This window comes from Clostridia bacterium (assembly GCA_026414765.1).
Taxonomy (GTDB): Bacteria; Bacillota; Clostridia; order Acetivibrionales; family DSM-27016; genus SKW86.
In genome coordinates, this window is sequence record JAOAIJ010000038.1 from 1 (window position 1) to 57,671 (window position 57,671).

A 57,671-nucleotide genomic window follows, 5' to 3' on the forward strand; every position below is an offset into this window, starting at 1 on the left:
TTTTCACATTGGTGATACATACAGGAAAGCAGGTTCTGTGTGAAAAAACTTTCTTTTTCATATCGTCTAAAAGGTTGAAATCTAAGGCAGGGTATCTGCCGGGCTAACATTCAAACTGGTATACAAAATGGGGTCAGGTCACCATTTGTTCCATCAATAGTTAAGTTAGTCTTTTGACCATTTCTTTTGCTGGAATTAGCTATTTTAAGCCATATCCAGCGTTTTAGCATACTCGTTAGGAGTCATATACCCAAGTCCGCTATGTGGCACGTAATGGTTGTGGTGATTTTTACGGTCCTCCAATCACAGATACTGGAGTTAAAGACGAAATATTTTTTGGGGATCATGAAATTGAAGAACTTATATTTATGGCCAAAGACTTGAAAGAGATTATCAAGAAATATTGTAATGATGAGTTATAGATATCTTTGTTTATAGGTACTTTTTTGTTTCACTAAAACCTATTCTCTTACATACATTCATATTTTATTCTAATTTTTCATGGGGTTAGTCTTACACCCCAAATTTTCGAAAAGAGCTTTCATATATACATGGGGTAACATTCAAGTATCTACCCTAAGTCCTTGTCGGATATTCGGAAAATGCATAAAAATAATTCATAGAGAACTATAAATACATGAGTTTAAAGAGTTAATAATTTATGAAGTATTTTGTAACTTTTTGTCGCATTATTGACATTAATTGTATGTTTTGCTAGAATTTAATCAGGTTTTTTCCAATTAATGCAAAGAAAAGACGGAGGCAATATCAGCTTATGTCCGAACTACAGCCGGTAACCGGGAAGAATACCTTAGGCCGAACAGAATACGCCACGAGTTGGGAACATATATCGGATGAACTGGCGCGTTTGGATATACGCATACGTTTGCAGTTTTTAAAGCAATGTGACAATAATAAAAACCGTAAGTCCGATGGAATCTTTGGACAGCTGAGAGGCATGGCTATATCCGGCAGTGAAATTGTGCAGATGTTGGAAGAGGATACCGAGAATTGCCAATATACTGAAGAGATACGTGCTTTAAAAGCAGAGCTGAAGGAGCTTGACAGCAGGATCGAGTCAAAGCGGGCTGCCAGCGCGGAAAAAGGAGTTTATCTGGCACTGGCAGAGCTGTCGCAGCTACTTAAGCTTACTCATTTTGAAGAGCAATGTATAGTTATTTGTCTGGCGATTGAGCTTGACCGGAAGTACCAAAAGCTATTCGCCATTTTACAGGATGATATGACTTTGAAAAAGCCCTGCGTGGATTTTGTATTGACTCTCCTCTGTGAAAGTAAGGAAGAGAGGATAAAGGCCCGTAGGTATTTTGACGCGGAAGCTCCGTTGCCTAAATATATCCTATGCTTAACTGATGGTGCATCTGGTAATCATGATCCGTTAATCTCACGTGTATTGAAGCTGGAAGAGCGTATTGTAAATTTTCTTCTGGGATACAATCATATGGATTCCGGGCTTACATATATAGTTAATGGAACTTATGCCCGTAAAGATACGGGAAGCGTATATTTTTCACAAGAAAAACATAATAAGATATTGAAATTTGTTGAATTACATTTTTCTCAAGTAGGGAAGCCCAGGGAGAATGTAATTTTTTATTTTTACGGGCCGGATGGCTATAGTAAGAGACAGCAGGCGGAGACGCTGTGCAATTGTTTGGACATCAATCTGATAATTGCGGATACGGTAAGATTGCTGGAAAACCCTGCACAACTAACTGAGATACTGCTGCTGCTGGAACGGGAAACAATCCTTTTGCAGAGTGCAATCTACTTTGAAGATTTTGACTGCTTGTCAGGCGCAGATGATACATACAGTACAAAAATCAAATACGTATTAGAGAGCATCGCTAAGTCATGTCCTCTGACTTTCCTATCGGGTGAGAGCCCCGGGAAGGTGTACAAATTTGTGAACGGGCTGAGTTTCATCGAAATGGAATTTGAAGTTCCGCCAGACCGTACCAGAAAAGAGTTGTGGGAAGAGATGGGCAAAGACTACAAATTCGCTTCCGATATTGATTTTGATACTTTGGCCGGAAAGTTCAGATTTACACCGGGAAAAATTAAAGACACGCTTTTTACAGCACAAGAGCTGACACGGTGGAGGTCAAACGAAGATAGCCGGATCGGTATAAAAGACCTGCACGCTGCCTGTCGGATGCAATCAAGCCATAAGCTGGGAACCCTTGCGCAAAAACTGAAGCCGAAATATACATGGAGAGATATTGTTCTCCTTCCCGATCAGGTAAAACAACTGGAAGAGATATGCAATCAGGTAAAGTACCGGCAGTTGGTGAATGATACGTGGGGCTTCGGGCATAAGCTTTCCTATGGAAAAGGGGTAAATGCGTTGTTTTCCGGGCCGCCCGGAACTGGAAAAACGATGGCCGCTGAGGTAATAGCCAATGAGCTTGACCTTGACCTTTATAAGATTGACCTTGCACAGGTAGTAAGCAAGTATATAGGAGAGACGGAGAAGAATCTCCAGAAAATATTCCGGGAAGCTTCCGAAAGCAATGCCATACTATTCTTTGATGAGGCGGATGCACTTTTCGGCAAGCGTTCCGAGATAAAAGATGCTCACGACCGGTATGCCAATGTGGAAATAGCATTTTTGCTTCAGAAGATGGAAGAGTATGACGGGATTACCATCCTTGCCACAAACCTGTTTGGCAATATAGACAGTGCATTTATACGACGTATCCAGTTTGTTATTGAGTTTTCCTTCCCTGATGAGGAATACAGAAAGCGCATATGGGAAGTGACGTTCCCGTCCGAAACTCCACTGGACAAAGGAGTGGATTTTGATCTATTGGCCAGTGAAATCAGGCTATCCGGCGGGAATATAAAAAATATTGCTCTTGCTGCAGCATTTCTTGCGGCAAAAGACAAGGACAGGGTTAAAATGGCACATTTGCTGCAGGCTGCACGGAGAGAACATCAGAAACTGAACCGATCCTGGAATGAAAGTAATTTAAGCAGGAGGGTGCTTGAAAAGTGATACGATACTTGAGTAAAACCCTTGGAGAACTTTTAAAAAGTGAATTGGAAGCAGAATGCGGCGAAATAAATGTGGTATACTACCGCCCGAAGGAGCCGCCGGATAATCTGGAAACATCCACCTTCAACCTGTTTCTATATGATATACGTGAAAATGTTGAGTTGAGGAGTAATGAGCCGATTGTTCAGAGGAGGAATGGACAGGGGATTGTTCTCTCACCTCCTCTAAGAGTGGCGTGTTCCTATCTTGTTACGGCTTGGCCGGCTAATAAAAAGGAAGAGGAAGATATGAACCTGGAGGAGCAGCGTCTGCTAAGCCTTGCTTTACAGGTGTTTACCCAGTATCCGAAAATTCCGGAGGATTTTCTGCAAGGAGAACTTGCAAACCAAGAATTGCCCCTTCCTATGGTTACCTTTCAGGCAGATGGCTTGAAAAACCCTGCAGAGTTCTGGTCGATGACAAACAGTAAGATGCGTGCAGCATTTACAATTACAGTAACCATCAGCTTGCCTGTAATAGCTGATAGATCCGCCCCATTGGTAAAACAGGTTTTCAACCGTATAGAACCTGCTGTGGAAAATGTGGGGGAAGCTTTCGTGCAGATAGCCGGACGTGTGGTGGATGACAAGAAAGCGGGTATTCCGGAAGCTATAGTGGATATTCTGGGTACAAAGCTGCGTGGAATGACTGATAAGGAAGGTGTATATACCTTTCCCCGTGTTCCCCCGGGTATGTATACCCTACGTGCAGTTGCCATGGGGTTTGAGGTAAAAACACAGAAAATGTTTGTTCCCGGGAAACCGGATGAATATACAATTACTCTAAAACCGCTATGATAAAGGACTTTGTGAGGAGGAGATTATATGATGACATTTAATGCAACGGGGAAAGCGCCCGGAGTCTACATGCTGGAAGAAACGGTACGTGGACCGATCCCGGGGGTGTCCACCAGTATTGCAGCGTTTATCGGACCGGCAGAAACGGGGCCTATAAATGAGCCTGTGTTTTTGACAAATTGGACACAGTTTAAAGAAAGATTCGGCGGATATATTAACGCTCCTATGGTTTATGTAACCCACGCTCTGAGGGGCTTTTTTGAGAATGGGGGAAACGCATGTTACTTTGTGCGTGCCGGTAAAGCTAAAAAGGCCTATACCTATCTATATGACCAGCTTGATCCCCTAAACAGCAAAGCTCTTTTTGTAGAAGCAAAAAAGGAAGGTGCAGTTACAAACCTGTCGGTTAAAGTGGAGGAATCTGATCCGGGACTGGGATCGACTACAGTATATAAAAATCAGGTCATACTGGCGGGAATAGCGGAAAATAAGTTGTCTGTCACGGCAAAAACAGTTGTGGATGCTGAGAAGTTCAAGCCTGGGGATGTAGTACTGTTTGAACGGTCAGCGTCCGAAGGGAAACCGGCTTTATCGGAAGAGGCAACCATAGACAGGATAAACGGAAGTACCATCATTTTAAAGGCAGTTCTCGGAAGTCCATTCGGTACCGATACCAATGTGACCATGCGGGTGGCAGATCTTGCAGGTAAAGACTATATCAGGTTGAACAGTACACAGGGTATTGAGCCAGGGTCTTATATAAAGGTCACCCAGAGCAAAACTACGCCTGCAGCACCTGGAACTCCTCCGGTAACCGAGACGCTAGAAGAGAAAGGGGTTGTGGAGCAGGTTGACTATACAAACAAAATTGTCAAACTAAAGAAGAAGCTTGAAAAGAATTTTACTCTGGCTCAAAGTGACAGCAACATCAATGTCACTACTTTGGAATTCAACTTTATTGTAATAGTGGACGGCAATCAGACAAAGTACGCAAACCTCTCCATGGAACCGTTCCACAGCCATTATTTCCGTAAGATAATCAATTCGGATATTGTGACTGTTACACTTGCTGATCCTCCAAGCAGGGCCGTTCCCCCACAAAACCTTCCCAGTGCAATTACAAGTCCAAAAAATCTGGAGTTCGGAGAGAACGAGAATATAGCCGGGCTTACACCTTTTCACTATCAGGCGGCTATTGATGCGCTGAATAAATTGGATGATGTGAACATAATCTGTATACCTGACAACACAAGTGAGGTAGTTCAGAAATATCTTATAGATCACTGCGGAAGTAAAAAAGACCGCTTTGCCATTCTGGATGCAAATCAGGATGCTTCTGTAGAAGGTGTGAAGGATCAGGTAAATAATCATCTGAAAGCTACCACTTACGCAGCTATATATTACCCTTGGATTGTGGTAGCAAACCCCGCTGACCCGACAGGTAGGGGGCGCATAAAAATTCCGCCATCAGGACATATAGCCGGGTTGTATGCACGTACGGATAATACAAGGGGAGTTCACAAGGCTCCTGCAAACGATTCTCTGAACGGGGTGCTGGATGTCGAAAGGGTTTTGGATGACAATGAGCAGGGACCGCTGAACGATCTTGGGATAAATGTATTGAGGACATTCAAAGGACGTGGAGTGGTTGTTTGGGGTGCCCGTACCCTTACTGAAAAATCGGACACACAATGGAGGTATATCAACGTCCGCAGATTGCTTCTGTATATTGAAAAATCAATACAGGAGGCAACAAGGTTTGCTGTTTTTGAACCAAGCAACCCTGAATTATGGGCTACTATTAAACGCCAGGTGACGGATTTTCTCACAAGAGTATGGCGTAATGGAGCTCTATTTGGAGCGGCACCGGAGCAGGCTTTTAAAGTCAAGGTGGATGAAGAACTGAACCCTGCCAGTATCCGCACACTGGGGCAGTTGATTATTGAAGTTGTAGTATACCCGGTTACTCCGGCTGAATATGTCGTATTCAGAGTGATACAGCAGCCTAATGGACCAAGTATAAATGAATAGTATTTAGGAGGAATTCATATGCCGATAGCACAACGCAAAGACCCATATAAGAATTTCAGATTCCGTGTACAGATTGATGGTATACAGGTAGCCGGTTTTTCAGAATGCAGCGGGTTTGGCTCCAATGTAGAAGTAATAGAATACCGTGAAGGAGGCGACCCTGCTACTGTGCGCAAACTACCGGGAAAGGTCAGCTATCCTGACATAACTCTCAAATGGGGTGTCACTGACACACATGAGCTCTATGATTGGCACAAAAGTGCGATAAAAGGAAGTGTCGAGCGCAAAAACGGCTCCATTATCCTTCTTGATGATGAAGGCCAGGAGAAGGTACGCTGGAATTTCTTCGATGCATGGCCAAGCAAATGGGACGGGCCGGATTTCAATGCAAAAGGAAATGATGTAGCAATCGATACACTTACACTGAGCTGTGAGAGGGTAGAGAGACATGAGTGATTTTCAGACGGAGTTTGATTTTGTGCTTCCAAAGGGTTATCTGGATAAGGACGGAAATTTACATAAGGCAGGACGTATGCGGCTGGCAACAGCGGCAGATGAAATACTGCCCTTGAAAGATCCCTGGGTACAGGCAAATCCGGCATACCTGATTATTATACTGCTATCCCGGGTGATTACATCACTAGGAACTCTCAGCGCTATAAACACTAAGGTAATTGAACAGCTGTTTGTTCCTGATCTTTCGTACCTGCAGGATTTCTATAACCGTATCAACGGAAGCGGAACAAGGGTTATGGGGGTCACCTGTCCGCACTGTCAGAAAAAATTTGAGGTCGAGCCTGAGAGTTCGGGGGAGTGATAAGCTACCCCCTCCCCCAGATATATGAGGAGGTAGCTTATATAGCATACCATTTTCATTGGCCTCATGAACAGATTATGCAGCTTGAGCATGCAGACAGAAGAAGGTGGGTTGAGGAAATAACCAAGATGAACCGGCGTGGGTGAGGTAATTATAGTTATGAATGAGACTTTAAAAGAAAAGAGTACATTGAGCAAGATGCCGGGGTTGCACCGAAGGTTATCCTGGCAGCCTTACGCACTGAATACTACCGGGCAAATGGTTGCAGGAGTCAGAAATCATACTATGTCTGTTATGGACAGGGCGATCAGAAATTCTTCATGGTATGAAACCTTTAGCAGACGGGTTACTCCACGGACGGGGTGGCAAAGTATGGAGCTTGTCAATTATATCCCGTTGGAACCGGTATTAGGACATTCCAGATCAGGATGGCATGAGGACTATAGTGCTATGCTTCATTCAGGCAGCATACAGACAAAAGCTAATCATCTACCGGTAGAAGCTGTAAATAGATCTGACATGGAAACAGGTACAGCGGAAAGAAAAATAACTTCCATGGCGGCGGCAGAAAAGCATGGCATTGACGCTTCCATAAAAAGCATACATGTGCGTCAAAGAGGGCTAAAAGGGCCAGAGCGGGGTGAAGCCCCGGAGGAAAACAAAAAGCAAATTGCACGGATATCCAGGCCATCTATCGGTATGGCAGTATTTCAACCGGTGAAAAATACCTATACATTGCAGAGAATTGAGGCGGAAGAAGCAATAAACGGTAACAGTAAAGCATGGCTGGAAAAGGAAACTGACCGCAATACTGTGAGTTACGGCACAAAAGATGAAACGAAAGCCATGCAAATAATTACGCAGCAGGGAAATACAGGGCCGCAAGTCAAACTGCAAACCTTAGTAAATGAAATGCTGTATTTGCCGATTTTGCCCGATGAAAACGGCAGTCCGCCTGAATATGGATTTATCAGAGATATGAATGCTTTCAGGCGCAGGGAAGTAAAAGGGGGATTTCCTGCGAGAGAGGTTAAGCCTCCGATGCTGAAAACAGTTATTCAAAACCCTGTCTTTCTATCTTCTGTGAAGAATGATAATGAAGAAGAGCCGATATTTGACCGGGACAGAAAGATTGAGGAGAAAGCTGTGGTGCGGAAGGAAGGTATATCTTTCTCCCATCAGTTCAAACGAGATGATGTAACTGCTATAAGTGAGGATAAGAAAGAAAATTCGGCTTTTGAGAAAATGCTGGAACTCGCAGAAGTGAATATGTCGGCTCCTGAGTTGGAAATCAAAATGCAGCCTTCATCAAGTTATAGGGATGAAGAAAAGGAAACAGCAGGAAACCGGTTCTTTAAGGATGGAAACCGTGAGGAACAAGCGAACAGTACAGAAGTATATCCAGGTTTTAATCCTGTACAGAAGCCTGATCCCAGGCTGGACATTGGGCTTATTGCAGACAGAGTCTTTAACACATTGAAACATCAGCAGGATATTGAACGGGAAAGAAAGGGGCGCTACTGATGCCGCTTACAAAAGCATTGATTCTTAATTTGGATGATGGTGTTTCCATACCTGTTATGTTCAATCCATCGGAATATCAATTGCAGAGAACTAACAACTATGCTGAAATAAAAGTTCCAGGCTGTGATACCACGCAAATTCAGTTTGTACAGGGAGATGCCCAGACACTATCGGTTGAGCTGTTCTTCGATACTTCGAGTCAGGGATTTGATGTAAGATCATACACGGATCAGATCGTCAAACTGACAAAAATCAACCCGGATACGGGAGAGCCGCCGACACTGCTATTTTGGTGGGGCACTCTTGTATTCAGCTGCATTATGACGAGCGTTTCACATAAGTATGAATACTTCGATGCCCTCGGTCAGGCTTTGAGAGCAAGGTTGAGTGTCACACTTAAAGGATATGACTATCTCGAACAGTTTGGGGATCAGATGAAGGTTTCCCCTTTGAGTAATCTGAAGGGGCTGGTTTTTAAATCGGGTGATACATTGCAGAGCCTGGCAGGAAAAGAATATAAGGATACGGGTAAATGGCGGAAGATTGCTGAAGCCAACAAAATAAACAATCCTTTGACAATCCGGCCCGGCACGAGATTAAACATTCCAAAATTATAGTTGTAAAGGGGAGCTACTGTGGCGTTATTAGAGATTTCTGATAAAAAAGTACCAAGTATTGAAATAATAGTAAACTCAGTTCCCTTACAGATTCCGGAAGTGAAATCCGTTTTAGATGTGAGTGTATCCCAATATATGAGCCCACCCAATTATTTCAAGCTTAGTTTGTTTGATCCGGAGCTGAAAATGCTTGACCGGGAGAAGGGGATACTCCGCGAGGGAAGCCGTATTGAAATCAATATGGGGTATGCAGGAAATTTGAAGAAGATGTTGGTCGGGGAGATTGCAGCAGTTACGGCAGATTTTTCAAATGATGCAGCAGTGACAATCCAGATTGAAGGATATGATCTGCTTCACCGCTTGTCCAGAGGTACTTTTTTCAGAAAATTTGAGGGGGCTACTGACGACAGCGGCCTTCCTGACAGTGAGATAGTCAGCATGATTGCTTCAGAGATGAAGCTGGTACCAAGCGTAGATTCAACACAGCAGAGGAATGAGGCAAGGGTGCAGAATCATGTTTCAAATCTTGTATTCCTGGAGGAATTGGCTCGTATGAATGGATTTTACATATGGATGGATGGAGATACTCTGAATTTTAAAAAAACACCGCCTCAAGCAGAGCCCATTCAGCTGAAATGGGGGGCAAACCTTATTAGTTTTTCAGCGAGATTAAGCATTTCCGGATTAGTAAACGAAATAGAGGTCAGGGGCTGGGAACAAGTCCAGAAGCAAGCTTTTTCTGCCAAGGTACAAAGGCCAGATGATTCTACCGCTGAGTTTTCGCGGGAAGGCCAGACATTGATTTCGCAAGGGTCAGGGGGTGTATCCGGAATGGTACTATGGAACACACAGATATCCAGTCAGCAGGAAGCAAAAGAATATGCGGAGACTGCCATGACGCAGCAAAGGCAGGTTATCACCGGGTCGGGGGCATGTATAGGCCAGCCTGACATGAGAGCAGGGTCGCAGCTTGAGATAAGCAGCATTGGACGTTTTGAGGGTACATATACAGTTCAAGAGGTAAGGCATACTTATGGGCCGGGCGGCTATTTAACATTTTTTCAGGTGGGGAGAATGCTATGAGTATGAATAACATATCGGGACAATATGACAGTAGAGGGGACAAGCGTATTTACGGGGTTATTACCGGTGTTGTTATTAAGAATAAAGACCCACAGGGCAAAGGAAGGGTAAAGGTGAAGTTCCCTTGCCTTACCGATAGCGAAATGGGGTATTGGGCACGTATGGCGGCACCTATGGCTGGCGGTGACAGGGGAATACTGTTCCTGCCGGAGGAAAAAGATGAAGTTCTGGTAGTGTTTGAGGAAGGAGACATATCCAGACCCTATATCATAGGTGCACTGTGGAATGGAAAAGACAAACCGCCGTATTCAAACGAGGATGGAAAGAACAACTTGAGGATCATCAAATCCAGGAGTGGGCATATCATTCGTTTGGATGATACCGACGGTTCTGAGAAAATAGAGATTATTGATAAAAGCAGTAAAAACAGTATTACAATAGATACGGCAAAGAACTCAATAAGTATTAAGTCTGAAAAGGATATAAGTATTGATGCACCTAACGGGATAATCCGGCTGAACTCAAAGAGTATTGAAGTATCTTCTTCGGCAGAAACAAAAGTCGATGCAAAAGCAGGTCTGGAGCTGAAGAGTTCGGGGAATACGGTTATTAAAGGTGCAACTGTTAATATAAATTAACTCGTTGTGCTGGCTGGTTGGAACGGAACTTGCAATAAAAATCAGCTGGCACAAGAGGCTAAATTAATCTGCGGTACCGGTGAAATTATGTTATAGAACCCGGTATGACGCTTTAATCGGGAGTGTGTTTTATGGGGATGCCTGCAGCAAAACAAGGAGACCGGATAACTGCCAGCGATATGCACTTGATTCAGCCCCCGGGGACTACATCGCCTGTATTGGTGCCACATCCTTTTGTCGGTATGATCGATGGAGGATTGAGCAGTGATGTGAAAATAATGGGTATGGCGGCAGCTACAGTGAACAGCACAGCCACCAACAGCCCTTCTCATGTGCCTATAGGAGGGACTTTTATAAAACCTCCTCAAAATAAGGCAACCATCATTATTGGTAGTGTGACGGTATTTATAAACGGGAAAGCCGCTGCGCGAATGGGTGATACTGCGACAACCTGCAATGATCCGGCAGATTTGCCGGCTGGGCAAGTGATTGCAAGCGGCACGGTTATGATTGGATAGGTTTTATTGGTTTATTGAAATGTTTTCCGGACAGCAGGAGGTATGTATGAGGGATTCTACAAAAAAAGACAAGGAGTTTTTAGGTGCGGGGATTGCATTTCCTTTTTGTGTTGATGAAAAAGGACAGATAAAAATGAATAGTCTGGAAGACCACATCCGGCAGTCTATTTTTCTGATTCTAAACACAGCAAAGGGAGAACGTGTGATGCGGCCTGATTTCGGCAGCGGACTAAACAGACTGGTTTTTTCCAATATAGATATAGCTACAAAAGCACTGGTCAAACACGAAGTTGAGGTGGCACTCACCAGGTTTGAACCACGGATAAAGCTTCTGCATGTGGATGTAAAGGATGATGCAAGGGATAAAGGGGTTCTCTCTATTACATTGGAGTACAAAGTAAGGCAAACAGATACGGTATTTAACCTGGTATACCCGTTTTATCTGGAAAGAGGGGGAGTTTGATGCCTGATAAATTACCTGTTTTGGATAACAGGATTTTAAAGGATATAATGAAAGATTTATATGATATGACAAAAGTCCATATCCCAGAGTGGAATCCCCCGCCGGAAGGAGATGCGGGAGCCATGCTTCACCGCATATATGCAAGGCTTTTGGAAATCACTCTGGAGCGTCTGAATAAAGTACCGGAAAAGAATTTGATTGCATTTTTAAGTACTATGGGGGTAAACCTTCTTCCCGCCTCACCGGCTGTTGTTCCACTCACATTTGAGCTTATGCCTGGAACAGAGTATGCTTTGATACCTGAAGGAACCATGGCAGGAACAGAGCAGGTGATATTTGAGACAGAGGAGGATATTACAGCAATATCTTCAAAAATAATTAAGGCTTTCACGATAAACCCTTTTTGGGAAAGCTACTCTGATATTACCGGGATTTTTGGCAGAGGGGACAGTTTTGGCTTTTCACCCTTTGAGGGTAAGCATCTTCTATCTTACGCCATGTTGTTTGGCCACGCTATGCTTTTAGACTATAACAAAGCTAAAGTGGAAATAAAATTCAAATGGAAGTCACAAGAGATTTCCAGGCAGGAATTCACTAAAATACTTGAAAGGTTTAAGTGGCGATTTATAAGGGAAGAAAATACGGTTGATTTGAAAGTGAAGGCGAGCGACATCACAGCCTCTGATGGTATAAAGAAAGCAGGAGTGGTATTTGAGAATACGGCTCCTCCAGAAATGACAGCAGTTAAAGGACCGGGTATATGTGGCAGTATGGAAAACCGATGGATATCCATGACTATGAATACAGCACATATGGACAAAAGACTTTTAAATGACCTGATGTTTACATCTGTGGAGCTAGTAGTAAGCAGCCAGAGAATACCGCCTGATACAGCGTTTTTCAATACAGCTCCGGTGGACATTACCAAGGACTTTTACCCTTTCGGAGAAGCTCCTAAAACCGGAGATGTCTTTTATTTGAGCTGTAAGGAGGCATTTTCCAAATCACAGAAAAATGCAAACTGTACTATTGATCTGGATTTTGAAATAGAAGCTTCTGCCGGTAAAATCAAGTGGGAATACTGCAGCAGCAGCGGATGGAAGGAGCTTGTACCTCTAAGTGATTCAGGCCAGGATTTTACCGGGCAAAGGACAGTAACCTTTTCAACACCTTCGGATATAAAGAAAATAAGAGTTCCTGTAGAAGGTATGGCAAATTACTACTATTATGTCCGGGCCAGCATAGCAGATAAAGAGCTTTTCCCTGCACCTGCTTTTGAATGTATTTCCGTTCAGGTGAAAGACCCTGCTGCGAATAGCAGTAATAATTATCTCCCCCTGGTGTTTACAAGTGACAGTCCCGTTGATGATATTGTCTCCGGTGATTTTAAGCTCAATGGATCGCTTGAGTATGTAGATAAAAGCTGTGCTTTCCCTTTTGGAACAGACGCAAAGATTGGTAAAACTGCGTATTTTGCACTGTTGGAAGAAACAAAAGGGGGATGGAAGCTTGAATTTTCTTTTAGTCCGAAACCGAAGTCTGAAATACTTTGGGAATATTGCAAAGGGAAGGGAATGTGGGAGCCGCTGAACGTCTCTGATGGAACTGCGGTTTTCACAAAAAAAGGAATGGTTAATTTTAAACTTCCTTGCGACATTCAGCAGGAGGAAATATGCGGGCAGAGCAATTACTGGGTTCGTGCCCGGATCATCCGTGGAAATTTCGGGAAGCCTGCAGAATACATTCCTGTAAAAAGTGATGACCCATCCAGGGGATACAGGATTGCTACCGACTCAGGCAAATACATACCTCCATTTATTAAGAGTATTCGTATAAACTATACCTCCACTGTTTTTCCTTCAGTATTATCTCAAAGCGGATTCATATACAGTGATAGGACTGAACTCAACAGTAATGAAACGTTTTATACTCCTGCCGATTCTGTAAAAAATGTCAAACCGTACAAATATGCCGATGCCAGACCTTCTTTGTACCTTGGTTTCGACAGGTTTATTCAGGGACAACCTGTGACTATATATGCTTCAGCAAGGCCTACATGCTTTTCAAACAGTGCAGAGAATGAAAGTATCACATCTGACCGGACGGATGAAAATAACCGTATAGGCTGGGAGTATTTTAACGGCAAGGAGTGGAAAACACTTTCAGTAACCGATACTACAGACAATATGAAGAGGTCGGGAATCGTAAAATTTCTTATGCCCTATGATGCTTCTCCATTTTCAAAATTCCATGCAGAGGAAGAACTCTATTGGATACGTGCTGTATCCGCATTGGATAATCCGCTTGACGCGCAAGTACTGACAGGTATATATCTTAACACCGTGCCTGCACTGCATGGGATAACAAAACAGGAGGAAACCCTCGGATCAAGCAATGGCCAGCCCGGGCAGATAATGCGATTAACTTCTGTTCCGGTATTGGAAGGAATACAGGTGTTTGTCAGGGAGTATGAGCCGCCGTCTGATAATGAATTGTGTGAGATAGAGCAGGAGGAAGGCAGGCAATCAGTTATTTTAAAGGTAAATCCCGTGACGAAGGAAGCTGAGACATGGGTGCGCTGGCATGAGGTTTCCAACTTCCTAATGTCAAACCCCAAAAGCCGGCATTATACATTTGACTATACAAAAGGCACTATCACCTTCGGAGACGGTAAACGGGGACTTATTCCTCCTTATGGATCAAACAATATAACAGCAAGCTACAGGACAGGCGGCGGAACTGCGGGAAATATCAAAAAAGGGTCTGCAATAAAGGTGAAATCTTCTATTCCGGGCGTTTCAGGAGTAATCAATCCTATGGATGCCGAAGGTGGATCTGAGCCCGAAACACTTGATATGGCAAGAGTACGTGGGCCACAAGTACTAAAAAGCAGAAATTATGCAGTTACATCCGGTGATATCGAGTGGCTGGCACGGCAGGCCGCCGGAACACGCATCGCACGTACAAAATGTCTGACCAATATTAACCGGCAGTTATGTTTTGAACCTGGCTGTGTGACACTTATAGCAGTTCCACAGGTGTCTGATGACAAGCCTTTGCCCGGACCTGGACTTATAAGGCGGATAGAGGACTATTTGAAAGACCGTTTATCGGCAAATATGAAAACATGGCTAAATGTGATAGGGCCCGGATACATAAAAGTTGCCGTGTATTTGGAAGTTGCTCCGGTTGACATAGACGATGCTCAAACCGTTAAGAACCGAGTAATAACCGCTTTGAAAAGCTTTTTCAATCCTTTGCGGGGGGGACCTGATTGTAGTGGATGGGAATTCGGAAGGGACGTATACCTTTCAGAAATATGCAGAGTTATAGAGAGTATCGAGGGTGTGGACCATGTTAATCTGGATACTATGGATATCCGTCCGAATATTGCCCAGAAGTATATAGAAATTGGAGACGACTTTGACTTTATTAATTTCATTGGAATGGAAATTCACAAGGGAACACCGGTCGCCGTAAACATCCCGGATACGGGGTGTCCCCGGAAGTTGGCAGTCACTGCACAATCCGTGTTTATAACTTCAGATTTAAAGGGTTTGTATGTAAAAGGTTTTAAAGAGGGAGATAAAATTACAAGAATACTTGACATAGAGGTACAAGAAATTTCTGTAGAGAGCAAAACTATATGGATTAAGCCGGTGACCGATATGGTGGGATTTCCTTACGGCAGTTCTGTGACATCTGCCGATGGTACAAAAAGAGCAAGACTGGCCCAGGGAATATTACCGGAAAGTGTGACAAATACGGTTTTGATAGAGGGGGAAAACACTTCATTTTTCAGTGATCTGAAGCCTGGCAGCATACTTACCCTCTTCTATCCGTTTCCCATGACTGTAACTGATGTATCTATGAATAAAGAGACTTTGGTTTTAGGTATAGAGCCTTATAGCAGCATACTGGATTTTCCTGCTGGGAGTGTTTTTTCTACTATGGACAATTCAGTGAGATTGCCGCTGAAGCAAGCTGTAGATGCAAATAAAAATACTGGTTGTATTATACTGGAAAACTTTCTGGAAGGTGAAACCATGGCTGTATTAAGTAAGTATAAGCAATGTGAGAAAATAGACTTTACGGTAAAGGGTGTCCACCCGGTCAATGATACGGTTTATCTTGAGGAGAATTATCTTGTTTATTCCGGTGAGCATACGGTAAATATTGTGGATAAAGCAGCTAGGGGAAGGAGTGATGTGTAATGCCTCTTTCAGTGCCTGATATAGATGACCGCACATATGAGCAGCTGGTGGCGGAAGCACGCACGCTGATACCCAAGAATTTTCCGGTATGGACAGACCATAATCCTTCCGATCCGGGGATTACTCTGCTGGAACTGTTTGCTTTTTTAATGGAAGCAGGTATTTATCAGATAAACAGGGTGCCTGAACAAAGCTTGGAGCACTTTGCCGGATTAATGGGCATTAAAAGGCAACAGGGTGAAGAAATCGAGCAAATGCTTTGCAGGGCAATGAAGGTCTTGACAGAAAAAAGTCGTGCTATTACTACGGAAGATATGATATATCTGATTCAGCAGCCCGGAATATTTTATGATACTACCACTGCGCTGAAACTAAAGTATTTTGCCGGAACTCCGGTTTGTGATATGGAGGTATCGGAAATCATAGGCAGCATCAGTGTTTGGCATGATGATGGAAGCAAAACGCTTGAAATAAGCATGGAGGCTGGAAAACGGCTTTTTGAAGGGGATGTCATATTGTTTGACGATAAAGGCAGGCTTGAGTGTGCTGTTGTAGAGAGAGCTGTTTATGGAGTGAAAACAACAACCGTAGTTTTAAAAACATCCACATACTTTAACCACGGGAAGAAGGCAAAAATCAGGAAAATAATATCCCCCATGGACCCTTGCAAATCCAGTCTTGCTGTTGCTGTAAAACAGGGTGAAAAGGGTATTGTCCTGAAAAATGCGATGGATGCAAAGCGTTCATATGTATTCCGTGTAGGTATGCCGGATTCATGCGACTATTTATGCGTGAATGAAGTAAATATTTCAAGGGTTGCGGTAGAATCTAAGAAAGACTTTGTAAATCTGATAATTGTTCCTTACAGCGATACCGAAGCTACACCGCAGCCATCTGATGACTTGCGCCAAAAGGTGTTTGAGTATATACGCTCCATTTGTCCAGTAAGTACTCGCATCCGTGTAAATAAGCCGGAATATGAGGATATTTGTATCCATATTTGTGCCGTACGGGAAAGAGGCAGTATCATAGACAAGGGTATGCTCCGGAGTAATATACATGAAGCTGTAAGAGATTTTTTGAATCCTCTTCCGGATAATGCGGGCGGAAAAGGGTGGGAATTCGGAAGAACTGTTTACCGTTCAGAACTATATAGAATCATTGAAGATGTAAAAGGTGTGGATCATGTAAAACAGCTTTTACTGAAGAAAGGCTCAGTTCCTTCCTTTAATAAAGAATGTGACAGGCTTGTCAATGAAATCTGCCTTACGACAAGTACATCATTGGTAAGAGTAGGGGATGAGGCTGTCAGTATTGAAGTGATAGATGAATAGGAGTGTGGTCTAAGCGTGGCAAAGAATATGCGGCCTATACAGTTTCTTGACTATCTTCCACAGTATTTGCGCAGTGGTGAAGCAGAGGGTATGAATATATTAAGCAGGTTTCTGGAGCCTATGGAAACCATGTTTGAGAATCTGGAAGCTGCAATTGAAGGAAACATTATTTCACTCACCTATATAGGCGGTGTGGGTAGAGTGCTGTCTGTAAAGGAATTTGAAAGCGGAGACATCAGGTTTGTAAACGGCACACCTGTAAGGATTCCCGGAACGGATAATTATTCAAGACTTTCAAAGGAAATTCCTGCGGGAGCAAAGGGTGTAAGCAATATTGAGGTTGAAGATGATGGATTTGCTGATCGCCTAAAAACCGGGGATGTCATCGAGGTCTTTTCCGGGGGAATTTCCGATTTGTTCAACCTTGCTGTTACCCCACCACCCGAATTCAGGTACACGCCTACTTCCGAATACGATTTTCTTGCATATATTGCAGGTTTCACAGCTTTGCCGCTGAGGGAGGATAAGTCTGCACAATGGAACCGCTCATTTTTGCAGGCAGCAATTCCTTTATACCGTGAACGCTATACTCTCAATGGGTTGAGAAAACTGCTTGAGGAATGGCTCAAGGGTGAAATAATCAAGGGTACTGTTATACTGACAGACCTGACAAGGACACATACGGATGTTGACACAGTTTTTCAACTAGGCGATACGTCGGTACTGGGGGTTGATACAGTGCTCGGAGAGGGTCCCGCACATTTTTTTGTAGTGGACCTTGTGATAGACTCTACAGCACCTGTTATGCGCTGTCCGGAAGGAATATTTGCGTTTCAGAGGGCAGTAAAGTATTTTCTGGATGCTGAAAAACCAGCAAACAGTTACTACAGGCTTTGTGTCCATGCGAGCACCATGCAGCTGGCGCCGGATAAAAAGACGCCTGAGGATACAGATGCACAAATTGGTGAAACCACCATGCTATACGGTGAACCATGGATAATAGAAGGTCGGTAATTTATATTATATTATTAAGGCAGGGGGATACATAAATGTCGGATGAGATCAAACGCGTTAGTTATTTTGAGAGACAGTTCCTTAGAGCAAAGGAGTTTGTGGATGAACAGAAATACCATACCAGGCTTCACAGGGAGCACAACAAGAGGCTGCATACGACAGGGGTAGTTATTTCCGGATTTGAAGTTACTCCCAATACTTTAGACCCGAATGACAAGACAAAAGTGCTGGTATTGGGTGGAATGGCTTTGGACTGTGAGGGAAGGGAGATATTCCTGTTTGAAACCTGTCCTTTGCCTATGCCGGGTAACGTTAATATGGTTGATATCTACGTATATTACAGTGAGGAGCCCGCAGAGCCAAGCAATGACCCGGGGGTTGCAGGCAATCATACCAGAATAGTTGAAAAACCCTGTTTTGCAGTTTCGCCTCGGGACAAGGTACCTGCAGGGGCTATCTATATTGCACAGGTCAAACTGAAAGACGGTATGGTGGAAGGTTCCGGCAGTATTACAGATAAACGTACCGTGGTAGTATCGACCATTGGAAATAATTCCATAGATGAGGTAATGCTGCGGAACAATTCCGTATCTACACGCACCATCAGAGATAATGCAGTTGATTCGAATAAGCTGCGTTCGGATGCAGTAAATGACACAAACCGTGCGGTGGGAACAGACCATATAAAAAACAATGCGGTCACATCCGACAAGCTGCGCTCCGACGGGGCAAACGATGCAAACCGTGCAGTGGGGACAAACCATATAAGGAACAATGCAGTAACGGCAGCCAAATTGCAGTCTGATACTTCAATTGATACAAACCGTGCAGTGGGTACAGATCATATTAAGAACAATTCTGTGACTTATGAAAAGCTTAGACATGATTCTTCAGTAGATGTATACCGTGCTGTTGGAACCGATCACATAAGAGACGGAGCAGTGACTTATGAGAAAGTAGACTGGAATATAAAAAATCTTCTTTTAGGCGGATATATTGCAGTCAATAGCGATGGAACAATATTAAGCAATTCTTACCATAACGTAACGTCCGTATACAGATTAAGAAAAGGTGAATATCAGATAAACTGGACAAAGCCGGTGAGCCCCTTTGTGCATTTCTCTTATCCATATGGGGACTATAGGGTAAACATATTGGGAACCAGCAGTGTCACAACAGTTATTGTCAGCAATAGTGCAGGTGTAAATGTTGATGGGTCTTTCTGCATTATGGCAGCACCATTATAGGTATTATCGGGATTACTGAATAAAGGAGGATATGTAATGGCTATTATCCGGTTGTATTATGATAAAACAGGCAAAATCATCCGGTCGGAACATAGAGTGGATGAAATCTATTCGGATGAGAATGCATCAATGGATAATTTGGATGGTATAAAATGGATGTCAATAGATATTCAAAAGCTTGAAGGCAAGTGTGTTGACGATTTTGAAATAAAGAACAAAAAGCTTGTGAAAAGAAAAGATATATAGACGGGAAAATAGGGCTTTCAGCGCAAACTGAAAGCCTTACTTTCTTTGCGTGTACTTATATTTTACAAATTATTATTTTTTTTAGAGTATTTTGGAGGTATATGGAAACATATATAGAATTATATCTAGGTAGGTTCTAATTATTTGGAGGTAATTATGTCAGAGCAGCGTATTAAGTTCAATATTGATGATTCATTTGAGATATATCTTAGTGAGATTGAAGCAGGTAATCTGAGTTTATTACTTAAGGATGAGTTCCGGACAAAAGAATGGGCAGTAAGCTTCGGAATTATCCAATCCTATATAGAGAACGGGTTTTATAAATATAATAATGATCAGTACGAGATCAAGAAAATTATTATTGATATGAGAGATCTGGAATGGGTTGATCCTATACCGTTCATCAACCTGATACTCACACTGTACAGTTTTAAGAAGAGTAAAGAGGATAGAGAACTGGCATTTTACCTGCCCAGCGATAGTGAAGATAATAAACGGAAATTATTGAAATATATTGCACAGGAAGGATTCTTAAAGCAGCTTATTTGCATAGGGGATGTATATTTCAACAAATCTAAATGTGATGATGATACTATAGAAAAGATGAAATTGTATGATATAGAATTAAGCTTTAATCGCTGCCAGGTGTTTCCCTTAAAAATAATAAATCCCTTTGAAATAGGGGATATTGATAATTACATAACAAAAGAGATGAATAATATCAGACATGCCCTTCAACAAAAAAAGCTGACTTATACACAAGTCAATAGTCTCACTCATAAAATCAAACTAATATTGGTGGAACTTGTCCAGAATATAAGAGAACACGCATATCCCGGAGAGAAAAAGGGGTTTGGTTCGATATATATAAGGTATAGAGAGGGCTATAACTATAAGATGGACTCAGACCAGAAGGAAAAATTAAAGAAGCGGATAGATGAGGAGCATATTCATAATCCACTTCTCACCAAGAACTTTTTCTATAATAACCCTCAGTTTATAGAATTGTATGTTGTAGATAATGGAATAGGGTATTCAAACACTGTTGTTGAGACGAAAAACAATGTATATCCTTTAAGAGAGTCCTTCAGAAAGACGTTTATTCAGGGACACAGGGGAAAAACGAATAATAAGGAATTTAAATCGGAAAAAGGCGGACATTCGTTAATATACCAGCTTCTTTCACAAAACAAGGATTTTATATGGATAAAGGATATAAATGAATACTTGGGAACATACTGCTATGAACATGATAACAGTACTCTGGATTCGCAAAAAAAATTCTATGAAAATGACTATGCATCAAGTCTGAAAAGTAAAAGTGTACAGTGTTTCGCTTTTCTGGCGAGGTTACGCATCGTTAAGGACGACTATGAGAAGTATGTAAATCAGGAGACAAATTCTGAGTACTACACTAAAGAAGCAGCGAATCTGCAACCGTATGTCAGCAATAGCTTTATAAAGACGTTTGAGACAGAAAAATTCAGTTTTAAACCTGACCTGGATAAACTGATGAAAATATATGCTGATGAAAAGCATATTTTGAATATAAAAAAAAGCATTAAGCAGCGGGAGATATATTTTAAGGATTCAAGGTTTGAAAATATTGAAAGTAATAGAGACGAGGATTTGTTAATAAATTATAGATATAACCCGTCCAGTACAAAAAACTATATTTTGCTGCCGAAGACAAATCAAAGCAAAATGTCTGTTTATCAAAGCATAGATGACTTTTTAGGTGAAAGCGAAAACGAAAAAATCAAGTTAGTTGTTGCAGATATCTCTACAGAGGATTTTTATGTATTCATATCTGCACTTAATAATGTTAAGTTCTTCAGGAACTCCAAAACCTTTTCTTTTCCGAAAAAGGTTGAAAAAATCGTTTTGGTTTCTAAAAGGCTTTCAATATGTATTTTAGAAAGAAATTATAATGTTAGTGAGGGAGAATACGCATTTTCAATAGATGAAACTGAAATGGTGAAGTTTATGGATGGAAACACAGAGGAGGAATCCGAGTTTTCCGTAAACTCAGTATACCATCTGCTTGCGCTTCTAAAGTATTATGACTCACATTTGTTATGGAACAGCATTAAAAACAGTAGTTCACAAGAAAGCTCGTTATATGTTAATGAGGAAATTATCTGGGATGAAAACAAAAAACCTATCAAAGGGTACATAAATTTTCCTCAACTGGTATCCGAATCACTATGTCTGGAGCTGTTCCGCGTGGCATTGGAAAGAAGTACTATAATATTTAACAGTAATAATGTCTACTTTAAAAATGTTGATCATATGACAAAAAGGATTGTATATGATTTAAATGTTAACACTGAAATCAATGATGACAGTAATATAATAAATGTGGGCAGTGTCTATATGTCAGGGAAAACTGAGACAGATAATAAAGACATTAAAGTCAAGAATGAAAATTCCGTAAACATATATTTTTTCAAGCATCCCGAATCAATAATGAAAGTGAACTCATTATTTCTTTGGCCCCAACAGGATTGGATAGATAAAACCATGACAAAACCGTTTCATAAGGAGAATGCCGAGAAACTGAAGAGGATAGGAAAAACTCCGATGATAGCCCCAGATGGACAGAAGTACTTCTTAAGGAGTTTAAGACGTGATATTGATGGAAATACTCCTTACAGGAGAAATCTGGTAGATAGCTATAACAGCGACTATCAAAGACTATCTACTGAATTTATCAGGCTGGGACATATTGAGTATAACGGAAATCACGACTTTGTTTTTATAGATATTGTAAATGAGTTTAAATCAAGTTTTTATGAGCAAGGGCATCTGGCTGCATTTTTGATAAGCGAAATATATATTGCTTTAGGTAATAATGAGAGGGATATGGATGAATACCTTTCGGATATGGGAAAGGAAAAGTGGAAATCAAAAATTATTCAATATATTGCAGATCATTATTCGGAAAAGGGAATCAGTGAGAGTAATAAATCAGATATGATTGTCTACCTGTCTCAACACAACACTGATGTGATCATGCAGATTGTAAAACAGGTTTTCAATAAAAAGATACATGATAAGATAATTGCGTTAGTGCCAATAAAGCAGGGAAGGGACGGCTCCTCATTCCTGATATCTCCTCTGACCCTGGATGTCATTGAGAAAAGGCTTAGCCAGAGCCAGATAGGCCGTGTGATTATATTTGATGATATAATAGTCTCGGGAAGGACAAGAAAGGAGCTTAAGCATGTACTGACATCACTTAAAGCAAAGAGTGTCCATACCCTCTCGCTCATCGACAGGCAAAGATTGCCTATTTATGCTCCTTACAGCGAGCGGCACCGATCCTACTGGCGCACTGACATACCCAGATTAAGCACCAGAAACTTATGTGTTCTGTGCAATAGCATTTTACTTGTGAATAATTTCAAGCGCCACCTTGCATCAAACATGGCTAAAGAAAGGATCGATTACTGGATAGAAGCCTGGGGAAAGGTCGATTCGATGAATATCCACAGTAATCATGGCCTGAGGCAGAGAAGTATAAATCTCAAACAAGGTTTTTTTGAACATTCGGATGGGCAGAGCGTAGAGATTAAGACAGATATAGGAATGTTTTTATATTGTTCGGAGATGCTGTCTTTAATTTCTGAAGATAACACCATCACAGACATCATAGCAAATAATCCGGAGCTGAAACCTGAGGATATCATATTGCTTGTCGGAAGTATCCTTATATTGTATGGATTCGGGCTTTCCAGCAATTCGGTATATGAAATGCTGGTCCTGCTGATAGAGAGTCTTTATAAAATAAAGGATATAAATAACTATACTGCTTTAGCTGCATTAGTTCTAATAGGTCAGCAGCCTGACACCATCAGCAGTATATTGACGAAATTTAACGAAGTTTCATTTTCGTTAACTAATTTTGATTTCTGGATTGTTTTATCCTATTTCTCAAAAAATCATGTACGGCATATAAAAGACTCAATTAATAATGATGCGGACAGATTACTGCTATGCGATAGGGAAATAAACAATTTTTATAACAACTTCAATTTTGAATTGTATCATAAAGGCGGCAAGCGGCATAATCGCCCGATAATTGATTTTGTTGACACTCTGAAGTCTAAAAAGGAATATGAAACAGGCTGCAAAATGGAATTGCATAGCATTGTCAATTTATTAAACAGCTTGGATCTGGTAAAGGACTGTCTGATAAATATTCCTGTTTCGTATTATTACATATATAAAAACTATAGTATGACTAATGCCGATAAGGTAATAAACCCAAGGGATTATATCAGGGACAGGATTCAGGAGATTGAGAGTTTCATAGAAAAATTAAGAAACCGTACAAATATTTTAAAAGAATACAAAGAAGTGTTTGCAATTGAAAAAGATGATGTTGTGAGCATGCTTGAGGATATTGAAAAACTTTACCTGAGCTTTATTAATGATATATATCAATGGCTCTTTATCAGTGTAGATACTGAAGCTGAAAAGATGAAACTATCGAAGGAATTGTTAAAACAAAAGTTGCAGGTTCTTATAGACAAAAAAATAAGCAGTATTCATAAGGAAAGCAGCAGTGGGTACAACGCGAGATTCTGCAAAATTGACGTAAACTTCCCTCAAGATGGTGCAGGCAACATAATAAACAGTGCATACTCATATTATTTTGATAATCTGATTGCATATGAAGTGGAAAATTTGCTAACTGACATAAGGCATTCTCAGGTTAAGAAACATAACCCGGTTGATAAATCGGATTCAGACATGGCAAATCTCTGGATTTACGTAAAAGTAAGGGCGAAAGCTCTTTATATAGAATTCTATTATAATTACAGCAGGGATGTTGATGAGATTAATCAAATTAAAGAGGGTAAGAAGCGGTATAGCGAAGAGCATCTGGAAGAACTGGGTGGTAAGATAAGGCATAAGAGGATAGTGAGGAACCGTGAAGAGTACTTGCGGTCACAAATGATTATTCCGGCTTTGAGATATAAATAGGAGGAGTGGATATATATGGATTTTAATTTACTTGTCATTGACGATTTACTTACCAGTGAGCGGAGGGAGGTTTATAAGAAAGTCTTGTCTCCTAAATTCAAACTGCCATATATCGATGATCCTGATTATGATGTAACAAAAATAAGAGAGATACTGGCGACTGATAAAAACATACACGGATACTTGTTTGATGTAAATTTACAGGAATGGAGAGTAAATATACAAAGCCTTCTGAAAACACTGTGTGATAACAGAAAGGACGCAGTTGTATTTCTTGTCAGCAGTGATTGGGAGGAAGATCAGGGGAAATTATTCAACTATCTGAACGAGATTAGAAATAACAGTGACATTATGATAGACGGGTTATTCAAATGGCAGAATTTCAAGGAGATATACGACTCCTCAGAAGCCAGCAGTTTTAACAATATTATTAATACAATTCATACAAGACTTGTGAATTACTACTTAAGCAAAACAGCATCACTGAATATATCAGAAAACCAGAAGCTGACATTATTACATTTGTCGGATTTGCAGTTTGGTGATGACAACCAGATGTTTCCGCAATATAACACTATATACAACTTTTTAGATAGGGAAAACCTTATTCCGGATCTTCTTATTTTATCAGGGGATATTGCATATAGCGGGAAAGCGAGGGAATATAAGCTTGCTGAGAAATGGCTCATTGAATTCACCAAACGGCTTTGGCCCGGTAATAATGCAAATATCTCTAAAAGGATTCTTATAGTGCCAGGCAATCATGATTTCAATTTTGATGCATGTGCAGGGAATTATTATGAATACAAGTTCTCAAAAAATGCTTATGAGCAGAGAAGCGTTCAGGAAAACGAAAATCAGGAACTAGGGCTGTATAATTTTAAAAGATTTGCATATGAGATGACAAAGGACGAAACCTGGATACTTAACAAGGAAAACTATTTCTATGTCAATAATATGTTCCTGCATCTGGGAGTGTGCTTCCTTCATATTGACACAATTTCCATGATAAATGATATTGGCAAGCATATAGGAGAAAGGGTCAGCATTTCCGATAACTATGAAAGCTTGCTTAATCAGCAGATTTCACCAAATCGTGGGAAGAGGGACATATATACAATAATACTGTCGCATTTTTCTCCTCAGAGGTATGGGTGGGGTGCGGATGATGCAGCAAAGAAGACTGTCTGGAGAAAAATGACGGACATAATAGATACTATGAAGGCCAACCTTTATTTATACGGGCATGAGCATAAGTATTCGAGACAGTTCCTTAACTGCAGGGAGGGAAGGTACACGGATAAACTGGCATCAATCGGGGCAGCATCCCTTTTTATGAACAACAAAAAAAGGGAGGATGATTATACCAGAGGTTTTTGTGTTTATGAGCTGGAGCGGGAAGATTCTGTAGTTAGGCGTGTTAAAGTCAACCCGGTGGTAATACAGAATAACAGGATAGATTTTGAAAAAGATGAGTTTACGATTGAACCTAAGGATATTGTTTATTAATCTATTACATGTTTGTGCTAAAATATTGTAGGAAATAGTATAAGTTGTGCGATTCTAAAAACATACGATTTCCTACAATTAATGACAAAAAAATACATGGAAACGCTTGACATATTTTTCAATTAGTATTATCCTATTAATATTATTTACTATAAATTATGCAATCGGTTACATATATGAATATTTGAATTTATTTAGTTGCCATACTTTGTTTTATTCAACATCTTACAAACAATAATTTTCTTCAATAAACCATCTTAAAGGTTAATATATAATTTATATAAATACTTCGAATAAGACTGTTTTTAGCAATAGTTTATCACTTTACTGTAAGCGGTTTCAAAGGAATAATAATCTAAGACTATTATGATTATAAAGCAAAAACCCATAAATCACACGGGTTCTTGGTCGGAAACGGTGATTTACGGGTCAGCGGTAGAATAGCTTTATGCTATTTTTTGTTACCTTTTTTATTCTAACATAAATACACGTCTTAGGTAAATAGAGTTTTTCAATATATCAGCATAGAAAGCACTTCTTGGCTGTTAATCGCTGCCGGGTCGCGTTGGCTACCGATTGGGAATATGCACTAAAGATCGTTGTAGCTTATCGAATAGGATAAGTGAATGGGCGGAGCTATACACATCTTTATATAAAATGTAGGGAGGCAGTATGAATTGGTATGTACTTTTTGTAAGGACAGGTCAGGAACACAGGGTGGAACGGTTCTTGAAAGTACGGCTGGAGGATGATATGTATGCGCCGTTTGTACCTTTACATGAAATGTTTTTAAAAACCTCCGGAGTGGTAAAAAAAGTGGTGAAGCCGCTGTTTCCGGGCTATGTGTTTATAGAATCTGACGCACCCTGCCAGGAGCTTTTAGAGAGAACAAATACTTTTGCCTATACACTGAGTGATGTTGTCCGTATATTGAAGTATTCCGACAGAGAATTTGCGATGAGGGAAAGTGAAAAGCAGATGTTGCTCAGCTTGTGCAACCAGGATTATTGTATAGAATCATCAGGGGGGATTATCGAAGGTGATAGGATACATATAATGCACGGACCTCTCAGGGGGCGGGAGAGTATAGTGAGGAAGATAGACCGGCATAAAAGGAAGGCATGGATTGAGATGGAGTTTATGGGGGACAGAAGGTTGGTTGGTGTGGCGTTGGAGATTGTGGCAAGGGTAGGGTAGGTATTGCTTTTGTAAAACTTTAATCATATTAAATTTGATTATTTAGTTATTTGCTTAATCTATTGAACTAGCCGGTTTTGATTGCGAGCTTCATTAATATGCTCTAGGTCACTGCACAAGCAATTGCAACCAACTAGCACAACGAGTTAACTTATAGGAAAGGTTGTTTAAGAGGTATGAGGTCATCTGTTTTTAGAGTTATTGATAGCATTACTGAAAATACTGATAATTACACATGGAAGGAGATAAGCTGTTTCTATAAGCCGTGGGCAATTCTGTTTGAGTCTTTTAAGCCCGGGTATTTCAATTTGTTTCTGTTTTACTTAAGTTTTTATGACTCATTTAAGGTAGATGGATGGTTTTCGGATAAATATTTAGAAAAATACCATGGAACATTATTCTATCAGTTTTTTGAATTTAGTAAAAATGTACTTCAAAGTAAATTTGGAGTACATTTTAAAACTGTTGAATTTTCATCAGAACAGGAAATGCATGAGAAAATTAGATGCGAAATTGATAATGGTGCACGCATATTAGTACCAGGAGATCTTTTCTGTATATTCTATAATGTAGATGACTATAAAAGGACACACCGCCCACATTTTTTTATTATAAAGGGCTATGATACGGAAAGGGAGATTTATTTTATATTGGATTCTGTACATATCAATTATGGTACTGATGCTGCATATAAAAATTTTGCAATGAAATTCTCCGATATGTATGAAACAAACTATTATTATTTTAAGGATATTGTACAAAACCGCTACAAGCAGTGTTTTTGGTCAATAAGCAATTGTGATACCATGCCAGATACAGATATTCCTGACGTACTTTTAGAGCACGCTGATATTTTAAATTTGATTAATAAAAACGAAATTGAATATGAATATGTAGAACTTCAGACTATCAGGAATGTAGAATTAAAAGGGTCTAATGATGATATAAGGGAAATGTCTGTCAAGAGTAATTTTAAGACTGTCTATTATGATCTCTTGTTTACTTATTTAAGAGATGCTGATATTAGCGAAGAACTAATTTCTGAATTAGGGCATTATAAAGACAAGGTTGTTGAGTGCTGGGGATTAATAAGAAACAGAATTATCTATAACGTTACTAAAAAGGAAAGGGATTTTAGCAAAATAAACAGGCTGATTGAGACGGGAATAACTAATGAAAGAGTATTCAGGGATAGATTTGTAGAAATCATTTCAGAATCTAATCTTGAGAAACTTAAAAATATAAAAAGTGAAAATGAAGAAAGTATGGATTTTACGGAAGAGAATAACTTCAGAGCGGCAATTATTCAAGAAAAAGACAAAATAAAAATTGTTCATTCTCCCGATAAGGTATATAATTTGTGGGTTTTGCAGAATGATGCACCCCAAATGTTGTTATATGCAAAACAAAATACTAATTTCTGTTTTGAGACGAAAGTTTCTGTTAATTACGCTAAAGGGAGTTACTTCCAGTCTGGATTGATTCTAAAACTAAATGATGGGACAAAATATTTGTTCGGAAATGAAGAGGGCAAAAGTGTATGTGTACTATGTCCTGAATATGATAGCGACAGTCTTTTGTTTAAAAAGTTCTTTCCAATAAACGAGCTATATTTAAAGGTTGAAAAGCAAAAAGATTTATATAGCTTCTATTATAGATTACACGGAGGTAGCTGTTGGAACCTTGGCTATACACTAAAGTCACCTGCAAGCGCAAAATGCTTTGGATTATTTTCTAAGACATGGGAACCTATGATGCTTACCGTTGAATTTTCTAATATTAATTATACAGAGAGTTAGTTATTGCAGTAAACTACCGGATTAAGTGTTATCTTGGAGATAGTGTCGAAGAGTAAGTAAGGATGGTATTTTAAGAATTCAGCTAAATTGTAAACGTCAATATAAAGGGTGCCAAAAATAAAGAAGCTGTAAAAATTTTGATGGTTTGTAACAAGGGAATAACTCCTTCTTGGTAAGAAGTATTTACATAATATTAAGGAGGAGTTTTTTGTGAGTACAATTCTAAAAAATGTAATTAGGGAAAAAATAGAGGAGAATGATTTCAAGAATCCAGAATAACATTTGACATTCTTTCTCCTGTGCTTTCTACAGTGTACAACATTCATTTGTTTATTATGTAAATAAAACCGGGTATGCTGTGTATACTAATATATTTAGTTTTCAAAGTACAATAGTAAAATTTATTAACCCTCTTTACCATTTCCCTTAAAGCTTTGCTGACTTAAGGATAATGTATATCCCAATGCTACGGGGGAATGACCTGAGAGGAGGGTAGGAAGAATCGTAAGTTTTTGTCCTAAACAACAAAAGTTTATATAGAATTACGTACTATATTCCGGTATTGTATTGATTATTGAGGTGATTTTTTATGTTCAAACAAAGCTTAAAACAGAAATTTTTCTTTTTAGCAGTAAAGTTTCCGGCTGCAACAATATTGGTTATTGCAATGACTTTAACCTGTTTACTTATAATTACATATTCATCATACACAAATGTATACACAAAACGAAGTGCAGTAATCGACTATAGGAAAGACAATGTAAAAACATTCATTGAATTATATGTCAATAAAAAAGATATAGGGCAAGCTGCTATTAATAACGATGTGTTGTGGTATTTAGGGCAGGAAGGCCAACGGTATAAGGCACCGATTGTTGAAATTAAAGATATCCCCGAAAAAAACTCATTTTATTTACATATAGAGCCGGTACAGGAAGAAATTCAAAAAGAATTTAAAAATAAACCCACAGGAGTTTACTCTGTCACTGTAGAGATTTTAGCAGGAAAAGAAAAGATTATTAAAAAGTTGTTCGAGGGTAATCGGGAGGCTGCTCGATGAAAGATACTAAAAGAATAAAAATAATCTGGCAATTTGTTAAACCCTTCAAAATGGCTTTTATCAACCTGTTTATCTGTGTGATTGTCACTTCGTTTATAGGGATGCTATACCCATACATCTTTGGAATGCTTGTCGACGAGGTGTTTTATCATAGAAATATGGATTTTTTTAAAATAATTGTAATTAGCTATGGTGTAATATACATAGGTGAACAACTATTGCATTTAATCCTGAATTCTACATGGGCGTACTTAATGACAAGATATTTATTTGATATTAGAAAGAGGATATTTGATAAAATATTTATTTTAAAAGCAGACTATTTAAGCAATATACAAACAGGGGATTTGATTACAAGAATAAATAAAGATGCCGAAGAATTTATGAATTTTATTCATTGGAATGTTTTCTACTTATTTGCCAATATAGTCAGGCTTCTCATATCAGTTGCTCTTGTTGCAGTTCTGAATATAAAGATAGCTGCTTTGATGTTCATTGTTGTGCCCATTACTGTTTATACTTCAAGATTTTTTGCCAAAAAGGTAAGAATACAGTATAAAAAATATAGAGATGTCTACGGTAAATATATTAGCTGGATGTTCGAAATTCTGGGAGGGATGAGGGAAATACAGCTTTTGGCCGGTGAGAGGAATGTGATTAGGAAGTTTATAAAGAGCTGTTCTAGCCTCATTCGTCTTAAAATCAAGTCAAGCCTAATTGAAGTAGGCTCAGAAAGGTCAAATGCCTTTATATCTTTAAGTTCTAACCTGATGCTATATATAGTTGCAGGAGTCTTTATTGTCAATGGAGAGCTTACAGTAGGCGGGTTTATTGCCATAATCGATTATTTTACAAGAAGTACTAATTTATTAAAAGGACTTAATGATGCCAATATAAAAATACAAAACAACATGGTGTCTATAGACAGAGTGTATAGCCTGTTAAATGAAGAGTCTGAAAAGCAGGATAAAACATATCCTGATATTTCTGTCAATGGAGGCAGAATTGAATTCAAAAATGTTAAATTCCAATATAATGAGCACAATCATGTTCTCAAAAATATCAATTTAGCAATAAACGAAGGTGAGAAAATTTCCTTTGTAGGTAGAAGTGGAGCAGGAAAAAGTACTTTGGTAAATCTTCTACTCCGGTTTTATGACCCATGTAAAGGTACGATCAAAATTAACGGCACAGATATTCAGGGCTGCTCATTAAAATCACTAAGAAAAAATATTGGAATTGTCCAGCAAGAAACATTGTTTTTTGACGGTACTATAAAATATAACCTGAAGCTTGGAAATCCCAGGTGCAGTGATGGAGAAATCTGGGAAGCCTGTGAAAAAGCCCATATTGCAGAATTTGTAAGAAGCTTGCCTGATGGTCTTGATACGGTGATTGGTACAGATGGTATTAACTTTTCGGGAGGACAGAGACAAAGGCTTGCCATAGCAAGAGTATTTCTGAAAAATCCCCCAATTCTTATTTTTGATGAAGCTACTTCGGCACTGGACTATGAAGCTGAGCAAGTAATAAAAAAGTCATGGAAGGAATTAAGCTGTGGAAGGACAACCATTATTATCGCACACAGGCTTACTACTATTCTCGATTCTGATAAGGTTGCAGTGCTTCATGGCGGGGAAATTGTGTCATTTGATCACCATTTAAAACTACTGGAAAACTGCGAGCATTATCGTTCTCTGTTTAGTGAGCAGTATATAACCCAGGAGGATATAGCAGGATGAAAAAAATAGTAAGTATCCGAAAGAACGTTTATGATAAAATCAAAATGCATATTACTGGTTTCAAAACTCAGTTTGTAAATCTAGGTGCATTGAAAATAGTCTTAATCCTTCTGGGGCTGACATCTCCGTTTCTTTTTAAGATATTAATTGATGATGTAATGGTTAAGAGGCAGCTTAATATGCTAAAGTGGGTTTGTATCGGATATGCTGGGATATACCTTTTGGAAACGGCTGTAACAGTATATCAAAAGATTATCAGTAACAGAGTATTCAGTAAGATAACTTTTGATATTCGGTATAAGCTATTAAGGAACTATGTAAAAATGCCTGTAACGTTTTATGAAAAGTATAATACAGGGGATCTAAAGAATAGGATTGACACTGATGTTGATGTCTTTGAGCGTTTTTTCAACCAGCAAATAATTGAATACATATTCAACTGGATGTTAGTATTAATTAACGGGATAGTGTTAATCATTCTATGTTGGAAATTAGCTTTGTTTGGGCTTTTAATGGTGCCGCTGTCTTTCTGGATGACAAGGTGGCTTGGGAAGGGTGTTGAAAAATCATCCGAAGAATACAGAAAAACATGGGGGAAATATGAAAATTGGCTGCAAAGAAGTATTCAAGGCTGGAAGGAAGTCAAAGCCTTATCTATTGAAAAAAATGAAAGCCGGATATTTACAAGTTTTTGGCATGATTTAAGTATACAATTCTTTAAGAGGCAGATGTTCTGGTATGGAAACAGAAGCTTTATTTCTCTAAAAGACTTCTTTATAACCAGGATGAATTTATATTTCATCGGAGGACTTTTAATATTCAGTGGTGAATTGTCAATAGGGAGTTTATTAGTGTTTATGAAATACTACGAGCAGTTTTTTAGCGGGATAGGAAGCATTAATAACCTGGATATGCAAATAAGTAATGACATTCCGGCAATGGAGAGAGTTTTGGAAGTTATAAGTTATCCGATGGAAGCACGGGAAATATCAAAAAATAAATTGCAATTAGCTGGCGATATAGAAATAATGAATGTAAGCTTTAAGTATAATGACTCTCACGAAGATGTATTGAAAAATATAAATATTAAAATCAAGCCAAAGGAGAGAATTGCTATTGTAGGTAAAAGCGGATGTGGTAAGAGTTCTTTGATTAAAAATATTTTAGGATTATATGAACCCCAGGCAGGTAAGATTTTGATTGACGGAGTTAATATAAAAAATATTAATCCTTTTGCTTTGCACCAAAATATAGGTGTTGTAATGCAGGACAGCATGCTTTTCAATATGACTGTAAAGGACAACCTGCTATTAGCAAAAGCATCTGCAACTGATGAGGAAATTAAGGAAGTGTGTAAGATGGCTTTTATAGATGAGTTTATTGAAAGTCTTCCTGAAGGATATATGACTCTTATAGGTGAAAAGGGGGTCAAATTATCAGGGGGACAGAAGCAAAGGTTAGCAATAGCAAGGGTATTATTAACAAAGCCCAATATTATCATTTTTGATGAGGCGACATCATCCCTTGACCATGAATCAGAGAAAATGATTAATAAAGCAATTGATAACCTTTCCAATGACAGAACTTTAATAATTATTGCGCATAGACTATCGTCCGTACTTTCAGCAGATAGGATTATTGTTATGGATAAAGGCGGAATTGTAGGAGATGCACCCCATGGTAAGCTGTTGGGGAATAATGAGATATACGATTTGCTATTCGGGAAGCAGTACGAAGGTTTACAAGTCTCCTAAACATATTAAGAGGAAGGTTTTACGTGTGTATTAATCCTTATTGTACCAATTTATGTTAACATATTCTTGTCCATACCATGCTACTCTGGCATAACAATCCTTGAAATATCCCACTATACTTCCTCCCGCTTCTCATGGAAGGTACCATCCTTCCAATCACATCTTATTATCAGCTAAAAATTATAAGGCAGAAGAAGGAATAATGAAAAATCTATTGAATAATCTTTATGACACTTGCCGGCAAAGCTTTAGTGCAGTAACACACCGCGGCCATTTCTATAGCATTGCCATATATCAGGACTAGTGATAAACTAGAAATAATAGCATTACTTAATAATTCTTTGCCATATCCACAGGTGAAACAATCGCAGATATTAAAGAAGCAGGGTACGGTTTGTAAAATATGCCGGGCTTCTTGAGTATCCAAATGGAGGAATAAGCTTGAACAGTTATTTGCTGCATTTAAAGTACATGATTGATTTGGAAAAGTTCCAAAAAATACAGGACGATATAGCCGCAGTAAGTGAGATGGCACTATTAACCGTTGATTATAAGGGGGTTCCCGTTACAGAACATAGTAATTGCAGTCCGTTTTGCAAAAGGATAAGGGAAAATCCAAATTATAGAAAATTGTGTGAAAAATGCGATTCCAGAGGTGGATTGGAAGCGACAAGGATCCAACAGCCATATATTTATTTATGTCATGCCGGATTGGTGGATTTTGCTGTGCCGATTATAGTGGACGAGAAGTATTTAGGGGCAGTGATGGCGGGGCAAATACTGCTGGACAAAACAGCGGAGGATGTAAAGTTGGAGAAGATATACCACGATCCAAGTCAAACCATTGATTTTGAGAAGGATACAGAATTGATGAAGTTATACCGTGATCTTCCCGTAATGGATTTGAGAAAGATAAAGACAGTTGCTGACATGATGATGCATTTCACCAACTATATTGTTGAAGAAGCAATAATAAAAATGTCTTTGTTTGAATTCAATCAGAAAGTAGTAAAGCTGATTCAGGCAGAAGAGTTTGATGAATTGGAAAAGGAACTTATACGTCCTGTAGTTAACTTCCCGGGCATAACCATGGGGGAAGCGGTAAAGAATTTCTCTGATATATTGAGAATAAATAACCCTGAGGGAAAAAGAAATGGGGCTGAAAAGGCTGAAGAAGCCTATGTCGGCAGTAAAATCTTGAAACCTGCCATAGAATATATACATCAAAACCCTGAGATGAAGATTACCTTGGATCAAATGGCATCTTTATGCAATGTTAGCTCAAGCTATTTCAGCAAGCTGTTCAAAAAAGAGATGCGGCAGCAGTTTTCCAATTTCATTAACGAGGTAAAAATGAGTCATGCAAGAAAGCTCCTGGAAAGCACTGATATGACTATATATGATATTTCAGCAGCCTTAGCTTTTGAGGACTGCGGGTATTTTATCAAAGTTTTCAAGAAGCTGGTAGGGGTAACGCCGGCTGTATATAGGAAATATCATAACTTTAGCAGTAATTGATAATCACATAGCAAAATGTATAACTTTTCTATCTAGCCGATTTGGCTGCATCTTTCATAAAAATGCATATTTCTTCTATATCTGTAGTGTCGATTATTACAATTTTCTCGAAAAATGACAAAAAAACACGATTGATTTTTCCCTTAAATAGGTGAATTTATTTGATGGAATGTACTAAAAAAAGTACTATAATGAAGTCATAAAATAAAACAACCTGACTTCTTTTCTTCATGCATTTCGTTTTTATTCTGAAAAAAATCACTACTGTAAGGAGAAGAAAAAGTAAAAAATTGTTTAGAGGGGGCATTGGGTAATGAAAAGAGTAATGATTTCACCTTCAAAGTATGTCCAGGGGGAGGATGAACTTTACAATCTTGGAAATTATGTAAAGCAATTTTCGGACAAGGCACTGCTGGTGGCATCTAAGATTGACCAGGTCAGAGTACAGGCACAACTCAATGAGGCCGTTAAGAAAGATGCTTTTGAGATTTTTTACGGGGAATTCAGAGAAGAGTGTACAAGGAATGAAATTGAGAGAATGAGGAAGCTGGCGGAGGAAGAGGGCTGTGGAGTATTTATCGGACTAGGCGGAGGAAAAGCCCTGGATACGGCAAAGGCGGCTTCGTTCCTTTCGAAAAAACCAGTAATTATTGTTCCGACTATAGCTTCAACAGATGCTCCTACCAGTAAGCTTTCAATTATCTACACTGAAAGCGGCGAATTTGAAGAATATTTTCACCTGGACAAAAATCCTGATCTTGTTTTGGTTGATACGGCTGTAATAGCTAAAGCTCCTACAAGATTTCTTGTTGCAGGAATGGGAGACGCTCTTTCCACATACTTTGAAGCCAGATCCTGCATAAGGTCCGGAGCGGATAATATGCCGGGAGGCAAGAGTACAAAAGCTGCATTTGCTATTGCAAGAACCTGTTATGAGACTTTGATGGCAGAATCATTAAAGGCAAAAGCGGCTAATGATATGAAGGTTGTAACACAGGCGCTTGAGGATATCATAGAAGCAAACATACTGCTGAGCGGACTCGGGTTTGAAAGCAGCGGTCTTGCAGCAGCCCATTCCATACATAACGGTTTGACGATTCTTGAAGAAACCCACGGGTATATGCATGGAGAAAAGGTTTCGTTCGGAGTCATCGTTCATCTGGTTCTTGAGAATGCACCTCAGAAAGAATTGGACAAGATTATCGGCTATTGCAAATCTGTTGGCCTTCCTACATGCTTGAAGGATCTGGGAATAGTTGAGGTAACAGAGAAAAAGATTATGGCCGTAGCAAAAGCGGTATGTGCTGAAGGGGAAACCATTCACAACATGCCTTTCCCGGTAACTCCGGATATCGTATATTCAGCGATACTGGTAGCGAACAGGCTTGGAAGATAAGGATAGGGGTGGTCGGATGAAAAAAATTATCAATAGAGTTGAAGATATTGTCATTGAGATGTGTGAAGGAATGGAAAAGGCAAACCCTGACTTGCTGGTGTTCAGTAAAAAATACAAAGTGATAAAAAAGAAGGAAATAAACAAGGATAAGGTCAGCCTTATCAGCGGGGGAGGAAGCGGACATGAACCTGCCCATGCAGGGTTCGTAGGAAAAGGGATGCTTGATGCAGCCGTATGCGGAGATATATTTGCCTCTCCGTCAACAATCCAGGTTTATAATGCCATACTTGAGACAAGGTCAAGCAAGGGGACACTTCTTATAATCAAGAATTATTCCGGAGACTGTATGAACTTTGATGCTGCGGCTGAAATGGCAGAGGACGACGGTATTAATGTTGAAAAGGTATATGTAAATGATGATGTGGCAGTAAAGGACAGCCTATATACTGTCGGACGAAGAGGGGTTGCAGGTACGGTATTTGTGCATAAGATTGCAGGAGCTGCAGCTGAGAAGGGAATGGAGCTTGCTCCTGTTAAGGCTGTGGCTGAGAAAGTAATAGCAAACGTACGGTCTATAGGTTTTGCACTTACTTCATGTACTGTTCCCGCGAAGGGAAGTCCTACTTTTTCATTGAATGAGCATGAAATAGAGTTTGGCGTAGGTATTCACGGAGAGCCAGGTATAGCACGTGAAAAGATAGTGACTGCTGATGAACTTGCAGCAAAAATGATAGACAAAATCATAAGTGATCTGCCGTTTAAAGCAGGAGATGAAGTGGCGTTGCTTATTAACGGGCTTGGAGCGACTCCTCTGCAGGAGCTATATCTGCTAAATAACTCCGTATCCAAAGAATTGGACAAGGAAGGTATAAGGATATACAAGACCTTCGTGGGCAACTATATGACATCAATCGATATGGCCGGAGCATCGGTATCTCTGCTGAAGCTTGATGAAGAATTAAAGGAATTGTTGGACTATCCGGTTGAGACTGCTGCATTCAGGTTATAGGATTTATCTTTATTGCATCTTACAGATAAATGGTTTTAAGGCTAAATTTCGCGAAGAAAGTCTTTTCCGATTGGGGGGATTAAATGTGAACAGCTTATCAGCTAGTGATATGGCAAATATTATTGAAATAATGATTGACATTATTATTGAGAATGAAGTATATTTCTGTGAATTAGATTCTGCAGCCGGTGATGGAGACTTTGGAATGTCTCTTGCCAAAGGGTTCAGGGTTTTAAAGGATGAATGGGATGGTATACCGAAGAGTGATATTGGTGAAATATTGAAGAAAAGCGGTTTAATAATAACCGAATATTGCGGGGGTGCTTCAGGGCCGATTTGGGGGTCTGCTTTCAGATGTGCAGGAAAATATGCAGCAGGAAAAACTGAATTGAATTTAAAAGAGTTGGGTGAACTTTTGCAAAGTGCTGTAGACGGGATACAGAAAACAGGCGGGGCTAAGCTCGGGGACAAAACCCTGCTGGATGCACTGATTCCTGCAACAGAGTCACTTAAAACAAGCAGTGAAGCAGGAGCAAACTTGCTGGAAGCTATGAGGAAAAGTGCAGCAGAAGCATCAAACGGGGCTGAACGGACAAAGGAAATGGTTGCATCCAGAGGAAGAGCGACTTATGTAGGGGAAAGAAGCCTCAGCTACACCGACGCAGGGGCAATGGCAATCAGTGTCATATTCAACGGTATTGTTAAGAAGTTCAAGTAGTGCTACAGCAATCAGTTTTGCACAATTTGCGATAGTGGTGTTTTTATAACAACTATAACTAAATTGGAGGGAAAACCATGAAAAAGAGCAGGTTGGTTATTGTTTCACTGATTATTATCTTGATCGGTTGCCTTATAGCATCGGGGGTTCAGACAGATTTTGGCAATGTGAAGATAAAAGATGTCAGGATAGCGGGTGCTGACGGCAATATAATCCACGGCTATCTTTACATACCTAAAGGTGTAACCTCGAAGAATCCGGCACCGGGTATTGTCACAATACACGGATATATCAACTCACTGGAAACTCAAAGCGGATTTAATATCGAATATGCACGCAGAGGATATGTAGTTCTGTCCATCGACATGCCCGGACATGGTTATTCGGACACCAGGCCGGGGGAATTTGCAGGATTCTTCTCAGGGGGTGTTGACGCTGTAGGATATATGGCTACGCTTCCGATCGTGGACAAGACCAAGATAGCGATAGAAGGTCATTCCATGGGCGGGTGGAATGCCGTACTTGCCCAGGCTTATCTGGGGAAACTACTAAATACTGTTGTTCTTGTGGGCTCTTCACCTTCAACCTTCGGGCTTCCAGCTGTCGAAGCCAGCTCACCGTATAACTTTGCCCTTGTATATGGTAAGTACGACGAGTTTTACAGCGTAATGTATGAAACTAAAAAGCCAATCGAAGTATTGTCTTCACCAAAAATGAAGACCGCTTTCGGAACATCTGAGAGTATAGCTGCAAACAAACTTTACGGCTCCTTTGAGAACAAAACTGCAAGAAAGATTTATATCACCGATGACACACATCCTGGAGAACACATCAGTAAAGAATCCATTGGTGCTGCCGTTGAATTTGTACAGTCTGCCATGCCCGGGTTGAAGGTAATCGATCCCAATGACCAGGTATGGCCGTGGAAAGAATTCGGAACACTTGTTGCTCTGCTGGGTATAGGACTATTTATAATCAGCCTTGGTGCTCTCCTTTTGGATACGCCTTACTTCGGCAGACTTAAACTGCCTGTACCGGAAAATCTAAAGTTCAGGGGATCAAAGGCATTATGGGGAATAATGGCGGTTATAGCGACAGCTATACCGGCACTGACCTTCTTCAAATTCTATCACTTAGCTGATAAAATAACCGCCAAGGCTCTGATGCCGCAAAAAATAACCAACGCAATCGTAATCTGGGCCTTGCTGAACGCGCTTATTTTCCTGGTGATTTTCCTTATCTGGCATTTTGCATTTGCAAAGAAGGCTGGAGGTAACTATTACTCCTATGGTTTGTCTACAGACAGCGAAGGAAGGACATTTAAGTGGGGATATTTGGGAAAAACCTTCTTGTTGTCAGCTTTAGTTATTGCTTCTGCGTATTTGCTGTCTGTCATGGCGCTGGTTTTCTTTAAAGTTGACTTCCGCATATGGGTGGTTGCACTAAAGGCTATGAATACTTCTCAGCTTGGCATGTTCTTCATTTACCTCATACCGTTCTTCATATTCTTCCTGATAAATGGTTTGGCAGCTCATAGCTATCTTAGATTCAAGACCAATGAAGGTAATGGAAGATCGGCTGCGATATCCTATGTGGCCAGTGCTGCTATCGGTTGTCTGGGTATGGCTGTACTGGTAATCCTCCAGGTTGTCCATTTGCTGACAGCTGAGACGCTGATGTTTCCAACAGAGGCATTACAGGGAATTATTGCTTACCAGTTTGTACCTCTTCTCGCTTTTACAGGATTTGTTACGGTATACTTTAACAAAAAGACATCCAATATCTTTACAGGGGCTTTTGTGAATGCCATGTTTATTACCTGGTATGTTGTTGCAGGTCAAGCTACCCACTTTTTTAGGTAGACTCGGGATGTTGATATAAATGCTAATAACGGTTAACAAGTCTGTTTTTAAAAGGGAGCTGTTTTGCAACAGCCCCCTTTTAAGTGGGTACCAAATCACTTCTTTAATTCCTGTTTTCCGGTTATTTTGCTCTTTTCATCAATTTTAAACGTAGCTTTGGCATCATCGTTGGTGAAATACACGTTTCCATCTACAGTAGCATCAACCAGCTGGAAGTTTTTCGCATTTACATATACATCACCTTTGAAGGTTCCGCTCTGAATTCTCGCATTCAGGCTGTTGATAGTAAGCTTTGGCGCGGTTAAAGTGTATCTGGCTGTTACATTACGCTTGTCATCTTGTGCGTACAAAGCAATCTTACGTTGAATGACATCATTTCCGGCATCATCCTTTTTACCGTTCTTAAACTCCCCATCGAGAATGAGATCTTTATCAAATTTCAAATCCTTTATTGTGCATATGATCCATGTACCGGTAGTGCCTAAAGCCTTTTCAAAAGCAGCTTCATTATCTACTATTGAGGCTGTAGTTACTACCTCAGGGGTTGTTTCGGGTGGTGTCGTCTGAGGCGGATTCGTTGCCTGATCCTGGGTTTTCGGAGACGGTGTAGGCGCAGGCTGGTTACACCCCGCCAGAAGTGAGGTTAATACTACTAGCACCAGCAATATTATTTTTGCTTTCATTAAATAATTCCTCCTTATGTGTAGAAAGTTTACATGAATATATTATTTACTGAATAATAATAATTAATGTGGGAAAAGTTCCCATTTGCTGCTATAAATCAATAATACCGCCAGTGCAATGAAATTGGAGCAATAAAACTAGTGCAATAAATATGCAAATACTGTATAATATACATAAATATTTCTAAAGACTTTAAAAAACATAAATACTAAGCTGAATAAAATTGCAAGTGACTGGCTGAAAGCCAGTTAGAGGGAATTGGGTGAGAAACCCAAGCGGTCACGCCGCTGTAAAGGGGAGAATTTCTGCATGATGTCACTGGGTAAACCGGGAAGGCGCAGAGAGACAATGATCCTAAGCCAGAATACCTGCTTGTAACTGTTGCTGTAGTACCTGCGAGTGATGGGGAGACTGAAAGAAGCTGGGATTTTTTTACGCTTTTTTACCCTTAACCGCTCAGGTTAAGGTTTTTTATTTTTTGAAAACCAAGTGGCAGAGCCACTTGTGTACTTTTGCAATCAGGGGGAGTTAAAATGCATTTGGGGGATAATACCATACCTTTGACACAGGCTGCCGTGTATGGAGTAGTCTCAGGAGCTGCCGTAGCCCTGGGCATAAGGAAATATTACAAAGAAACCAAAGAAAAGTTGGATTACAAGATACTTTGTGGGATATTTACAGCGTTTGTTTTTACTGTAACCATATTTGAGATACCTATGCCCTTCGGGTCAACGGAACACCCTGCCGGTACGCCGTTGGTATCGATTTTCATGGGGCCTCTTATTACACCATTCATCAGTACCATTGTACTATTGCTGGAGCTTCTCTTCAGAGAAGGAGCAATTATAACCCTGGGTGCAAATGTATTCTCTTTGGGTATTGTCGGTGGAACAGTGGGATGGGCTGTGTTTAAGCTGTCAAGAAAATTCGGGGCAGGACTACTTTTTGCAGGCTTTGCTGCAGGATTCCTGGGAGATATATGTGTTTATGCAGCGACAGCTGCACAGCTGGCTTTGGGACAGTTGCAAAGTAAATCCTTCTGGTTCTACTTTTTAGCTTTTGTACCAGGACAAATCCCTCTGGCTGTAGTTGAAGGGATATTTACAGGACTTGTGCTAAGGTTCATTTATATCAGAAGGCCTGAAATGTTAAGGGAATTCAAAGTAGGATAAATTATTTGGAGGAATAAAAAGTGCTAAGTCGGTGGAAAAGATATATTGAGGCGGAAAACAAAATAGTTGCCGTAGTACTTCTGGTTTTGGCAATAGGCATAGCACAGTCGAAAAGTATTTTATCTGTCACAGCTGGAGTCATCATGCTTTTGTTGATTATAACCCATAAAAGAACCGGGATAAGGTTTTATACCATAGTGGCAGTAGTGCTTTTTGCAGGTATTCTGAGTTTGATTCAGGTATTCACTGTTGGACAGAATATTCTTTATACCTTTGATATGCATTTCTTAAGAATTGATCTGTATGAGGAAGGTGTAGAAAAAGGTATTATTTCATTCCTGAAAATATGGGGGAGCATGGGAGCAGTAATGTTGTTGATGCATACCATCAGCTTTGGAGAATTCATTAATGCTCTTAAGTGGTATAGGCTTCCAAAAGCCTTTATCGAGGTGCTGACCTTTGCTGTTAAATTTATTTATATTTTCAGGGAAGAGGCAACAAACGTAATAAAAGCTCAGAGATGCCGCTTGGGCTATAATGGAATATGCAAATCCATTGTTTCAGTAAGCAGCGTGGCAGGAATCGTCCTGACCAGGGCTTATGACAGAAGCAAGACCTTATCAAAATCAATGAAGAGCAGAGGTTATCATGGCAATACTTGAAACCAGGAACTTAAGCTTTCAATATGAAGCAGGAAAGATAATTTTGGACGATTTGAATATCAGTATTGAGAAAGGCAGCTTTGTTGCCCTTCTGGGTGCTAATGGCTGCGGTAAGACTACGCTGGCCCAACATTTTAACAGGCTGTACAAACCTGTATCCGGACAAGTTCTGCTAAATGGAAACGATATTGCGGGATTAAAGGAAGAGCAAATTTATTCTTCCATCGGACTGGTTTTCCAGAACCCTGACGACCAGCTGTTTTCCTATACAGTCCGGGAGGATGTTTCCTACGGGGTTAAGAACCTTGGAATAAGCGGAAATGAAGCGGAAAAGAGAGTGGAGGATTCACTGAAGCTCCTTGACATAGAAGACCTTAGAGACAGGGAAATACATAAATTAAGCTTCGGGCAGAAAAAGAGGGTGGCTATAGCCGGCATTCTGGCGATGAAACCTGAAATATTGGTTATGGATGAGCCTACTGCGGGGCTGGACCCTATGACCATAAGCTCTCTGATGAAAACCCTGAAGCAGATACAGCTGGAAGAAGGCCTGACGATTGTCATTGCAACCCATGAGGTGGATATAGTGCCTGTAAATTGTGACAAGGTCTATGTGATGAGCAGGGGTAGAATTATATTGGAAGGAAGCCCGGAGCAGGTATTCAAAAACAAAGAGCTACTCAGGGAAAGCAATCTGCGGCTGCCAAGGATAGGACACCTGATGGAAGTTTTGCATGACAAGGACAAGCTGGATGTTGATGCTGCAGCCATGACTATTTCAAAAGCCAGGAAGTCAATCAACAACCTGTTCAAATTAAAAGGAAGCTGGAGTGAAGGAAATGCTGGAAGGAATAGAGACCGTAAACCCACAGGATATAGAAAAAAGAAGCTTTGAAATTATTTCTGAAATACTTGGTAAAAGAGTATTTCCACCGTTACATGAGCCAATCATAAAGAGGGTGATCCATACAACGGCGGATTTCGAATATGCCGATACTTTGAAAATAAGTGAAAATGCTGTAAGTAGAGCCATAGAAGCCGTCAAATCAGGCTGTAATATTGTCACAGATACACAGATGGCATATGCGGGTATAAATAAGAAAACCCTTTCAAAGTTCGGAGGCAGCGTTGAGTGCTTTATGAATGATGAAATGGTTGCCATGGAGGCTAGGGAAAGGAATGTGACCAGAGCGTCCATATGTATGGAAAAAGCAGCTGGGGACAGCAAGAATAAAATATTTGCTATAGGGAATGCCCCTACTGCTTTAATCCGTTTGTATGAATTAATAAAAGAGGGTTTGGCAGACCCTGCCGTAGTAATAGGTGTTCCTGTCGGGTTTGTGAATGTAGTTGAATCAAAGGAGCTGCTCATGAAAGCTGGTGTGCCGTATATAATTGCAGAAGGAAGAAAAGGTGGAAGCAATGTGGCGGCTGCCATAGTGAACGCAATATTATACATGATTTAGCCGTTGAGCTGGATAAATATTATTCCTAGAACTGAATACTTCGAGTATAAGAGACTGCTAAATTCTGCTCGGGACAAATAAATGAGTTGAATTAAGGATTTAATATGGATGAATATGTTGTAATAAACGGTAAAAAGTACAGAAAGGGTTATACTACAGGGTCATGTGCAGCAGCAGCTTCAAAGGCTGCTGTCATGATGCTGGTTTTGGGAAAGCAAGTGGACAGGGTGAGTATTGATACTCCAGCCGGGGTAAGGCTTACCCTGGATGTCACTGATGTGGCGTTTTCTCCAGGAAGTGTAAAATGCTCTGTCTTAAAAGATGGTGGAGATGACCCTGACATGACCTCTGGACTTAAGGTTTTTGCAGAAGCATACTTTTCAGGGCAAAAAGGTGTAAGGGTTTTGGCGGGGGAAGGCATTGGTACTGTTACTCTGCCCGGACTTAAGGTGGAAGCAGGGAAGCCGGCTATAAATCCTGTTCCCATGAAAATGATACTGAAGGAAGTACAGGAAGTGTTTGCCGGAGATAATGGGGTTGAAATCCTGCTAAGTGTACCCGGGGGTAGGAAAATCTCTGAAAACACCTACAATCCCAAGCTTGGCATCGTTGGGGGGATCTCGATACTGGGAACCACTGGAATAGTCACACCCATGTCGGAGGAGGCGTGGAAGGAATCGATAGCCATGGAATTAGACATTGCTGCTGCCAGAGGATACAGGAACATAGTATTCACCTTCGGAAACTATGGGGAAAACTTTGCCGTAAAGCAGCTGGGGGTTCATAAGGAAAAAGTGATAAAAATTAGCAACTTTGTGGGATATATGCTGGACAAGGCTGTACACTGCCAAATAGAGGGTATACTGCTTGTAGGACATCTCGGAAAGCTGATTAAGGTAGCGTCAGGGATATTTCACACACACAGCAGGGTCGCAGACGCAAGGATGGAGACTTTGAGTGCTTATGCAGCACTTGAAGGAGCTGATATTGAGTTAGTACGGAGAGTATATGCATGCAAAACAACAGACGCAGCAGCTGCCTTAATACAAGAAGCGGGTATTCCGGGAGTATTTGACAGAGTTGCAGAGAGTGCTGCAAGAAAGTGCAGAGAATATACCTTTAATAAAATCAGGTGTGGAACCGTATTGTTCAATAAAGATGACAGCCTATTGTCAACGGATACAAATGCAAAAGAAATACTAAAAGAAATCAGGAGCTGTAATCAAGTATGAGCACAAAGATAAATGTAGTGGGAATCGGGCCTGGAGACAGGGAATACATCCTGCCGGCAGTCCAAAAAACAGTTGAAAACAGTGATGTTATCATAGGCGGAAAAAGGAATCTGGAGCTGTTTAGTCATTTGAACAAGGAAAAAGTTACTGTCGGAAACAATCTGGAGGAAATCTGCAAGTATATAGAAGCCAATGGCAGCACTAAGACTGTAACTGTCCTGGCTTCAGGTGATCCGGGAATATACAGTATTGCAGAATACTTGAAAAACAGGTTGCAGGGAATTGAGCTTGAGATGCTTCCAGGAATCAGCTCTTTTCAATACCTTTGCTCAAAAATGAAAACAAGCTGGCAGGATATACGTATTGTAAGCCTGCATGGACGCAATGAGGAAAATCTAGCCGGCATCATAAGAAAAAATAAAAAGGCTGCTGTTTTCACAGGAGGGGATCAGCTTCCGCATATGATTTGCAGAGATCTGATCCGTGAAGGTCTGGGTCATGTACAGGTCACAGTAGGCGAAAACCTTTCCTACCCTGAAGAGAGGATTGTTACAGGGATGCCTGCTGAAATATGTGACATGAGCTTTGAGAGTCTCTGCATCATGTTGGTGCAAAACGATAGAACGACTGAAAGCTGTAAGCATTGCTGGCCTTTTTCAACTGCAGGTATACCTGATGATATGTTTATAAGGGATACTATCCCGATGACAAAGGAGGAAATCAGGGCAGTCACCCTGTCCAAGCTGAGGCTGAGGGAGAATGATACTGTATTTGATATTGGGGCCGGAACAGGCTCGGTATCTGTAGAATGTGGCATAAGATGTCCCGGAGGAAGAGTCTACGCTGTTGAAAAGAACCCGGGTGCAATTGATTTGATACGAAGGAATATAGATAAATTCAGTCTTAATAATGTATGGGTTATCGAAGGTGAGGCACCGGGCACACTTGCAGACCTGCCCGAACCGGACAGGGTATTCATAGGCGGATCATCGGGGAAAATGGGAGACTTGCTGGAGTGGATAACTGGCTTCGGAAAGCCTGTTAGAGTTGTTGTAAACGCTATAGCGATAGAGTCAGTACATGAAGTGATAAAAGCAATGGAAGAAAAGGGGTTTTCAGAAACAGACATAGTAAATGTATCAGTTGCGAGGAGTAGGATTGCTGGAGGAAAACACCTTATGCAGGCAATTAATCCTGTTTATATCATTAGCGGGGAATATGGGGGTGCCAAGGGTGAAAACGTATAGTAACGGTAAGCTGTATGGAATCGGAGTAGGCCCGGGAGACCCTGAGCTTATTACCGTAAAAGCAAAAAAGATACTGGAACAGGTGAAATATATAGCTGTACCAAAAACTGCCGCGGATAAGCGCAGTCTGGCTCTGACAATTGCGGAGGGCATAGTAGGGGCGGGAAAAAAGATCCTTGAGCTGCTTTTTCCTATGAGCTATGATGAAAAGCTTCTTAGTGAAAGCTGGAACGATGCTATAGTACAAATAAGGGAAAAACTTGATGAAGGTGAGGATGTAGCGTTTATCACCTTGGGAGACCCTACGGTTTACAGTACTTATATCTATATGCACAAGGTACTCAAACAGCAGGGATATGAAACTGAAATCATACCTGGAGTAACGTCCTTCTGTGCTTCTGCCGCAAGGGCAGGGATAAGCCTTGGAGAAAACAAGGAAACAATTGCGGTGATACCCTCGGCGTATGAGTGCGAAAACCTGGAGGAGATTCTGGATACCTTTGACAATGTCATTTTGATGAAGGTTTCAAAAAACTTTCCGAAGCTTAAAGAATGTCTCAAAAACAAAGGGCTGCTTGATAAGGCTGTACTTGTAAGCCGGTGCGGGCTTCCGGACGAATCTTTAGAACTCGATGTGGGTGCAGTAGAGAGCGGCAAGTTAAGCTATTTTACAACAATGATTATAAAAAAGAGCGGGGTAGATTAAGCTATGGTCTATTTTATAGGGGCAGGACCGGGAGACCCGGAGCTGATAACCGTAAAAGGAAAAAAACTCATTGAACAGGCGGATGTAGTTATATATGCAGGTTCACTGGTGAATGAAGAGGTTTTGAAGGATGTAAAAGAGGGGTGTACCATATATAACAGTGCTGAAATGACTCTGGAAGAGGTAATAGGTGTGATGGAGCAGGAGACTGCTGGAAACAGGCTGGTAGCCAGGGTACATACAGGTGACCCGTCAATATATGGTGCTGTCCGTGAGCAGATGGATGAACTGGATAAGAGGAATATCGGATATGAAATCATACCTGGAGTAAGCAGTTTCCTTGCAGCAGCAGCATCTCTCCGGAAGGAATATACCTTACCCGGTGTGACACAGACTGTCATACTTACAAGGATGGAGGGGAGGACTGAGGTGCCGGGTAAAGAAAGCATAGAGGCACTTGCAGCACATAAGGCTACCATGGCCATCTTCCTGAGTGTCGGTATGATTGATTCATTAGTAGAAAAGCTTAAAGCCGGTTATGGGGAGAATACACCCGTTGCAGTAGTATATAAGGCTTCATGGCCTGAACAGAAGATAGTAAAGGGAATACTTCAAAACATAGCAGAGCTTGTCAAAAAAGAGGGTATCAGGAAAACTGCCCTAGTGGTTGTAGGAGATTTCCTTGGTGATGAATATGAGCTGTCAAAGCTTTATGATAAAAGTTTTACACATGAATACAGGAGTGCAAGGGAATGAAAACTGCCATAATTGCCCTTACAAAAGGTGGAAGCGAGCTGGCTGTGAAGATAGGTCCCCATATAGGAGCTCACATGTATCTGAAAAAAGAATTCATATTACCAGACATGAAAGATGCAGGCAATATATTTACAATAGACAACGGTCTGGCTACATTAATAAAAGAGGTATTTCACCGGTATGAAGCTCTCATATTCATTATGGCATGTGGAATAGTTGTGAGGATTATAGCTCCGTATATAGGGTCAAAGACGACAGATCCGGCGGTAGTAGTCATGGATGAAAAAGGTAAGCATATAATCAGCCTGCTTTCAGGACATTTGGGAGGGGCAAACCGGATGGCGGAACGTATTGCCGGAGTCACAGGCGGAACCGCAGTGATTACAACGGCTACTGACATAAATGATATCGTAGCCTTTGATATGTTTGCTATAGAAAACAATTGCAGTATTGAAAATATACATAACTTGAAGTATATCAGCGCAGAGCTGGTGAATGGCGGCAGGATAGGGCTTTATACGGATTGCAGGCTTGAAGGATCAATGCCTGGCAACATAATCCTCTCAAATGACATAGAATTCAGCGGACAAAAGGATATCACCTGCCGGGTCATACTGTCAAGCAGAACTGGTATTGAGCCAGGAGAAAAGAGGCTGTTGTTTGTCAGACCCAGGAATCTGGTGCTTGGCATAGGCTGTAGAAGGCATACTTCAAAAAAAGAGATCGAGCTGGCAGTGCAGGACTTTATGAAAAGAAACAACAGGAGTCATTCGTCGATCAAATGTCTTGCTACAATAGACTTGAAGAAGGATGAGAAGGGTTTGCTGGAATTCTGTGAAGAACACGGGCTGGAGCTGAAAATAGTGCCCCGGGAAGCTATAGAAAGTATGGAAGGAAACTTTATACATTCGGATTTTGTGAAAGAAAAGGTAGGAGTGGCAGGTGTGGCAGAGCCCTGTGCTGTAATCGGATCTTCAGGGGGAAGGTTGATCAGAGGGAAGACAGTGTACAAAGGAATTACCCTTGCACTGGCGGAAGAAGAGAAGGTGTATCGGATATGAATATTCTTGTAATAGGTGTGAATTATAAGCAGACACCTCTGGAAATAAGAGAAAAGCTCTGCTTTAATACGGATGAACAAAGAAATGCTTTAGCTGAGATGGTCGGGCTCGAGGATGTGGATGAATGCGTGATCCTTTCTACCTGCAACAGGACTGAGGTTTATATATACTCCGATAATCCCTATTTTGACAGTAGTATCATAGAGAAAAAGGTATGTAGGATAAAAGGCTTGGAGATATATGATCTAAAAAAATATTTCTATATATACAGCAGTGCAAGAGCAGTAAAACACCTGTTTAAAGTAGCCAGTGGCCTCGACTCAATGATTATGGGGGAGGACCAGATACTAAGGCAGGTCAAGGATGCCTACGACCTTGCACTGGAGGTACGGTCCAGTGGGAATATACTGAATACCCTGTTCAGGGAAGGGATTACTGCTGCCAAGAAGGTGAAGACTTTTACCGAGCTGTCGAAAAATTCCGTTTCAGTAGGCACTCATGCAGTAAAGCTGCTCGAAAAAGTGTTCAACGATGGCTTGAAGCATAAGACTGCCCTGGTCATAGGCGCAGGGAAAATAGGTGCCATTGCACTGAAGAATTTGCTTTCAGCAGGAATAGGAAGAGTCTATGTGACAAACAGAACTCTAATGAAAGCGCAGGATATTTCAAAAGGTTATAATAATGTAGACGCGGTGGATTATAATATGCGGTATTCAGTCATGAATGACTGCGATATAGTAATAAGCTCTACAAACAGCCCACACTATACGGTTACAAAAGACCTGCTTGAAAAATCCGTTAAAGACAAGACGGAAAGAGTATTTATGGATCTGGCGGTACCAAGGGATATAGATGTGGATATAAAAACCATTCCTTGGGTCAGATATTTCAATATTGACGATTTGCAGCTTGAAGTTGATAAAAACTTGGACAAAAGGCTTTTAGAAGTTTCCAAAGCGGAGGAAATCATCCAGGAGCAGGTAACGGATTTTGAAAAATGGTATGAATTCAGAAGTGTACTGCCTATAGTCAAAGATATACAGAAGTTTACCGAAGACCTGATGAACGAAAAAATGGACAGCACTCTGGCGAGACTGAAAAGTGCAAGTGAAGCAGATAAGGAAATGGTGAGGATTTCTGTTGAGAACATAGTCAATGAGATCTTAGACAAATTCATATACAATATAAGAAATTGTGGCAGTAAAGAGGACATGCAGGTCTACTTCCGCTGCCTCAGTGATGTAATAAAGGAGAATTGAACCTCATGTCAAAGATATTTGTAGTTGGGTTAGGGCCGGGAAATGCAGAGGATATGACGCCAAGGGCAAAATCTGCTATAGAAGGCGCAGACATTATTATAGGATATAATACTTATGTTGATTTGATAAGAGAGATTTTCCCCGGTAAGCAGTTTGTAAGTTCGGGTATGACAAGAGAGGTTGAACGGTGCGAATTGGTACTTGAAAAAGCATTGGAGGGCAATACTGTAGCCCTCATAAGCAGCGGGGACAGCGGAATATACGGAATGGCAGGCATCATGCTGGAGGTAGTTAACAAATCAGGCAGGAATGTGCCTATGGAGATCATTCCCGGAATAACTGCCGCTACTGCAGCAGCAGCAGTTCTGGGGGCACCGGTCATGCATGACTTTGCAGTAATCAGCTTAAGCGATCTTATGACGCCATTGGAGCAGATTTATAGAAGGATTGAATATGCCGCCCAGGGAGATTTTGTCATATGCCTGTATAATCCCAGGAGCAAGGGCAGAATCGACTATATTGACACTGCAAGAGATGTCATTTTGAAATACAGGGAGATATCGACACCGGTGGGTATAGTAAGGAATGCCGGAAGGGAAAATGAAGAATACGGGATAACGACACTGGAAAAAATGCTTGATTTTGAAATAGACATGTTTACTACTGTTATTATAGGAAATTCGGCTACTTACATTAAAAACGGCAGGATAATAACTCCGAGAGGATACAAGATTAATTGACAATTTAAAAAGAATTAGTTTGAGAGGGGGGATTGCCAATGGCTAGAATAATGGTAATTGCAGGGACTGCCGATGCAAGAGAACTTATCAGCGAACTTCTGAAGCATGGAACAGAAGTCCTTGCAACTGTTGCTACGGGATACGGCAGAGAACTGCTTGATACTCACCCGAAGCTGGAAGTCAATACCGGTAAACTGAATTCCCCTGAAATGAAAACTCTCATCAGTGACAGAAGGATAGACTGTATTGTAGACGCTTCCCATCCTTTTGCCAGGGAAGTATCCGTAAATGCAATAGAGGCAGGCAATGAAGAAGGAATTCCATATATAAGATTTGAGAGAGCGTGTTTAAATACAGAGGTTGATAACATCATCAGAGTTAAGGATTTTGAAGCAGCTTCTTATGAGGCTTCAAAAATCGCCGGTAATATTTTTCTTACCATTGGTACAAATAACCTGAAGTACTTTAAAGAAAAACTACCGGATTTTAGTAAAAGGGTTTTTGCAAGAATACTTCCAGACAGCCGGATGATTTTAAAGTGTGAAGAGGCAGGGCTGACAGCGGGGAACATCATGGCGATAAAAGGCCCCTTTTCCGTGGAAATGAATCTGGAGATGTTAAAGCACTGCAATGCTTCGGCGATTGTAACCAAGGAAAGCGGAGAAACAGGCGGGACGGAGGAAAAGCTGAGAGCTGCGGCCATAATGGGTATTCCTGTTATTTTGATTGAACGCCCTGAGATAGATTATGGGACAAAAGTAAGTAGTGTCGAAGAGGTACTTAAACTTGTGGAGGGTATCGTGAAATGACTGCATTTCCTCTTTTTGTTGATTTGAAAGGGAAAAAATGTGTTGTGGCAGGCGGCGGAAAGGTAGCTGCCAGAAAAATCGAAACACTGGTGCTTTTTAACGCAGAGATAACAGTGGTAAGCCCCCAGGTGACAGAAAGTATAGTTGAGCAGGAGAGGCTTGGAAAACTGGCCTATAGAGAAAAACCGTATTCCGATACTGATATTGAAGGGGCATTCCTTGTAGTGGCAGCGACCTCCAGCAGGCAGGTAAATGACAAGATATATGAGGATGCGGTAAGCAGGGGAATATTTGTAAATGTAGCAGACAGTCCGGAAAAATGTACATTTATTTTCCCGTCGGTAGTAAAAAGGGATGAGCTGGTAATAGGAATCTGTACCTCCGGCAATTACCCTCTGCTATCAAAATCTGTCAGGGAGAAGTTGGACAATATGCTCCCCCGAAACCTGGATGGAAGAGTAAACGGGATATTGGGGGAGTATCGCCGGAAAGCACTTGACAAAATGAAAAACGAGGAAAAGAGACAGGAGTTTCTGAAAAAGATGCTGGATGAGGTCTTATCTGATGAATTGTCAGATATTGAACCATTACGGGCGAAAATAGAAAAGATTTTTGGAGATTATGAAAATGAAAAAGATAGTTAGAGTCGGAACCAGGGAGAGCAATCTTGCTGTAGTCCAGAGCAAATGGGTGATCAATGAGATAAAAAGAAAGTTTCCGGATATTGAGTTTGAGCTTGTAGGTATCAAAACCAGCGGAGATGCGATACTTGACCAGAGACTCGATAAGATAGGCGGTAAGGGCCTTTTTATAAAGGAATTGGAGAATGCATTAATCAAAGGAACTATAGATATAGCTGTCCACAGCATGAAGGATATGCCTGCAGAAATTCCTGATGAACTTGTAATCGCTGCCGTATCCGGTAGAGAGGATCCCAGGGATGTGCTTATCACTTCCTGCGGTAAAACACTGGATGAGCTTGATAAAAATGCGGTACTAGGTACAAGCAGCATCCGCAGGGAGATACAGATATTACAGAAAAGACCGGACTTAAATATTAAGACCTTGAGGGGTAATGTGCTTACAAGACTGGATAAGCTGCTGAATAATGAGTATGATGCGATAGTGCTTGCAATGGCAGGTCTAAAGCGCTTAGGACTGGAAGAAAAATGTGTTCAGGCTTTTAGTGTGGAAGAAATGATTCCTGCTGTAGGCCAGGGTGCTCTCGCAATAGAAGCAAGAAAAGGCGAGGATTTGTCATATCTCATGGACAGCGTCCATGATGCAGACACAGCGCTGGCAGTGACTGCTGAGAGGGCTTATATGCTCAGGCTGAATGGAGGCTGTACTACTCCTATAGCAGCACATGCGGTAATAGAAGTGGATAGGATGAGGCTTTACGGTATGTACGCTTCCGGCGAAAAATCCGGGGTCATTAGAAAATATATTGAAGGGAACAAGCAGGAAGCGGCAGCTTTAGGCGGAAAACTGGCGGGTATGATGATGGAACGGGGGAAAGTTTGATGTCAGGCAATGGAAAGGTATATATCCTGGGTGTGGGACCCGGAGACTATAAATTGATGACGCTGAAGGCGGCGGAGTGTATTGGAAAGTCAGATGTAATCATATATGACAGATTGGTAAACAGTAAGGTATTAAAGCTGGCAAAAGATGATGCAGAACTTATATATGTAGGAAAAATGCCTGATTGTCATGCCGTTCCACAGGATGGAATCAATGAAATCCTTGTAAGCAAGGCAAAGGAAGGTAAAACTGTAGCAAGGGTAAAGGGAGGCGATCCCTTTATGTTTGGAAGGGGAGGGGAAGAGGCGGAAGCTCTATATGAAAGTGGGATAGAATTCGAAATCGTACCCGGAGTGACATCTGCGATTTCTGTTCCGGCATATGCGGGCATACCTGTGACGCATAGAGATTTCTGTTCGTCCCTTCATATAGTTACAGGCCATGAAAAACCGGGAAGAGAGAGTAGTTTTATAGATTATGGGGTTTTGTCGAGATTAGAGGGTACTTTGATTTTCCTGATGGGGGTAAAAAACCTGCAGGAAATATGCAGCAACCTCATAAAGCATGGGAAGGATAAGGATACACCCGTTGCTGTAATAGCTAATGGAACAACACTAGCTCAAAAGACAGTATCAGGAACGCTGGAGACGATTTCAGGTGTTGTTGCCGAGGTAGGTATAAAGTCCCCTGCTGTAACCGTTATCGGGGAAGTAGTAGGGTTGAGGGAAAAGCTAAAATGGTATCAGGGCGGGAGGCTGGCCGGTAAGAGGGTTGTCGTAACGAGATCCAGAGAACAGGCCAGCAAACTGGCTGAGCGTATTAATGAGCTGGGTGGAGAAACAGTAGAATTACCTACCATCAAAATTACAGGGCCGCAGAGCTATCAGGAAGTAGACAGGACTTTAGACAACCTGAAAAACTATCAGTGGCTGGTATTTACCAGTATTAACGGGGTTGAATACTTTTTTAGGAGAATGAGGGAAAGGAAGCTGGATATAAGAAGCTTATGCGGGATAAAGCTATGTGCTGTCGGGGAGGCTACAGAAGCAAAGTTAAATGAAATCGGACTTTCAGTTGATTATGTACCGGAGAGATTTACAACATCAGATTTATTAGAGGGACTGATGGAAAGAATAATGCCCGGTGAGAAAGTTCTTCTGGCCAGAGCTGATATAGCAAGTAAAGAATTATCGGAAGGTCTTGGAAACAGAGGAGTGGAATTTGAAGACCTGACAGTCTACAGGACGCAATTGGAATCAATGGAGAAGGAAGAGATACTAAGGCAGCTGGAGAGAAAAGAAGTAGACTACATAACATTTACAAGTTCTTCAACAGTGAAGAATTTTGTATCTATCATAGGCAAAGAAAATATGAACAGGGTCTGCGGAGTAAAGACTGTGTGTATAGGACCGGTAACCTTGCGGACGGCTCAGGAAGCAGGATTTGCGGCTGCCGTTATGGCGGATGTGTATACTGTCGAAGGGTTGATAAATAAATTAGTAGAGATTTCAGAGGGATGAGTATGGAGCTGATAAAAAGACCGAGAAGATTGAGGACAAGTGAAGGCATGAGAAAACTTGTCAGAGAGACCGCTATATCTGTAGGGGATTTGATTTATCCGATGTTTATAGTTGGGGGAAATGGGATAAAGAACGAGATCCATTCCATGCCGGGAGTATTTCAACTGTCAATAGACAATTTCTTAAGGGAACTGGAAGATGTCAGTGCTTTAGGCATACCCGGGGTATTGCTTTTTGGTATACCTGACTTCAAAGATGATGCAGGTTCCCAGGCATATGACCCTGAAGGGGTGGTACAGCGTGCTTTACGGGAAGCTAAGAAAAAATTCCCGGACATGCTGCTTATAGCTGATGTATGCCTGTGCGAATACACAAGCCATGGACACTGTGGTTTGATAGAGGAAGGCAGCGTCATAAACGACAGTTCTGTGGAACTGATCGTAAAATCTGCACTGAGCTATGCAGAGGCGGGAGCGGATATCATAGCTCCATCTGATATGATGGACGGAAGAGTGGGAGCTATAAGAAAAGCATTGGATAATAACGGATATCAGGACAAGGCTATTATGGCATACAGTGCCAAATATTCATCCTCCTTTTATGGGCCTTTCCGCGATGCAGCCCACTCAAAGCCTGCATTTGGAGATAGAAAAACATACCAGATGGATTATTCCAATATCAGAGAGGCCATAAAAGAAGTGGAACTGGATATCGAAGAGGGGGCTGACATAGTTATGGTAAAGCCGGCTCTTGCCTATCTGGATGTAATAAGCGAGGTATACAGAACTTTTGATGTCCCGGTAGCAGCATATAATGTAAGCGGTGAATATGCCATGATCAAAGCTGCTGTCCAAAACGGCTGGATTGATGAAAAAGGTGCAGTCATGGAATCCGTCACTGCCATAAAGAGAGCAGGGGCGAAGATTATTATCACCTATTTTGCAAAGCAGATTGCAGAATGGGTAAATAGGCGGAGATAGAATTATGAAAAACGAACTGTCGAAAAAACTTTTTGAAAAAGCCGTGGAAATCATACCCGGCGGTGTAAACAGCCCGGTAAGGGCATATAAGTCAGTGGGCTTAAATCCACCATTCATTAAAAAGGCAAAGGGCTCAAAAATTTACGATGTCGATGGGAATGAATACATTGACTATGTTGGCTCCTGGGGCCCAATGATTCTCGGACATGCTCATAATGAAGTTGTAAATGAGATCAGGAGGGCTGCAGAAGATGGAACAAGCTATGGTGCCCCTACTGAGCGGGAGGTGGAGCTTGCTCAGCTGGTGTGTGATGCAGTGCCTTCTGTGGAAATGATCCGTATGGTAAGCTCTGGAACTGAAGCTGTCATGAGTGCCATAAGGCTGGCCAGAGGATACACGGACAGAGACAGGATATTGAAGTTTGAAGGCTGTTATCATGGACACTCGGACGGGCTGCTGGTCAAAGCGGGTTCAGGAGCTCTTACAACAGGTGTACCCGATAGTGCCGGGGTACCGGGAGACTTTGCAAAAAACACCATGACTGCCTCATATAACTGTTGTGAAGAGCTAGAAAGAGTTTTCAGGGCCTGCGGCAATGAGATTGCAGCAGTTATTGTGGAACCTGTAGCAGGAAATATGGGCGTTGTCCCACCTGATATTGAATTTCTCAGACTTATGAGAAAACTTACTTTGGAACATGGGTCTTTGCTTATTTTTGACGAAGTGATCACAGGTTTCAGAGTTTCCTACAGCGGCGCCCAGGGGTATTATGGTATACAGCCTGACATATCTGTATTCGGAAAGATTATTGGCGGGGGAATGCCGGTAGGGGCATATGGTGGGAGAAAAGATATAATGAACCGGATTTCACCAAATGGCCCTGTATACCAGGCGGGTACCTTATCCGGCAATCCTGTTGCCATGGCTGCGGGTATAAAGACCCTTAAAATACTCAGGGATAACCCGGATATATATATAGAACTTGCAGAAAAGGCAGAAAGACTGGAAAACGCTTTTCTGAAAAGTTCACTGAAATACAATATTCCGCTGGCTATAAACAGGGTAGGTTCAGTATTAAGCGCCTTCTTTACAGGAGAGAAGGTTGTTGACTTTAAGACAGCTATAAAAGCCGATACAAAAAGATTTGCACAATACTTTGCATACATTCTGGAAGAGGGAATATATGCCGCACCATCACAGTTTGAGGCTGTGTTCCTGTCACATGCCCACACCGGAGAGGATCTGGACAGGACTGTAAGCGCAATAGATATGGCTTTTTCGCGATTGTAGAATATAATACTTGCTGGATTTTATTTCTGGAACCAGATGCTTTGAGTATAAGAACGCATATGTTCTATCCATAAAATCTAGCAAATAATCACATTTATCAAAAGGAGTAATTACAATGGATGGAATACTGATACTTGCACACGGAAGCAAGAGACCGGAGACTGAAAACATATTGAATTCACTGGTAGAAAAGGTAAAGGAAAAAACAGGCGAAACACTTGTTTATCCGGCGTACCTCCAGTTTTCGGAACAAAACCTTGAGAAGGGTATCGGGCTGCTTGCAGAAAAAGGTGCAAAAAAGATAAAGATCATGCCAATGTTCTTGTTTGACGGAATACATGTCACCATGGATATTCCCAATGAATTAAATGAGATAAGGGATAAATTTCCCGGAATCGACATTAAAAT

Annotated in this window: 46 protein-coding genes, 1 pseudogene and 1 riboswitch (1 of these 48 running past the window's edge); of the genes and pseudogenes, 46 read left to right on the top strand and 1 reads right to left on the bottom strand. The window is 40.9% G+C overall.

The window, feature by feature from the left end:
* Positions 1-263 precede the first annotated feature (263 nt).
* The 28 genes and pseudogenes from N3I35_13765 to N3I35_13900 all read left to right on the top strand — a co-directional run bounded on the left by N3I35_13765 (position 264) and on the right by N3I35_13900 (position 40,154).
* Positions 264-422: a hypothetical protein gene (locus N3I35_13765; GenBank protein ID MCX8131152.1), complete on the top strand. Its 159-nt coding sequence runs from the start codon at positions 264-266 to the stop codon at positions 420-422.
* Between the two features lie 353 nt (positions 423-775).
* A complete protein-coding gene (locus N3I35_13770; GenBank protein MCX8131153.1) occupies positions 776-3,016 on the top strand; it encodes an AAA family ATPase in 2,241 nt (746 codons plus the stop codon).
* A complete protein-coding gene (locus N3I35_13775) occupies positions 3,013-3,852 on the top strand; it encodes a Pvc16 family protein (GenBank protein ID MCX8131154.1) in 840 nt (279 codons plus the stop codon). Before N3I35_13770 ends, N3I35_13775 begins: the two co-directional genes overlap by 4 nt.
* Positions 3,853-3,879: 27 nt before the next feature.
* Complete coding sequence (locus tag N3I35_13780; protein ID MCX8131155.1) at positions 3,880-5,883, top strand: phage tail sheath subtilisin-like domain-containing protein; 2,004 nt, start codon at positions 3,880-3,882, stop codon at positions 5,881-5,883.
* A gap of 18 nt (positions 5,884-5,901) precedes the next feature.
* A complete protein-coding gene (locus N3I35_13785) occupies positions 5,902-6,339 on the top strand; it encodes a phage tail protein (GenBank protein MCX8131156.1) in 438 nt (145 codons plus the stop codon).
* Entirely contained in the window at positions 6,332-6,700 is a 369-nt protein-coding gene (locus N3I35_13790) for a zinc-ribbon domain-containing protein (protein MCX8131157.1), read from the top strand. Before N3I35_13785 ends, N3I35_13790 begins: the two co-directional genes overlap by 8 nt.
* Positions 6,701-6,838: 138 nt before the next feature.
* Entirely contained in the window at positions 6,839-8,224 is a 1,386-nt protein-coding gene (locus N3I35_13795; protein MCX8131158.1) for a hypothetical protein, read from the top strand.
* Entirely contained in the window at positions 8,224-8,841 is a 618-nt protein-coding gene (locus N3I35_13800) for a LysM peptidoglycan-binding domain-containing protein (GenBank protein MCX8131159.1), read from the top strand. The genes N3I35_13795 and N3I35_13800 overlap by 1 nt, the downstream gene beginning before the upstream one ends.
* Before the next feature lie 18 nt (positions 8,842-8,859).
* Positions 8,860-9,924 (top strand): hypothetical protein, encoded by a 1,065-nt coding sequence (locus N3I35_13805; GenBank protein MCX8131160.1) that lies wholly within the window; start codon positions 8,860-8,862, stop codon positions 9,922-9,924.
* Positions 9,921-10,562, top strand: coding sequence for a phage baseplate assembly protein V (locus N3I35_13810; protein MCX8131161.1), 642 nt, complete (start codon positions 9,921-9,923; stop codon positions 10,560-10,562). The genes N3I35_13805 and N3I35_13810 overlap by 4 nt, the downstream gene beginning before the upstream one ends.
* A 131-nt stretch (positions 10,563-10,693) precedes the next feature.
* The gene (locus N3I35_13815; protein MCX8131162.1) at positions 10,694-11,080 is read left to right on the top strand and encodes a PAAR domain-containing protein; all 387 of its coding nucleotides are present in this window, start codon (positions 10,694-10,696) and stop codon (positions 11,078-11,080) included.
* A 46-nt stretch (positions 11,081-11,126) separates the two neighbouring features.
* Positions 11,127-11,543, top strand: a complete 417-nt coding sequence (locus N3I35_13820; protein ID MCX8131163.1) for a GPW/gp25 family protein — start codon at positions 11,127-11,129, stop codon at positions 11,541-11,543.
* Entirely contained in the window at positions 11,543-15,757 is a 4,215-nt protein-coding gene (locus tag N3I35_13825) for a putative baseplate assembly protein (GenBank protein ID MCX8131164.1), read from the top strand. Before N3I35_13820 ends, N3I35_13825 begins: the two co-directional genes overlap by 1 nt.
* Positions 15,757-17,091, top strand: a complete 1,335-nt coding sequence (locus N3I35_13830; protein MCX8131165.1) for a hypothetical protein — start codon at positions 15,757-15,759, stop codon at positions 17,089-17,091. Before N3I35_13825 ends, N3I35_13830 begins: the two co-directional genes overlap by 1 nt.
* A gap of 15 nt (positions 17,092-17,106) precedes the next feature.
* A complete protein-coding gene (locus N3I35_13835; GenBank protein MCX8131166.1) occupies positions 17,107-18,105 on the top strand; it encodes a hypothetical protein in 999 nt (332 codons plus the stop codon).
* Positions 18,106-18,140: 35 nt separating this feature from the next.
* Positions 18,141-19,352, top strand: coding sequence for a hypothetical protein (locus tag N3I35_13840; protein MCX8131167.1), 1,212 nt, complete (start codon positions 18,141-18,143; stop codon positions 19,350-19,352).
* Positions 19,353-19,388: 36 nt separating this feature from the next.
* On the top strand, positions 19,389-19,598 hold the full coding sequence (locus tag N3I35_13845; GenBank protein MCX8131168.1) for a hypothetical protein: 210 nt from the start codon (positions 19,389-19,391) through the stop codon (positions 19,596-19,598).
* A 156-nt stretch (positions 19,599-19,754) separates the two neighbouring features.
* Complete coding sequence (locus N3I35_13850) at positions 19,755-24,590, top strand: phosphoribosyltransferase (GenBank protein ID MCX8131169.1); 4,836 nt, start codon at positions 19,755-19,757, stop codon at positions 24,588-24,590.
* 15 nt (positions 24,591-24,605) lie between these two features.
* Complete coding sequence (locus N3I35_13855; GenBank protein ID MCX8131170.1) at positions 24,606-26,099, top strand: metallophosphoesterase; 1,494 nt, start codon at positions 24,606-24,608, stop codon at positions 26,097-26,099.
* A gap of 672 nt (positions 26,100-26,771) precedes the next feature.
* A complete protein-coding gene (loaP, locus tag N3I35_13860; protein MCX8131171.1) occupies positions 26,772-27,296 on the top strand; it encodes an antiterminator LoaP in 525 nt (174 codons plus the stop codon).
* 176 nt (positions 27,297-27,472) lie between these two features.
* On the top strand, positions 27,473-29,095 hold the full coding sequence (locus tag N3I35_13865) for a BtrH N-terminal domain-containing protein (protein ID MCX8131172.1): 1,623 nt from the start codon (positions 27,473-27,475) through the stop codon (positions 29,093-29,095).
* 589 nt (positions 29,096-29,684) lie between these two features.
* Positions 29,685-30,155 (top strand): hypothetical protein, encoded by a 471-nt coding sequence (locus N3I35_13870; protein ID MCX8131173.1) that lies wholly within the window; start codon positions 29,685-29,687, stop codon positions 30,153-30,155.
* A complete protein-coding gene (locus tag N3I35_13875; GenBank protein ID MCX8131174.1) occupies positions 30,152-31,897 on the top strand; it encodes an ABC transporter ATP-binding protein/permease in 1,746 nt (581 codons plus the stop codon). Before N3I35_13870 ends, N3I35_13875 begins: the two co-directional genes overlap by 4 nt.
* On the top strand, positions 31,894-33,651 hold the full coding sequence (locus tag N3I35_13880; GenBank protein ID MCX8131175.1) for an ABC transporter ATP-binding protein/permease: 1,758 nt from the start codon (positions 31,894-31,896) through the stop codon (positions 33,649-33,651). The genes N3I35_13875 and N3I35_13880 overlap by 4 nt, the downstream gene beginning before the upstream one ends.
* A gap of 441 nt (positions 33,652-34,092) precedes the next feature.
* Complete coding sequence (locus N3I35_13885; GenBank protein MCX8131176.1) at positions 34,093-35,169, top strand: PocR ligand-binding domain-containing protein; 1,077 nt, start codon at positions 34,093-34,095, stop codon at positions 35,167-35,169.
* A 313-nt stretch (positions 35,170-35,482) separates the two neighbouring features.
* Positions 35,483-36,565, top strand: a complete 1,083-nt coding sequence (locus N3I35_13890; protein MCX8131177.1) for a glycerol dehydrogenase — start codon at positions 35,483-35,485, stop codon at positions 36,563-36,565.
* A 16-nt stretch (positions 36,566-36,581) separates the two neighbouring features.
* A pseudogene (gene dhaK / locus N3I35_13895) lies at positions 36,582-38,292 on the top strand (dihydroxyacetone kinase subunit DhaK).
* Positions 38,293-38,369: 77 nt separating this feature from the next.
* On the top strand, positions 38,370-40,154 hold the full coding sequence (locus N3I35_13900) for an alpha/beta fold hydrolase (protein ID MCX8131178.1): 1,785 nt from the start codon (positions 38,370-38,372) through the stop codon (positions 40,152-40,154).
* Between the two features lie 95 nt (positions 40,155-40,249).
* On the opposite strand, the gene N3I35_13905 is transcribed toward N3I35_13900, so the two are convergent.
* The gene (locus N3I35_13905) at positions 40,250-40,837 is read right to left on the bottom strand and encodes a hypothetical protein (GenBank protein MCX8131179.1); all 588 of its coding nucleotides are present in this window, start codon (positions 40,835-40,837) and stop codon (positions 40,250-40,252) included.
* A gap of 211 nt (positions 40,838-41,048) precedes the next feature.
* Positions 41,049-41,229: riboswitch (cobalamin riboswitch) on the top strand.
* 142 nt (positions 41,230-41,371) lie between these two features.
* Here N3I35_13905 and N3I35_13910 point away from each other — a divergent pair.
* From N3I35_13910 to N3I35_13995, 18 genes are all read left to right on the top strand, one after another.
* Complete coding sequence (locus N3I35_13910; GenBank protein ID MCX8131180.1) at positions 41,372-42,010, top strand: energy-coupling factor ABC transporter permease; 639 nt, start codon at positions 41,372-41,374, stop codon at positions 42,008-42,010.
* A 20-nt stretch (positions 42,011-42,030) separates the two neighbouring features.
* Positions 42,031-42,672, top strand: coding sequence for an energy-coupling factor transporter transmembrane protein EcfT (locus N3I35_13915; GenBank protein ID MCX8131181.1), 642 nt, complete (start codon positions 42,031-42,033; stop codon positions 42,670-42,672).
* Positions 42,659-43,567 (top strand): ATP-binding cassette domain-containing protein, encoded by a 909-nt coding sequence (locus N3I35_13920; protein ID MCX8131182.1) that lies wholly within the window; start codon positions 42,659-42,661, stop codon positions 43,565-43,567. Before N3I35_13915 ends, N3I35_13920 begins: the two co-directional genes overlap by 14 nt.
* Positions 43,512-44,138 (top strand): precorrin-8X methylmutase, encoded by a 627-nt coding sequence (locus tag N3I35_13925; GenBank protein MCX8131183.1) that lies wholly within the window; start codon positions 43,512-43,514, stop codon positions 44,136-44,138. The genes N3I35_13920 and N3I35_13925 overlap by 56 nt, the downstream gene beginning before the upstream one ends.
* Before the next feature lie 104 nt (positions 44,139-44,242).
* Entirely contained in the window at positions 44,243-45,370 is a 1,128-nt protein-coding gene (gene cbiD, locus N3I35_13930) for a cobalt-precorrin-5B (C(1))-methyltransferase CbiD (protein MCX8131184.1), read from the top strand.
* Positions 45,367-46,617 carry a precorrin-6y C5,15-methyltransferase (decarboxylating) subunit CbiE gene (gene cbiE / locus N3I35_13935; protein ID MCX8131185.1) on the top strand — a complete coding sequence of 417 codons (1,251 nt, stop codon included), beginning with the start codon at positions 45,367-45,369 and terminating at the stop codon, positions 46,615-46,617. Before cbiD ends, cbiE begins: the two co-directional genes overlap by 4 nt.
* Positions 46,604-47,323 carry a precorrin-2 C(20)-methyltransferase gene (gene cobI, locus N3I35_13940; protein ID MCX8131186.1) on the top strand — a complete coding sequence of 240 codons (720 nt, stop codon included), beginning with the start codon at positions 46,604-46,606 and terminating at the stop codon, positions 47,321-47,323. The genes cbiE and cobI overlap by 14 nt, the downstream gene beginning before the upstream one ends.
* A gap of 3 nt (positions 47,324-47,326) precedes the next feature.
* A complete protein-coding gene (cobM, locus tag N3I35_13945) occupies positions 47,327-48,079 on the top strand; it encodes a precorrin-4 C(11)-methyltransferase (protein ID MCX8131187.1) in 753 nt (250 codons plus the stop codon).
* Complete coding sequence (cbiG, locus tag N3I35_13950; GenBank protein ID MCX8131188.1) at positions 48,076-49,140, top strand: cobalt-precorrin 5A hydrolase; 1,065 nt, start codon at positions 48,076-48,078, stop codon at positions 49,138-49,140. Before cobM ends, cbiG begins: the two co-directional genes overlap by 4 nt.
* A complete protein-coding gene (gene hemA / locus N3I35_13955) occupies positions 49,137-50,399 on the top strand; it encodes a glutamyl-tRNA reductase (GenBank protein MCX8131189.1) in 1,263 nt (420 codons plus the stop codon). The genes cbiG and hemA overlap by 4 nt, the downstream gene beginning before the upstream one ends.
* Before the next feature lie 5 nt (positions 50,400-50,404).
* Positions 50,405-51,139, top strand: a complete 735-nt coding sequence (cobJ, locus tag N3I35_13960) for a precorrin-3B C(17)-methyltransferase (protein MCX8131190.1) — start codon at positions 50,405-50,407, stop codon at positions 51,137-51,139.
* Between the two features lie 38 nt (positions 51,140-51,177).
* The gene (locus N3I35_13965) at positions 51,178-51,948 is read left to right on the top strand and encodes a cobalt-precorrin-6A reductase (GenBank protein MCX8131191.1); all 771 of its coding nucleotides are present in this window, start codon (positions 51,178-51,180) and stop codon (positions 51,946-51,948) included.
* Positions 51,945-52,592, top strand: coding sequence for a bifunctional precorrin-2 dehydrogenase/sirohydrochlorin ferrochelatase (locus tag N3I35_13970; protein MCX8131192.1), 648 nt, complete (start codon positions 51,945-51,947; stop codon positions 52,590-52,592). Before N3I35_13965 ends, N3I35_13970 begins: the two co-directional genes overlap by 4 nt.
* Complete coding sequence (gene hemC, locus N3I35_13975) at positions 52,576-53,472, top strand: hydroxymethylbilane synthase (GenBank protein ID MCX8131193.1); 897 nt, start codon at positions 52,576-52,578, stop codon at positions 53,470-53,472. Before N3I35_13970 ends, hemC begins: the two co-directional genes overlap by 17 nt.
* Complete coding sequence (gene cobA / locus N3I35_13980) at positions 53,472-54,992, top strand: uroporphyrinogen-III C-methyltransferase (GenBank protein MCX8131194.1); 1,521 nt, start codon at positions 53,472-53,474, stop codon at positions 54,990-54,992. Before hemC ends, cobA begins: the two co-directional genes overlap by 1 nt.
* Positions 54,993-54,994: 2 nt before the next feature.
* Positions 54,995-55,972: a porphobilinogen synthase gene (gene hemB / locus N3I35_13985; GenBank protein ID MCX8131195.1), complete on the top strand. Its 978-nt coding sequence runs from the start codon at positions 54,995-54,997 to the stop codon at positions 55,970-55,972.
* A 4-nt stretch (positions 55,973-55,976) separates the two neighbouring features.
* Positions 55,977-57,263 carry a glutamate-1-semialdehyde 2,1-aminomutase gene (gene hemL, locus N3I35_13990; protein ID MCX8131196.1) on the top strand — a complete coding sequence of 429 codons (1,287 nt, stop codon included), beginning with the start codon at positions 55,977-55,979 and terminating at the stop codon, positions 57,261-57,263.
* Between the two features lie 115 nt (positions 57,264-57,378).
* Positions 57,379-57,671: the 5' portion of a CbiX/SirB N-terminal domain-containing protein gene (locus N3I35_13995; protein ID MCX8131197.1), read on the top strand. 70 nt of this gene lie beyond the right edge of the window; 293 of the gene's 363 nt are visible here — the first part of the coding sequence; it begins with the start codon at positions 57,379-57,381; its stop codon lies off the right edge, out of view.

What these genes read in the sequence shown, in the direction of transcription:
- N3I35_13770 (MCX8131153.1), top strand. Translation starts at nt 776, where the DNA reads ATGTCCGAACTACAGCCGGTAACCGGGAAGAATACCTTAGGCCGAACA.
- N3I35_13780 (MCX8131155.1), top strand. Translation starts at nt 3,880, where the DNA reads ATGATGACATTTAATGCAACGGGGAAAGCGCCCGGAGTCTACATGCTG.
- N3I35_13785 (MCX8131156.1), top strand. Translation starts at nt 5,902, where the DNA reads ATGCCGATAGCACAACGCAAAGACCCATATAAGAATTTCAGATTCCGT.
- N3I35_13790 (MCX8131157.1), top strand. Translation starts at nt 6,332, where the DNA reads ATGAGTGATTTTCAGACGGAGTTTGATTTTGTGCTTCCAAAGGGTTAT.
- N3I35_13800 (MCX8131159.1), top strand. Translation starts at nt 8,224, where the DNA reads ATGCCGCTTACAAAAGCATTGATTCTTAATTTGGATGATGGTGTTTCC.
- N3I35_13810 (MCX8131161.1), top strand. Translation starts at nt 9,921, where the DNA reads ATGAGTATGAATAACATATCGGGACAATATGACAGTAGAGGGGACAAG.
- N3I35_13815 (MCX8131162.1), top strand. Translation starts at nt 10,694, where the DNA reads ATGGGGATGCCTGCAGCAAAACAAGGAGACCGGATAACTGCCAGCGAT.
- N3I35_13820 (MCX8131163.1), top strand. Translation starts at nt 11,127, where the DNA reads ATGAGGGATTCTACAAAAAAAGACAAGGAGTTTTTAGGTGCGGGGATT.
- N3I35_13825 (MCX8131164.1), top strand. Translation starts at nt 11,543, where the DNA reads ATGCCTGATAAATTACCTGTTTTGGATAACAGGATTTTAAAGGATATA.
- N3I35_13830 (MCX8131165.1), top strand. Translation starts at nt 15,757, where the DNA reads ATGCCTCTTTCAGTGCCTGATATAGATGACCGCACATATGAGCAGCTG.
- N3I35_13840 (MCX8131167.1), top strand. Translation starts at nt 18,141, where the DNA reads ATGTCGGATGAGATCAAACGCGTTAGTTATTTTGAGAGACAGTTCCTT.
- N3I35_13845 (MCX8131168.1), top strand. Translation starts at nt 19,389, where the DNA reads ATGGCTATTATCCGGTTGTATTATGATAAAACAGGCAAAATCATCCGG.
- N3I35_13850 (MCX8131169.1), top strand. Translation starts at nt 19,755, where the DNA reads ATGTCAGAGCAGCGTATTAAGTTCAATATTGATGATTCATTTGAGATA.
- N3I35_13855 (MCX8131170.1), top strand. Translation starts at nt 24,606, where the DNA reads ATGGATTTTAATTTACTTGTCATTGACGATTTACTTACCAGTGAGCGG.
- loaP (MCX8131171.1), top strand. Translation starts at nt 26,772, where the DNA reads ATGAATTGGTATGTACTTTTTGTAAGGACAGGTCAGGAACACAGGGTG.
- N3I35_13865 (MCX8131172.1), top strand. Translation starts at nt 27,473, where the DNA reads ATGAGGTCATCTGTTTTTAGAGTTATTGATAGCATTACTGAAAATACT.
- N3I35_13870 (MCX8131173.1), top strand. Translation starts at nt 29,685, where the DNA reads ATGTTCAAACAAAGCTTAAAACAGAAATTTTTCTTTTTAGCAGTAAAG.
- N3I35_13875 (MCX8131174.1), top strand. Translation starts at nt 30,152, where the DNA reads ATGAAAGATACTAAAAGAATAAAAATAATCTGGCAATTTGTTAAACCC.
- N3I35_13880 (MCX8131175.1), top strand. Translation starts at nt 31,894, where the DNA reads ATGAAAAAAATAGTAAGTATCCGAAAGAACGTTTATGATAAAATCAAA.
- N3I35_13890 (MCX8131177.1), top strand. Translation starts at nt 35,483, where the DNA reads ATGAAAAGAGTAATGATTTCACCTTCAAAGTATGTCCAGGGGGAGGAT.
- N3I35_13900 (MCX8131178.1), top strand. Translation starts at nt 38,370, where the DNA reads ATGAAAAAGAGCAGGTTGGTTATTGTTTCACTGATTATTATCTTGATC.
- N3I35_13905 (MCX8131179.1), bottom strand. Translation starts at nt 40,837, where the DNA reads ATGAAAGCAAAAATAATATTGCTGGTGCTAGTAGTATTAACCTCACTT.
- N3I35_13910 (MCX8131180.1), top strand. Translation starts at nt 41,372, where the DNA reads ATGCATTTGGGGGATAATACCATACCTTTGACACAGGCTGCCGTGTAT.
- N3I35_13920 (MCX8131182.1), top strand. Translation starts at nt 42,659, where the DNA reads ATGGCAATACTTGAAACCAGGAACTTAAGCTTTCAATATGAAGCAGGA.
- N3I35_13925 (MCX8131183.1), top strand. Translation starts at nt 43,512, where the DNA reads ATGCTGGAAGGAATAGAGACCGTAAACCCACAGGATATAGAAAAAAGA.
- cbiD (MCX8131184.1), top strand. Translation starts at nt 44,243, where the DNA reads ATGGATGAATATGTTGTAATAAACGGTAAAAAGTACAGAAAGGGTTAT.
- cbiE (MCX8131185.1), top strand. Translation starts at nt 45,367, where the DNA reads ATGAGCACAAAGATAAATGTAGTGGGAATCGGGCCTGGAGACAGGGAA.
- cobM (MCX8131187.1), top strand. Translation starts at nt 47,327, where the DNA reads ATGGTCTATTTTATAGGGGCAGGACCGGGAGACCCGGAGCTGATAACC.
- cbiG (MCX8131188.1), top strand. Translation starts at nt 48,076, where the DNA reads ATGAAAACTGCCATAATTGCCCTTACAAAAGGTGGAAGCGAGCTGGCT.
- hemA (MCX8131189.1), top strand. Translation starts at nt 49,137, where the DNA reads ATGAATATTCTTGTAATAGGTGTGAATTATAAGCAGACACCTCTGGAA.
- cobJ (MCX8131190.1), top strand. Translation starts at nt 50,405, where the DNA reads ATGTCAAAGATATTTGTAGTTGGGTTAGGGCCGGGAAATGCAGAGGAT.
- N3I35_13965 (MCX8131191.1), top strand. Translation starts at nt 51,178, where the DNA reads ATGGCTAGAATAATGGTAATTGCAGGGACTGCCGATGCAAGAGAACTT.
- N3I35_13970 (MCX8131192.1), top strand. Translation starts at nt 51,945, where the DNA reads ATGACTGCATTTCCTCTTTTTGTTGATTTGAAAGGGAAAAAATGTGTT.
- hemC (MCX8131193.1), top strand. Translation starts at nt 52,576, where the DNA reads ATGAAAAAGATAGTTAGAGTCGGAACCAGGGAGAGCAATCTTGCTGTA.
- cobA (MCX8131194.1), top strand. Translation starts at nt 53,472, where the DNA reads ATGTCAGGCAATGGAAAGGTATATATCCTGGGTGTGGGACCCGGAGAC.
- hemB (MCX8131195.1), top strand. Translation starts at nt 54,995, where the DNA reads ATGGAGCTGATAAAAAGACCGAGAAGATTGAGGACAAGTGAAGGCATG.
- hemL (MCX8131196.1), top strand. Translation starts at nt 55,977, where the DNA reads ATGAAAAACGAACTGTCGAAAAAACTTTTTGAAAAAGCCGTGGAAATC.